The organism is Nocardia sp. 149-1B, from assembly GCF_057747975.1.
This window is the reverse complement of the sequence record NZ_CM173233.1, coordinates 57,672-114,090: the sequence shown is the minus strand read 5'-3', so window position 1 is coordinate 114,090 and position 56,419 is coordinate 57,672. Positions and strand designations below refer to the sequence as shown.

General features: G+C 73.5%; 52 protein-coding genes (2 of these 52 only partly in view). 26 read left to right on the top strand and 26 right to left on the bottom strand.

The features are described 5' to 3' along the window. Positions 1-350: the 3' end of a PucR family transcriptional regulator gene (locus tag AC3ANS_RS00515; protein ID WP_488294226.1), read on the top strand. The gene continues 820 nt to the left of window position 1, outside the view; 350 of the gene's 1,170 nt are visible here — the last part of the coding sequence; the start codon falls outside the window, past its left edge; the stop codon is at positions 348-350. A gap of 13 nt (positions 351-363) precedes the next feature. Here AC3ANS_RS00515 and AC3ANS_RS00510 read toward each other — a convergent pair whose 3' ends face one another. Next, positions 364-1,284 (bottom strand): calcium-binding protein, encoded by a 921-nt coding sequence (locus AC3ANS_RS00510; protein WP_488294225.1) that lies wholly within the window; start codon positions 1,282-1,284, stop codon positions 364-366. A 136-nt stretch (positions 1,285-1,420) separates the two neighbouring features. Between AC3ANS_RS00510 and AC3ANS_RS00505 the strand changes: the two genes are divergently transcribed. Continuing rightward, positions 1,421-1,915, top strand: a complete 495-nt coding sequence (locus AC3ANS_RS00505) for a DinB family protein (RefSeq protein ID WP_488294224.1) — start codon at positions 1,421-1,423, stop codon at positions 1,913-1,915. A 7-nt stretch (positions 1,916-1,922) separates the two neighbouring features. On the opposite strand, the gene AC3ANS_RS00500 is transcribed toward AC3ANS_RS00505, so the two are convergent. The 10 genes from AC3ANS_RS00500 to AC3ANS_RS00455 form a co-directional block, all read right to left on the bottom strand. Beyond that, positions 1,923-2,708, bottom strand: a complete 786-nt coding sequence (locus AC3ANS_RS00500) for a glucosamine-6-phosphate deaminase (protein WP_488294223.1) — start codon at positions 2,706-2,708, stop codon at positions 1,923-1,925. Next, positions 2,708-3,661, bottom strand: a complete 954-nt coding sequence (locus AC3ANS_RS00495; protein ID WP_488294222.1) for an N-acetylglucosamine-6-phosphate deacetylase — start codon at positions 3,659-3,661, stop codon at positions 2,708-2,710. Before AC3ANS_RS00495 ends, AC3ANS_RS00500 begins: the two co-directional genes overlap by 1 nt. After that, complete coding sequence (locus AC3ANS_RS00490; protein WP_488294221.1) at positions 3,661-4,578, bottom strand: ROK family protein; 918 nt, start codon at positions 4,576-4,578, stop codon at positions 3,661-3,663. The genes AC3ANS_RS00495 and AC3ANS_RS00490 overlap by 1 nt, the downstream gene beginning before the upstream one ends. Continuing rightward, a complete protein-coding gene (locus AC3ANS_RS00485; RefSeq protein ID WP_488294220.1) occupies positions 4,566-5,969 on the bottom strand; it encodes a glycoside hydrolase family 3 protein in 1,404 nt (467 codons plus the stop codon). The genes AC3ANS_RS00490 and AC3ANS_RS00485 overlap by 13 nt, the downstream gene beginning before the upstream one ends. Next, positions 5,966-6,805 (bottom strand): carbohydrate ABC transporter permease, encoded by an 840-nt coding sequence (locus tag AC3ANS_RS00480; RefSeq protein ID WP_488294219.1) that lies wholly within the window; start codon positions 6,803-6,805, stop codon positions 5,966-5,968. The genes AC3ANS_RS00485 and AC3ANS_RS00480 overlap by 4 nt, the downstream gene beginning before the upstream one ends. Before the next feature lies 1 nt (position 6,806). Further along, on the bottom strand, positions 6,807-7,718 hold the full coding sequence (locus AC3ANS_RS00475) for a carbohydrate ABC transporter permease (protein ID WP_488294218.1): 912 nt from the start codon (positions 7,716-7,718) through the stop codon (positions 6,807-6,809). 128 nt (positions 7,719-7,846) lie between these two features. Next, on the bottom strand, positions 7,847-9,139 hold the full coding sequence (locus AC3ANS_RS00470) for an extracellular solute-binding protein (protein WP_488294217.1): 1,293 nt from the start codon (positions 9,137-9,139) through the stop codon (positions 7,847-7,849). A 129-nt stretch (positions 9,140-9,268) separates the two neighbouring features. Further along, a complete protein-coding gene (locus tag AC3ANS_RS00465) occupies positions 9,269-10,402 on the bottom strand; it encodes an ROK family transcriptional regulator (RefSeq protein WP_488294216.1) in 1,134 nt (377 codons plus the stop codon). A 133-nt stretch (positions 10,403-10,535) separates the two neighbouring features. Next, positions 10,536-11,141, bottom strand: coding sequence for a helix-turn-helix domain-containing protein (locus AC3ANS_RS00460; protein ID WP_488294215.1), 606 nt, complete (start codon positions 11,139-11,141; stop codon positions 10,536-10,538). A gap of 55 nt (positions 11,142-11,196) precedes the next feature. Continuing rightward, a complete protein-coding gene (locus tag AC3ANS_RS00455; protein ID WP_488294214.1) occupies positions 11,197-11,565 on the bottom strand; it encodes a glutaredoxin domain-containing protein in 369 nt (122 codons plus the stop codon). A gap of 68 nt (positions 11,566-11,633) precedes the next feature. Between AC3ANS_RS00455 and AC3ANS_RS00450 the strand changes: the two genes are divergently transcribed. From AC3ANS_RS00450 to AC3ANS_RS00430, 5 genes are read left to right on the top strand one after another with little or no spacing between them, the layout of a single operon-like run. Further along, a complete protein-coding gene (locus tag AC3ANS_RS00450; protein WP_488294213.1) occupies positions 11,634-13,265 on the top strand; it encodes an ABC transporter substrate-binding protein in 1,632 nt (543 codons plus the stop codon). Then, the gene (locus tag AC3ANS_RS00445; protein ID WP_488294212.1) at positions 13,262-15,208 is read left to right on the top strand and encodes a S9 family peptidase; all 1,947 of its coding nucleotides are present in this window, start codon (positions 13,262-13,264) and stop codon (positions 15,206-15,208) included. Before AC3ANS_RS00450 ends, AC3ANS_RS00445 begins: the two co-directional genes overlap by 4 nt. Before the next feature lie 2 nt (positions 15,209-15,210). Continuing rightward, entirely contained in the window at positions 15,211-16,170 is a 960-nt protein-coding gene (locus tag AC3ANS_RS00440) for an ABC transporter permease (protein WP_488294211.1), read from the top strand. Continuing rightward, positions 16,167-17,030 (top strand): ABC transporter permease, encoded by an 864-nt coding sequence (locus AC3ANS_RS00435; RefSeq protein WP_488294210.1) that lies wholly within the window; start codon positions 16,167-16,169, stop codon positions 17,028-17,030. The genes AC3ANS_RS00440 and AC3ANS_RS00435 overlap by 4 nt, the downstream gene beginning before the upstream one ends. Continuing rightward, positions 17,027-18,832, top strand: coding sequence for an ABC transporter ATP-binding protein (locus tag AC3ANS_RS00430; protein ID WP_488294209.1), 1,806 nt, complete (start codon positions 17,027-17,029; stop codon positions 18,830-18,832). Before AC3ANS_RS00435 ends, AC3ANS_RS00430 begins: the two co-directional genes overlap by 4 nt. A 31-nt stretch (positions 18,833-18,863) precedes the next feature. Here AC3ANS_RS00430 and AC3ANS_RS00425 read toward each other — a convergent pair whose 3' ends face one another. Further along, the gene (locus AC3ANS_RS00425) at positions 18,864-20,738 is read right to left on the bottom strand and encodes an FtsX-like permease family protein (RefSeq protein WP_488294208.1); all 1,875 of its coding nucleotides are present in this window, start codon (positions 20,736-20,738) and stop codon (positions 18,864-18,866) included. Continuing rightward, positions 20,735-21,496 carry an ABC transporter ATP-binding protein gene (locus AC3ANS_RS00420; protein ID WP_488294207.1) on the bottom strand — a complete coding sequence of 254 codons (762 nt, stop codon included), beginning with the start codon at positions 21,494-21,496 and terminating at the stop codon, positions 20,735-20,737. The genes AC3ANS_RS00425 and AC3ANS_RS00420 overlap by 4 nt, the downstream gene beginning before the upstream one ends. A 108-nt stretch (positions 21,497-21,604) precedes the next feature. Here AC3ANS_RS00420 and AC3ANS_RS00415 point away from each other — a divergent pair, with 108 nt between their 5' ends. Together AC3ANS_RS00415 and AC3ANS_RS00410 are read left to right on the top strand one after the other, a co-directional pair. After that, positions 21,605-22,861, top strand: coding sequence for a sensor histidine kinase (locus tag AC3ANS_RS00415; RefSeq protein WP_488294206.1), 1,257 nt, complete (start codon positions 21,605-21,607; stop codon positions 22,859-22,861). Beyond that, positions 22,858-23,514, top strand: a complete 657-nt coding sequence (locus AC3ANS_RS00410) for a response regulator transcription factor (RefSeq protein WP_488296569.1) — start codon at positions 22,858-22,860, stop codon at positions 23,512-23,514. The genes AC3ANS_RS00415 and AC3ANS_RS00410 overlap by 4 nt, the downstream gene beginning before the upstream one ends. A gap of 8 nt (positions 23,515-23,522) precedes the next feature. Here the strand turns inward: AC3ANS_RS00410 and AC3ANS_RS00405 are convergent, their stop codons facing one another. After that, entirely contained in the window at positions 23,523-24,500 is a 978-nt protein-coding gene (locus AC3ANS_RS00405; protein WP_488294205.1) for a cation diffusion facilitator family transporter, read from the bottom strand. A 35-nt stretch (positions 24,501-24,535) separates the two neighbouring features. Here AC3ANS_RS00405 and AC3ANS_RS00400 point away from each other — a divergent pair, with 35 nt between their 5' ends. Continuing rightward, positions 24,536-25,426, top strand: a complete 891-nt coding sequence (locus tag AC3ANS_RS00400) for an SGNH/GDSL hydrolase family protein (RefSeq protein WP_488294204.1) — start codon at positions 24,536-24,538, stop codon at positions 25,424-25,426. On the opposite strand, the gene AC3ANS_RS00395 is transcribed toward AC3ANS_RS00400, so the two are convergent. From AC3ANS_RS00395 to paaN, 3 genes are all read right to left on the bottom strand, one after another. Further along, positions 25,419-26,948, bottom strand: a complete 1,530-nt coding sequence (locus tag AC3ANS_RS00395) for an amidohydrolase (RefSeq protein ID WP_488294203.1) — start codon at positions 26,946-26,948, stop codon at positions 25,419-25,421. The genes AC3ANS_RS00400 and AC3ANS_RS00395 overlap by 8 nt on opposite strands. Before the next feature lie 55 nt (positions 26,949-27,003). Beyond that, positions 27,004-28,467 (bottom strand): DHA2 family efflux MFS transporter permease subunit, encoded by a 1,464-nt coding sequence (locus AC3ANS_RS00390; protein ID WP_488294202.1) that lies wholly within the window; start codon positions 28,465-28,467, stop codon positions 27,004-27,006. 124 nt (positions 28,468-28,591) lie between these two features. Next, the gene (paaN, locus tag AC3ANS_RS00385) at positions 28,592-30,277 is read right to left on the bottom strand and encodes a phenylacetic acid degradation protein PaaN (protein ID WP_488294201.1); all 1,686 of its coding nucleotides are present in this window, start codon (positions 30,275-30,277) and stop codon (positions 28,592-28,594) included. A gap of 101 nt (positions 30,278-30,378) precedes the next feature. On the opposite strand from paaN, the gene AC3ANS_RS00380 reads away from it, so the two are divergent. Continuing rightward, on the top strand, positions 30,379-31,023 hold the full coding sequence (locus AC3ANS_RS00380; protein ID WP_488294200.1) for a hypothetical protein: 645 nt from the start codon (positions 30,379-30,381) through the stop codon (positions 31,021-31,023). A gap of 47 nt (positions 31,024-31,070) precedes the next feature. After that, positions 31,071-31,646 carry a TerD family protein gene (locus AC3ANS_RS00375; RefSeq protein ID WP_488294199.1) on the top strand — a complete coding sequence of 192 codons (576 nt, stop codon included), beginning with the start codon at positions 31,071-31,073 and terminating at the stop codon, positions 31,644-31,646. Here AC3ANS_RS00375 and AC3ANS_RS00370 read toward each other — a convergent pair whose 3' ends face one another. Then, the gene (locus AC3ANS_RS00370; RefSeq protein ID WP_488296568.1) at positions 31,647-33,137 is read right to left on the bottom strand and encodes a serine/threonine-protein kinase; all 1,491 of its coding nucleotides are present in this window, start codon (positions 33,135-33,137) and stop codon (positions 31,647-31,649) included. 121 nt (positions 33,138-33,258) lie between these two features. Here AC3ANS_RS00370 and AC3ANS_RS00365 point away from each other — a divergent pair, with 121 nt between their 5' ends. The 5 genes from AC3ANS_RS00365 to AC3ANS_RS00345 all read left to right on the top strand — a co-directional run bounded on the left by AC3ANS_RS00365 (position 33,259) and on the right by AC3ANS_RS00345 (position 38,152). Continuing rightward, complete coding sequence (locus AC3ANS_RS00365; RefSeq protein WP_488294198.1) at positions 33,259-34,182, top strand: ABC transporter ATP-binding protein; 924 nt, start codon at positions 33,259-33,261, stop codon at positions 34,180-34,182. Next, positions 34,179-34,988 (top strand): ABC transporter permease, encoded by an 810-nt coding sequence (locus tag AC3ANS_RS00360; RefSeq protein ID WP_488294197.1) that lies wholly within the window; start codon positions 34,179-34,181, stop codon positions 34,986-34,988. The genes AC3ANS_RS00365 and AC3ANS_RS00360 overlap by 4 nt, the downstream gene beginning before the upstream one ends. Before the next feature lie 64 nt (positions 34,989-35,052). Beyond that, on the top strand, positions 35,053-35,616 hold the full coding sequence (locus tag AC3ANS_RS00355) for an RNA polymerase sigma factor (RefSeq protein WP_488294196.1): 564 nt from the start codon (positions 35,053-35,055) through the stop codon (positions 35,614-35,616). 42 nt (positions 35,617-35,658) lie between these two features. Next, complete coding sequence (locus tag AC3ANS_RS00350; RefSeq protein WP_488294195.1) at positions 35,659-37,095, top strand: M1 family metallopeptidase; 1,437 nt, start codon at positions 35,659-35,661, stop codon at positions 37,093-37,095. Positions 37,096-37,165: 70 nt separating this feature from the next. Next, positions 37,166-38,152 (top strand): NAD-dependent epimerase/dehydratase family protein, encoded by a 987-nt coding sequence (locus AC3ANS_RS00345; RefSeq protein ID WP_488294194.1) that lies wholly within the window; start codon positions 37,166-37,168, stop codon positions 38,150-38,152. Here the strand turns inward: AC3ANS_RS00345 and AC3ANS_RS00340 are convergent. Next, positions 38,141-38,713, bottom strand: a complete 573-nt coding sequence (locus AC3ANS_RS00340; RefSeq protein ID WP_488294193.1) for a nitroreductase family protein — start codon at positions 38,711-38,713, stop codon at positions 38,141-38,143. The two genes, AC3ANS_RS00345 and AC3ANS_RS00340, sit on opposite strands and share 12 nt — an antisense overlap. A 49-nt stretch (positions 38,714-38,762) precedes the next feature. On the opposite strand from AC3ANS_RS00340, the gene AC3ANS_RS00335 reads away from it, so the two are divergent. From AC3ANS_RS00335 to AC3ANS_RS00320, 4 genes are all read left to right on the top strand, one after another. Next, entirely contained in the window at positions 38,763-40,262 is a 1,500-nt protein-coding gene (locus AC3ANS_RS00335) for a carboxyl transferase domain-containing protein (RefSeq protein WP_488294192.1), read from the top strand. Positions 40,263-40,562: 300 nt separating this feature from the next. Beyond that, entirely contained in the window at positions 40,563-41,366 is an 804-nt protein-coding gene (locus tag AC3ANS_RS00330) for an NAD(P)H-binding protein (protein ID WP_488294191.1), read from the top strand. A 128-nt stretch (positions 41,367-41,494) separates the two neighbouring features. After that, positions 41,495-42,313: an SDR family oxidoreductase gene (locus tag AC3ANS_RS00325; protein ID WP_488294190.1), complete on the top strand. Its 819-nt coding sequence runs from the start codon at positions 41,495-41,497 to the stop codon at positions 42,311-42,313. A gap of 24 nt (positions 42,314-42,337) precedes the next feature. Beyond that, on the top strand, positions 42,338-43,207 hold the full coding sequence (locus tag AC3ANS_RS00320; protein ID WP_488294189.1) for a patatin-like phospholipase family protein: 870 nt from the start codon (positions 42,338-42,340) through the stop codon (positions 43,205-43,207). Between the two features lie 3 nt (positions 43,208-43,210). Here the strand turns inward: AC3ANS_RS00320 and AC3ANS_RS00315 are convergent, their stop codons facing one another. The 5 genes from AC3ANS_RS00315 to AC3ANS_RS00295 form a co-directional block, all read right to left on the bottom strand. After that, positions 43,211-44,161, bottom strand: coding sequence for a DUF2804 domain-containing protein (locus AC3ANS_RS00315; RefSeq protein ID WP_488294188.1), 951 nt, complete (start codon positions 44,159-44,161; stop codon positions 43,211-43,213). Between the two features lie 58 nt (positions 44,162-44,219). Continuing rightward, positions 44,220-45,638, bottom strand: coding sequence for a dihydrolipoamide acetyltransferase family protein (locus tag AC3ANS_RS00310; protein ID WP_488294187.1), 1,419 nt, complete (start codon positions 45,636-45,638; stop codon positions 44,220-44,222). An 11-nt stretch (positions 45,639-45,649) separates the two neighbouring features. Beyond that, positions 45,650-46,639 (bottom strand): alpha-ketoacid dehydrogenase subunit beta, encoded by a 990-nt coding sequence (locus AC3ANS_RS00305; RefSeq protein WP_488294186.1) that lies wholly within the window; start codon positions 46,637-46,639, stop codon positions 45,650-45,652. Continuing rightward, the gene (gene pdhA, locus AC3ANS_RS00300; RefSeq protein WP_488296567.1) at positions 46,639-47,709 is read right to left on the bottom strand and encodes a pyruvate dehydrogenase (acetyl-transferring) E1 component subunit alpha; all 1,071 of its coding nucleotides are present in this window, start codon (positions 47,707-47,709) and stop codon (positions 46,639-46,641) included. The genes AC3ANS_RS00305 and pdhA overlap by 1 nt, the downstream gene beginning before the upstream one ends. A 294-nt stretch (positions 47,710-48,003) precedes the next feature. Continuing rightward, positions 48,004-48,918: a cation diffusion facilitator family transporter gene (locus tag AC3ANS_RS00295; RefSeq protein WP_488294185.1), complete on the bottom strand. Its 915-nt coding sequence runs from the start codon at positions 48,916-48,918 to the stop codon at positions 48,004-48,006. A gap of 110 nt (positions 48,919-49,028) precedes the next feature. Here AC3ANS_RS00295 and AC3ANS_RS00290 point away from each other — a divergent pair, with 110 nt between their 5' ends. The 3 genes from AC3ANS_RS00290 to AC3ANS_RS00280 all read left to right on the top strand — a co-directional run bounded on the left by AC3ANS_RS00290 (position 49,029) and on the right by AC3ANS_RS00280 (position 52,841). Further along, the gene (locus AC3ANS_RS00290) at positions 49,029-50,033 is read left to right on the top strand and encodes a glycoside hydrolase family 43 protein (RefSeq protein WP_488294184.1); all 1,005 of its coding nucleotides are present in this window, start codon (positions 49,029-49,031) and stop codon (positions 50,031-50,033) included. A gap of 66 nt (positions 50,034-50,099) precedes the next feature. Then, the gene (locus tag AC3ANS_RS00285; RefSeq protein WP_488294183.1) at positions 50,100-52,520 is read left to right on the top strand and encodes an SCO7613 C-terminal domain-containing membrane protein; all 2,421 of its coding nucleotides are present in this window, start codon (positions 50,100-50,102) and stop codon (positions 52,518-52,520) included. Between the two features lie 33 nt (positions 52,521-52,553). Further along, the gene (locus AC3ANS_RS00280; protein WP_488294182.1) at positions 52,554-52,841 is read left to right on the top strand and encodes a DUF1905 domain-containing protein; all 288 of its coding nucleotides are present in this window, start codon (positions 52,554-52,556) and stop codon (positions 52,839-52,841) included. 3 nt (positions 52,842-52,844) lie between these two features. On the opposite strand, the gene AC3ANS_RS00275 is transcribed toward AC3ANS_RS00280, so the two are convergent. Then, the gene (locus AC3ANS_RS00275; protein ID WP_488294181.1) at positions 52,845-53,813 is read right to left on the bottom strand and encodes a glutathione S-transferase family protein; all 969 of its coding nucleotides are present in this window, start codon (positions 53,811-53,813) and stop codon (positions 52,845-52,847) included. A gap of 78 nt (positions 53,814-53,891) precedes the next feature. Between AC3ANS_RS00275 and AC3ANS_RS00270 the strand changes: the two genes are divergently transcribed. After that, the gene (locus AC3ANS_RS00270) at positions 53,892-54,551 is read left to right on the top strand and encodes an ATP-binding cassette domain-containing protein (protein WP_488294180.1); all 660 of its coding nucleotides are present in this window, start codon (positions 53,892-53,894) and stop codon (positions 54,549-54,551) included. Next, positions 54,548-56,398, top strand: a complete 1,851-nt coding sequence (locus tag AC3ANS_RS00265) for a YhgE/Pip domain-containing protein (protein ID WP_488294179.1) — start codon at positions 54,548-54,550, stop codon at positions 56,396-56,398. Before AC3ANS_RS00270 ends, AC3ANS_RS00265 begins: the two co-directional genes overlap by 4 nt. Before the next feature lie 11 nt (positions 56,399-56,409). Here the strand turns inward: AC3ANS_RS00265 and AC3ANS_RS00260 are convergent, their stop codons facing one another. Continuing rightward, a protein-coding gene (locus tag AC3ANS_RS00260; RefSeq protein ID WP_488294178.1) for a glycoside hydrolase family 3 N-terminal domain-containing protein crosses the window boundary here: on the bottom strand, positions 56,410-56,419 show its 3' portion. Its footprint extends 1,151 nt past the window's final position; only the last 10 of its 1,161 coding nucleotides appear in the window; its start codon lies off the right edge, out of view; its stop codon occupies positions 56,410-56,412.

The window sequence follows — 56,419 nt, the reverse complement described above, 5'->3', positions numbered from 1 at the left end:
AGGTGCGCACGTCGTACGACCGCGCGCTGCGGGCCCGCTCCGCCGGCATCGAGCTGGACACCGAGGCCCACCTGGTCGGGCTGGTCCTCGACGCCGACCCCACGGCACGCGCCGACCTGCGCGACCAGCTCCTCGCGCCCCTCGCCGGCCTGCGGCCCGGCACCGCCGACAAGCTCGCCGACACGCTGCGCTCCTGGCTGCTGCACCAGGGCCGGCGCGAAGCCGTCGCCGCCGAGCTGTTCGTCCACCCTCAGACCGTGCGCTACCGCATGGGCCAGCTCCGTGAGCTGTACGGCGACCGGCTCGACGACCCCGAGGTCGTGCTCGCGCTGGTGGTCGCGCTGGGCTAGGCGGTGCCGGGCGTCAGTACGGCCAGTCGGCGGGCGGGCTGTCGACGACCTCCACCACTTCGCAGGGCCCGGCGCCGTCGGGCAGGTCGTGGATGACGTCGAGACGGTCCCGCGCGCCGACGAAGTAGACCCGGTCGTAACCGCCCTGGCAGTAGATGTCGTCGCTGACCCCGTCGTCGAGCACGTAGTAGACGTCGTTGCCCTCCTCGCCGTAGGACTCGTCGCGGCCGGGGCCGAGGTAGATCACGTCGTCGTCCTCGTCGGCGGTGAGCTGGTCGTCACCGGCACCGTCCACGAGCAGGTCGGCGCCGGGTCCGCCGTCGAGCTCGTCGTCTCCCGCCCCTCCGTCCACGTAGTCGTCGCCCTCGCTGCCGGACACGTGGTCGTCGCCGTCCTCGCCGTAGACACGATCGGCACCCGCGGCGCCCACCAGGCCGCCGACGGCCGGCTGTCCGTCAGGGGTCGTCGCGGTGAGGTTGTCGTTGCCGGGGCCGCCGTAGAGGAGGTCGTCGCCCGACGCGCCGCGGATCGTGTCCCGGCCCTCGTCTCCGTGCAGGTCGTCGGCCCCGGAGCCGCCGTACAGGTCGTCGTCCCCGTCGCCGCCGTAGACCGAGTCGTCGCCGACCAGGGCGCTGAGGAGGTCGTCGCCGCCGTCACCGTGGAGCTCGTCGTCGCCGGTGAAGCTGTCGATGCGGTCCCGGCCGGCGCCGCCCCACACCTGGTCGTCGTCGGCGCCCGAGAGGATGTGGTCAGCGCCGCCGCGGCCCTTGACCACGTCGCGGCCCGCGAGGCTGGAGATCTGGTCGGCCTTCTGGGTGCCGACGATGCGATCGCTGCCGGCGGTGCCCTTCAGCGTGGCGCCGAAGGCAGGCGTGATCGTCAGCGTGAGGCTGCCGACGAGCACGGCGAGCGCTCGTGCACGGGGGTTCTTCATCGTCATCACCGATCCGAGAGAGGGCGTCCTGTCGGGCCACTCTGCGACAGATCGCTGCCCGACACCAACGCGCGGGGGCTCACCACCGAGCGCACGCGCCACGATCCGTCCCGCCGGCGTGCCTAGAGTCGAGCCCATGCTCGAGACCCAGCGCGAGGCCGTCCCCCGCAACGACGACGGTGAGCTCGACACGGCCCTGGCGTTCCTCCGGTTCCACCGGGCGTGCGCCCTGAAGAAGATCGAGGGACTCGACGAGGAGCAGCTGCGGCGCCGGCTCGTCGTGTCCGAGACGACCCTGCTGGGCCTGGTCAAGCACCTGGCCGACGGCGAGCGGTGGTGGTTCGCCCACCACCTGGGCGGCGACCCGGCGTACGCCGACACCGACTTCTCCATGGTGGTGCCGGCCGACGTGCCGGCGGCGGCGGTGGTCGCGGACTACCGCGCCGCGATCGAGGAGGCCGACCGGCACATCGCGGCCGCCGACGGGATCGAGACGCTCACCGTGGTGCCGGTCGACGGCCACCCCAAGACGCTGCGCTGGGTGCTGGCGCACACCGCCACCGAGGTGGCGCGCCACCTCGGCCACATGGACATCCTGCGCGAGCAGATCGACGAGACCACCGGCCGCTGACCGCGGCTCAGAGGCCCTGCCAGTCCGGCTTGGAGTCCCACACCTCGCGGTAGTAGTCGCGTCGAGCCAGCTCGCCCCCCGCGGCGGCGTCGAGCAGCACGGAGGCGTGCGGGTGCAGCTGCAGCACCGACGCCGGGCAGGAAGCGGTGAGCGGTCCCTCGACCGCGGCCGCGACGGCCGCGGCCTTGCCCGCACCGGCCGCGACCATCAGCAGGTGGCGGGCGCGCAGGATCGTGCCCAGCCCCTGCGTGAGGACGTGCCGCGGCACCTCGTCGACGGAGTCGAAGAAGCGGGCGTTGTCCTCGCGGGTCTGCGCGGTCAGGGTCTTGATGCGGGTCGTGGAGGCGAGCGACGAACCGGGCTCGTTGAACGCGAGATGGCCATCGGCACCGACGCCGAGCACCTGGAGGTCCACCCCGCCCGCGGCGAGGATCGCCTCCTCGTAACGGGCGCCCGATGCCGGCAGCGCCTCCGGTGTCGGGTCCGGGCTCGCGACCCGGGTCCGGTCGATGCCGAGGGCGTCGGTGAGCTCGCGGAAGATCGTCTCGCGATAGGTCTGCGGGTGACCGGCGGGCAGACCGACGTACTCGTCGAGCAGGAACGCGCGCACCCCGGCGTACGACGGGCCGGCGCCGGCGCGGTGGCGCCGGACGAGCTCCTGGTACGCCGGCAGGGGGCTCGAGCCCGTCGCCAGCCCCAGCACGGCCTCGGGGTGGGCACGCACCAGCGCCTCGATCGCGTCGGCGGCGACCGCGCCGACCTCCTCGGCGGTCGAGAGCGGCACGACCTCCATCAGTCCTCCTCCAGGTCGGATTCCAGGTACAGGTCATCGGTGAGCCGGATCCGCTCCTCGCGCGGCGGCAGGCCCAGCAGCTCCAGCGGTGTCGTCGTGGCGGTGGCGACCGCCTCCTCGACGGTGCAGCCGGCCTGGGCGACCAGGACCCGCACGCAGTCGAGCAGCGACGCCGCCGATCCTGCCAGCGTCCCGTCGGCGAGCCGCACGGTGCCGGCGGCGACGATCACGTGCTGGTCGCCGAGGCGCGTCGGTCCGTCGGGCATCCCGAGGGCGGCGGTGGTGTCGGAGACAGACAGGAACCGGTCGGGGCCCAGGGCGCGCCACGCGGTGCGGACGAACAGTGGGTCGAGGTGGTGGCCGTCCACGATGAGGCCCGCGACGACCTGACCACCGAACGCCGTGCCCACCGGCCCGGGCTCGCGGGCCTGCATCGGTGGCATCGCGTTGCCGAGGTGGGTCAGGTAGCGGGCGCCCGCGTCCAGAGCCGCAGCCACCTCGGCGGCGCCCGCGGCGGTGTGGCCGACGGAGACGACGATCCCGCGGGCGGTCAGCCGCTCGATCACCTCGAGGGCCCCGGGCAGCTCGGGGGCGATCGTGGCGATCACGACACCGCTCTCGCGCGACCAGCCGTCGACGAGGTCGAGCGACGGTGGCCGCAGCCAGTGCCCGGGGTGGGCGCCCCTGCGCGTGGGGGCGATCATCGGGCCCTCGAAGTGCACCCCCAGCGGCTCGGCTCCCGACCAGCCCGCGGGCGGCCCGGCAGCGAGGGTCTTCAGCGCCTGGTCACGCGCGGCCGGGTCGGAGGTGATGATCGTCGGGACGAACGCCACGACGCCGTACGCCGGGAGCGCGGCGGCCACCTCCCAGAGCCGGTGCGGCTCGGCGGTCAGGTCGATGCCGGCGGCGCCGTTGACCTGGGCATCGACGAGTCCGGAGACGACGACGCTCATCAGGACCTCCCCAGCAGCGCGGCGCCGACCGCGGCGACCGGATAGTCGGCCGGCACGACGCGCAGCCGCCCCGCGAGGTCGAGCGAGGCCAGGAACGGCGAGGTGGTGGCCTGCTCGCGCAGCGCGTCGGCGACCGCGACCCGGAGCGGCTCGCCCAGCTGGGCGACGCCTCCCCCGAGCACGATCGAGCGCGCGTCGACCGAGAGGCTCAGCACCCGGATCGCGCTCGCCACACCGGCCGCGAAGCGACCACGCGCGGCGATCGCGGCGGGGTCGCCGGCGTCGGCTGCGGTGAACAGCGCCCGCGCGGGCGGTACGTCGGCCGCGGAGGGCCAGGCCGCGGCGAGGGCCGAGCCGGAGGCGATGGTCTCCAGGCAGCCGCGCTGGCCGCACTGGCACAGGGCGCCCGCCGGGTCGACCGGCACGTGCCCGATCTCGCCGGCGGCACCGTGGTCGCCACGGCGCAGCCGGCCCTCGAGCACGAGCCCGGCGGCCAGGCCGGTGCCGATGCTCAGGTAGACCAGGTCGTCCTCCCCGCTCACCGCGACCGCGCCGAGAGTGGCGGCGTTGACGTCGTTCTCGACGACCACCGGCACCCCCAGCCGCTCCCCGAGCAGGTCGCGCAGCGGCAGCCACTCCCCGTCGACCCCCAGGTTGACCGCGTGCTTGACCGCGCCCCGCCGGACGTCGACCAGGCCGGGGATGCCCACGCCCACGGTGCCGGTGAGGCCCGGGCCCATGGCGGCCCGGAGCGCCTCGACGACCTGGGCCGCCGTACGCACCACGCCCTCGGCACCCGGCTCGGTCGCCTGGCGGACCTCGGCGAGGATCGTGCCCTCGCCGTCGACCACCAGCCCGAGGGTCTTGGTCGCGCCGATGTCCAGCCCCAAGCACAGCCCGGAGTTCACCGGTCCCACCCCGCCTTCCTCAGCAGCTCGGTCACGGCGGCGACTCCCGGACGGGAGCTGCCGCGGGTACAGATCCGGGGTGCGCCCCCGGAGTACGGGCCCGGCCACCCCCACTCCACCACGACGGCGGCGCCACGCAGCTGATCGGGGCGGATCTCGGGGCGCCGGTGCGCGTCACGCACCTGCAGCACGACGGGCCGATCGGTCCCGAGCGGCTCACCCGGGCGCACGAACCGGTCGGGCTCGAGCCCCCAGGGCACCTCACCCACCGCGATGTTCGCGGTGGTCGCGACGCTGAGGATCTCGGCGCCGCGCAGGTCGGGCAGCTCGCCCTCGACGAGCAGCGCGCGCCGGGCACCGTCGAGCTGGCGGGCCTCGTCGACGGGCGTGGTGAGGCCGTGGCCGCGCGGCAGGCGCGCGATCCGGTCCACCGCCTCCACGAGCCGTTCCTCGGCCAGCCGGCCGTCGCGAACGGCCGCCACGATCGCGGCCTGGATCTCGCGCACCAGCGCCGCGTCCTTCTCGGCGCCGATGCAGAGCAGGTCGGCCCCCGCGGCCAGCGACAGCACGGCGGCCTCGGGGATGCCCCGGCCCGCGGAGGCGCCGGCCATGTCGAGCGCGTCGCTGACCAGGACCCCGTCGTACGCCAGCCGCCCACGCAGCACGTCGAGCACCGGGCGGCTCAGCGTCGCCGGCAGCTCGGGGTCGAGTGCCGGCACCACGATGTGGGAGGTCATCACCGACGCGACGCCGGCGCGGACGGCCGCCTCGAACGGCACGAGCTCGCGGGTCAGCAGCGTGTCGAGGTCGACGTCCACGGTCGGCAGCGCGAGGTGGCTGTCCTGGGCGGTGTCGCCGTGGCCCGGGAAGTGCTTGGCGCAGGCCGCGACGCCGGCACCCTGCAGCCCGGCCACCCACGCCGCGACGTGCGTCGCGACCTGACCGGCGTCCGCGCCGAAGCTGCGGGTGCCGATCACCGGGTTGTCGGGGTTGCAGTTCACGTCGGCGACCGGCCCGAGGTCGAGGTCGATGCCGGCCGCGGCGAGCTCGCTGCCGACCACGGCACCGGTCTCCCGCGTCAGCGCGAGGTCGCCGGCCGCGCCGAGCGCCCCGGGTCCCAGCACCGGGCTCGAGCCCGTCGCGTGCAGCCGGGTGACGTCGCCGCCCTCCTCGTCGACCGCCACGACGGCGTACGGCGCGGCCGCGTGGATCGCGGTGGTCAGCACGGCGAGGGCCTCGGGGCCGGCGGCGGTGTTGCTGCCGAACAGGCAGATGCCGCCCAGGCCGTCACGCAGCAGCTCCGCGACGTCCGGAGCGAGGGTCGTGCCGGGGAACCCGGGCAGCAGGACCCGCAGGGCGAGCTCCTCGAGGCTCTGCTGGTTCTCGGGGAGGGCGCTCATCCCTTCACCGCCCCGGAGGTCAGGCCCGCGACCATCCGGCCCTGGACCAGCAGGAAGAACAGCACCACGGGGATCGCGATCAGCGTGGAGCCGGCCATGATGCCGCCCCAGTCGGTGCCGCGGTTGTGGTCGGTGAACACGCTCAGCCACAGCGGCAGGGTCTTCTTGTCCTCGCGGGTCATCACGACGACCGCGAGCGTGAACTCGTTCCAGGCCTGGATGAACCCGAACACCCCGGTGGCGACCAGGCCGGGCGCGAGCAGCGGGAACGTGACCCTGAAGAACGCCTGCACCCGCGAGCACCCGTCGATCATCGCGGCCTCCTCGAGCTCGAACGGGACCCCGGCGACGAAGCCGCGCAGCGTCCAGATCGTGAACGGCAGGACGGAGGCGATGTAGACCAGGCTCAGGCCGGCCACGGTGTTGAGGAGGTTCATCCCCTCGAGCATCTTGTACTGGGAGATGAACAGGCCCTCGACCGGGATCATCTGGATCACCAGCAGCGCCACGATGAACGACTTGCGCCCGCGGAACTTGAAGCGGGACACCGCGACCGCGGCGAGGAACGCGAAGGCCAGCGCGACCGCGATCGTCAGCAGCGTCACCATCAGGCTCATCTTCAGCGCGTCGAGGAACTGACCGCCGTGGAACACCGTGCGGTAGTTGTCGAACGTGCCACCGAACGGCACCCAGGTCGGGTCGGGGTTGCGGATCTTGTTGCGCGGCAGCAGCGAGCTGTTGACCATCCAGTAGACCGGGAACACGCACATCAGGAACGCGACGATCCCGACGGTGTTCGCCGCGATCCGGAGCGGGCGGCGGGTGGGGCGCGACATCTCAGTCTTCTTCCTGGCGCAGCATCGCCCAGACGTACGGCGCCGTCAGCACCACGGTGAGCACGAGCATGAAGATCGCCACCGCGGCGGCCATGCCGAAGTCACCGCCGCCGATGCCGAGGCGGTAGATGTAGGTGCCGAGCAGGTTGGTGTCGCGGGTGCTGCCGCCCGCCTGCTGGAGGACGTAGATCTGCGTGAACACCCGCAGGTCCCAGATCACCTGGAGCAGGCCGACCACGAGCAGCACCGGGCGGATGCTCGGCAGGATCACCGCGCGCAGCCGCTGCGCGGGCCCGGCGCCGTCGATCTCGGCGGCCTCGATCATGTCCTCCGAGACCTGGGTGAGCGCGGCGTACACCGTGAACGCCACGAACGGGACGCTCATCCACACCACGATCACGGTGGCGACGAAGAAGAAGGAGATCGGGTCGAGCAACCAGGAGTGGCCCGTGTAGTCGACGCCGCCCCGGGTGAGCAGCCAGTTGATCACGCCGTACTGGGTGTCGAAGAGCCACTCCCACACGGTCAGCGTGGCGACCACCGGCATCGCCCAGGCGAGCAGCAGGCCGGTCTGCAGCAGGATCCGCACCGGCTTGGACATGTGCCGCATGAGCAGCGCGAGACCGACGCCCGCGACCAGCGTGGCGACCGCGTTGACGAGGCAGAACAGCAGTGAGCGCAGCGCGACCTTCCACAGGTACGGGTCGGTGAGCAGCTCGCGGAAGTTGGAGAGCCCGACCCACTCCGGCGGCTTGCCGAACTGCTGGGCGAGGCCGAACTTCTGGAACGCGAGGACCATCTCGCGCGCCAGCGGGTAGCCGAGGGCGACGAGGAGGGCGGCCAGGGCCGGCAGCAGCAGGCCGTACGGCAGGGGGCTGCGGCGCGCCCGCGGCGGGCGGACGGTGGTGCTCATTCGTCTCCTCCTCTCGATGGTTCGTCGGTGGTCGACGGTGTCGGGGCCACCCTGGCAGGGGCACGCCACGGCCGGGGCGGCGACGCAGAGCGCCGCCCCGGCCGGGGTGTGTGACGTGCGGTCGTGCGTCAGCCGTTGAGCTGCGGGTTCATCTGCTCGTCGGCCTTGGCCGCGAGCTCTGCCACGTCCCCGCCCTGGGCGATCGCGCTGAACAGGTCCTCCAGGACGCGGGAGCCCTCGACGGTGGCCCAGCCGGGCGCGGCCGGGGTCAGCTTGGCGTTGGAGGCGGCCGCGATCGTGGCCTGGGCGAATGCGTCGTCGCCGAGCAGCGAGGTCAGCGAGTTCTTGGCCGGGGTGAGGCCGTTCTTGGCCATGATCGTCTGGTAGTCGTCGCTGAGCATCAGCGCGACGGCCTTCTGGGCGAGGTCCTGGTTCTGCGACTTCGCGGCGATGGCGATGTCGGAGCCGCCGAGCAGCACGGGCGCGGGCTGGCCGTCGGAGCCGGGGAGCGCGAACACGCCGACCTTCTTGGCCAGGTCCGGGCAACCGGTCTTGGGGTCATTGAGCAGGCCCATGACCCAACCGGGAGCCGACATCATGCCGACCTCACCGGCGCAGAACGGCGTCTGCGGGTCGGCCTCGTTGCCGTCCTTGGCGGCACCCGAGGCGTCCTGGAACAGCTTCTGCACGGTCTGGAGTCCGGCCACGGACTCCGGGGACTCCAGGGCACCGGTCCACTGGCCGCCGTCGTCGGTCGCGAGGTCGCCGCCTGCGTCCCAGACGAACGCCACGCCGTTGCGCCAGTCCTGGCCGGGCAGCCAGAACCCGGAGAAGTTCGCCGGGGTGGGGTTGGCCTTCTTCAGCGCGATCGCGGTGTCGACGAACTCCGACATCGTGGTCGGGACCGAGAGGCCGGCCTTGTCCATCAGGTCGGTGCGGTAGAAGACGTACTTCGAGCCCGCGTAGTAGGGCACAGCGTAGGTCTTGCCGTCGACGGTCGCGCCGTCGACGAAGCCCGGCAGCAGGTCGTCGCCGCCGAGGCCGGCGAGCTGGTCGGTGAGGTCGGCGAACGCACCGGCCGAGGTGAACGTCGGGGCCTGGGTGTTGCCGATCTCGACCACGTCAGGAGTCTCGGACTCGCTCGAGAGCGCGGTGGTCAGCTTCTCCACCAGGCCGTCCCACTGCTGCTCCTCGATGGTGAGCGTGGAGCCGGGGTTCTGGTCCTCGAACGTCGTCTTGAGCCAGTCCCGCGCCTCCTGCGGGGTGTCGGTGCCGTTGAGCCAGACCCGGATGTCCGCGGTCTTCGGGGCGTCGCCCTCGCTCTTCGTGCTGCCGCCGTCGCTGTCGCTCCCACACGCGACCAGCGCGGTGAGGGCCAACGTGGCCAGGGCTGCGCCGGCCAGTGTCTTCTTGATGCGCACCGCAATGTTCCTCTCTTGCGAGTTCCCCGACCGACTACCGGGCGGAGTTACTGGCCCAGGTGCGGCGCAGTGCCGGGTCCTGGGTGTCGACAGGCCCGGTTGGCCCGTCGTACGCGATCTCGGGCGTGCTCACGACACGCCCAGCTGTCCCGAGAGGACGAGGACGGCGGCGCCCACCAGCACCACGTCGTCCCCGAGGGTGGAGGTGCGGACCGCCAGGCCCGCGGAGCTCACCGGCATCGTGCGCTCGCGGATCACCCGGTCGGCCGCCTCGCGCAGCGGCCCGTCGAGCAGCTCGGTGGGGCCGCTCAGCACGAGCTCGTGGATGTTGAGGGTGCCGACGACGGGGGCGAGGGTGGTGCCGAGCCGCTCGCCGACCTCGGTGAGCACGGCGGTCCGGTCGGCGCCGGCCTGGGCCAGGCGCTGGCGCAGGCGCGGTGCGGCCAGGATCGTCTCCAAGCAGCCGCGCCGCCCGCAGGCGCAGACGTCGCCGTCGGGGTCGACCGTCACGTGCCCGATCTCGCCCGCGGCGCCGAGGTGGCCGTGGAGCAGCGCCCCCTCGAGGACCAGCCCGGCGCCGACGCCGATGCCGACCCGCAGCACCATGAGGCCGCCGTCTCCGGTCTGCCCGAACGTGTGCTCTCCGAGCACGGCGGTGTTGGCGTCGTTCGCGACGAAGACCGGCAGGCCGAGGGCCTGGGCGAGGCTGGTCGAGAGGGGGGTGTCGGTCCAGGCCAGGTTGGGTGCGTCGATGACCGTGCCGCCGGCGTCGACGACACCGGGGCTGCCGACGCCGACGCCGAGCACCGGGCGGTCGGTCATCGCGATCAGCTCCGAGGCGAGGCGGTGCACGAGCTCGACCGCCGCATCGCCCTGGGCGCCGTCGATCGGGAGCTCGTGGCGGGCCTGCACCTGGCCGAGGAGGTTGACGACCGCGCCGCTCATCCGGTCGTCGGCGGACAGGTCGAGCGCGACGATGTGGGTGGAGTCGGCGGCCAGCCCGACCAGCGTCGGGGGCTTGCCCACGCGCGCCTCGGCCGGGGCGCCGAGCTCCTCGACGAGGCCCTCGCCCACCAGCTCGCCGACCAGGTCGGAGACCGTGACCCGGGTGAGCCCGGTGGTCCGCGCCAGGTCCGCCCGGCTGGCCGGACCCTCGCGGAACAGCTGCTGGATCAGCAGCGAACGGTGGTGCCTCCGCGCGTCCTCCTGGAGGAGCTTGCCGCGGGGCCGCAGGGGCCTCCCGACCGGGGACGTCGTCGTCATGTTTGTTAGTTCAGCGCACTTACATATTCAGCGTCAAGAGGATCCGCCCAATCGGTTGGTAACGATGCGGTCTCGGGCCCCGGTTCGGCGGCGCAACACCCGGTGAACTCCGGCGGCTGCCGTTCGGGCCGCCTCAGTCGTCGGCGAAGGCCACGACGGTGAGGACCCGGGCCGGCTCGCCGCCGGTGCGGTAGCTGTGGTCGTGCTCCGCGGAGAAGCGCAAGGCATCCCCCCGGCTCAGGTCGACCGACCAGCCGTGGGAGGCGATCGTGACCACGCCGTCGAGCACGTAGGCGTACTCCACCGACCCGCGCCCGTGGGAGACCTTGGAGCTGTGCCGGCCGGCGGGGAGCGCGGCCTCGGAGAACTCCAGGCGGCGGCGCTCGAACGACGTGAACAGCGTGCGTACGGCGACCTCGTCGAGCCGGGCCGGATCGACCCAGTCGGCCGAGATCAGCTCGGGGGCGGTCAACGGGCTGCGGGCGAGCTCCTGCAGGGTGACGCCGAGGGCATCGGACACCCGGAGCAGGACGTTCAGCGTGGGGTTGGCCAGGCCGCGCTCGAGCTGCGAGAGCAGCGCCTTGCTCGATCCGGTGGCCTCGGCGAGGTCGCGCAGGCTGAGACCGCGGGCGAGCCGCAGCCGCCGGACGTTCCCGGCGACGGCGTCACGCGCGGCGTCCTCGTCGGGACCCGGGCCGGTGGCACTCACCAGGGGCACCGGCTCGTGGCGACTGGTCATGACCCACCTCCTGTGGGGCCCGATGGTGGCACACCGAAGGGCCGCGCGGCACCGATCAGTGGTCCGACGCCGAGCCGGAGCCCGCAGCGGCGAGCGTCGCGACGACGGCCGCGGCCGGTGGGTTCACCAGGGCCCTGCCATCGGGCAGCTCGACGGTCGGGATCAGCCACGACCCGTCGTTCAGCTCGGCCAGCCGCGGCAGGTGCTCGGGCTCCTCGTCCACGTCGACGACCCGGTAGGCCACGCCGGCCCGGTCGAGCTGGCCCTTCAGGCGGGTGCAGTGACCGCACCAGGTCGCGGAGTACACGACGGGCAGGCCACTCGATGGCGGGGTCGACAGCGGAGTCGGCGGCTGGGTCGGCGGCTCGGTCGGCGGCTCGGTGGATGACATCGAGAGCTCCTCGGTGGTCGTTGACGGGCTCACGGGTTCTGTATATCGTCCGTTCCCATTCGGGAACACTCACGAAACAATACTCCGTCAAGGTGGTCCCCATGACCGACGCTCAGTTCTCCCGCCGCCGCTTGCTGCAGGTCCTCGGCCTGGCCGGGGGCATCGCGGTGATCTCCCCCGCCCTCGCCGCGTGCACTCCCGACGACAAGAAGCCCGCCGGTGGCAGCGGCGCGGCCGGGTCGCTCGACAGCCTCACGGTCGCGCTCCCGTCCTCGATCAGCTCGCTGGACGTCACCCGTGAGGCCGGGATCATCAACTACGTCGTCGCGCTGCTGTGCCTGGAGTCGCTGACGGCGGTCGGTCCCGACGGCGCCCTGGTGCCGGCGCTCGCCGCGTCGTGGAGCCAGCCCGACGACCTCACCTACGTCTACAAGCTGCGTCCGGGCGTGACGTTCTCCGACGGCAGCGCGCTGACCGCCGACGACGTGCTCGCCTCGATCGAGGCCAACACCGCGAAGGACTCGACGTCCGCTCTCGCCTACGCCTACGCCCCGGTGAAGACCGCGAAGGCCACCGCCGACGACGAGATCACGTTCACGCTCTCGGCACCGACCTCCAGCTTCGCCTGGGTGCCCAGTCCCGGCACGCTCCAGGTCAGCAGCCGCGCCTTCCTGGAGAAGAACGGCGACCAGGTCGGCACTCCCCAGGCACTGCTGCTGGGCACCGGGCCGTACGTCGTCACCGAGTTCGCCCCCGACTCCCACGTGCTGCTCGAGCGCAACGAGCACTGGTGGGGCGGCGACGTCGAGATCGCCAGCGTGCGCCTGGACTTCATCACCGACGAGAGCACCCGGCTGCTGGCGATGCGCGACGGCTCGGTCGACATGGCGCTCTCGGTGCCGCCGAACCAGATCGACGAGTGGTCCGCGATCGAGGGGGTCCACGTCGAGACCGCCACCGACAACTCGCTGGTCACCCTCGCCTTCAACACCTCGATCGCGCCGTGGTCGGACCCGAAGGTCCGCACCGCGGTCGCGCACTGCGTGGACCGGCAGGGCATCGTCGACAGCGTGCTGCGCGGCAACGCCGACGTCGCGCTCACGATCCCGACCCAGGCACAGTGGGGCGGCCTGCTCGACCAAGCGGCCGTCGAGAAGCTCTACGCGAGCATCCCGCAGGTCGACTTCGACCTCGACGCGGCCGCCTCGCTGCTGGCCGAGTCGACGGCCCCCGACGGGTTCTCCGACACGATCACCTACCCCAACAGCGGTCCGCTGATCGGGCGCGCGCTGCTCACGCTCGCCGAGAACCTCAAGGGCCTGGGCATCGACCTGGCGGTCAAGGAGGTCACGCTCGAGCAGTGGATCGCGGACCTGGGCAAGCACCAGGCCGGCATCTCGCTGGGCTGGTACTTCCCGACCACCGGCGACCCCGCGGAGTACGTCCAGCTCCTGCTGAACGCGTCGTACGCCGCCAAGGGCGGCACCAACATCGCGGAGTACCGCAGCGACGAGGTCAGCGGCCTGCTCGACCAGGAGGTGGCCTCCACCGACCCGGCCGAGCGGGGCGACCTGCTCGGGCGCGCCCTGGTGGCGGCCGCGGCCGACGTGGCCTACCAGCCGCTGTGGTGGGGACAGACGGCCACCGCGTTCTCCGGGAGCATCGAACCGGTCGGCTTCGGGCCGTACTTCTTCATCGGTGGCGCCTGGGCGGAGAACGTGCGCTCGGCATGACCGCCACCGACCTCCACGACGCGCTCATCGAGCTCGCCTACCCGACCTCGCTCTGCCTGAGCCCCGACGGGCGGCGGCTCGCGTACGTCGGCGTCCCCGGCGACCGCGCGCTCCGGCTGCTCGACACCGAGACGAGTGCGCAGGTGGGCGCCGCCGGTGGGACGCAGGCCGAGATCAGCTCGGTCTGCTGGTCCACCGACGGCGCCAGGCTGTGGACCGTCGACCGTGACGAGCACGGCGAGCCCACGGACCTCTCGGTCCTCGACGCCGTCGGCCGGCCGCTCGCGCGGACGACGATCCCCGGCGCGATCGAGGACGTCGTCGCGACCGCACCGGACGCGGTGCTGCTGCGGGTGGCCGACCCCGGTTCCGACCGGGACGGGATGAACCTGGGCCTGCGGGTCGGGGGTGCCCCGACCGAGCCGGAGGTGCGCACCGCCGGTGCCGCGCCGCTGCGGCGGCTGGTGCGGGTCGTGCTGCGCGAGGACGCGGACGGCCCGCACCTCGACACGATGACCCTCGACCTCGGCGGCTGGACCGTGTGGGACCTGGACGTGCGTGAGGATCGGGCGGTGGTCGTCGCATCCCGCGAGGCCCGCCCCGCGGGCTACTACCGGCCCTCGCTGCTGCTGGTCGACCTCGCCGGACCGGCCGGGACGCCGCCCCGGGTCCAGCACCTGCTCGACGCGGCCGGCCAGCTCGCACACCCGCGGATCTCGCCCTCGGGCGAGCGCGCACTCGTGCTCGAGGGCCAGTCGATCGTGGCGGGCGTGGTGCAGGTCGTCGACCTCGCGACCGGCAACAGGGAGACCGTGCCCGGCGTCGACGACGTCACCGACCTGGGCTGGATCGACGAGGGGACGGCGTGGTTCGCCGGGTGGGACGACCTGGGCATCCAGGTCGGCCGGCTCTCGTTCGAGACGTCGCCACCCGCCGTCACCCGCTGGACGGACGCCGCCACGATCCACGGCACCGGGGCCCAGCCCTCGCTCGCCGTCGCGCCCGACGGGGAGACGGCGTACGCCGTCTGGGACGCCCCCGGCCACCCACCCGAGATCACCACCCTGCGCCTCGGTGCGCCCGGCACCACCACGCTCACCGCGCACAACGCCGCTGTCAGGTCGCGGGACGCGGCCGTCACCACCGAGGCACTGACCTGGCGCTCCCCCGATGGCACCGAGGTGCACGGCCTGCTGATGGCGCCGACCGACCGTCCCGGCCCGCTGCCGCTGGTGGTGCTCCTGCACGGCGGCCCCACCTGGCTGTGGTCGGCGGCGTTCGCACCCGCCGAGTCCAACCACCTCGCGCTCCCGTTGGCGGCGGCCGGCGCCGCGGTGCTGATGCCCAACCCGCGCGGCAGCAGCGGCCGCGGCCAGGGCTACGCCCGCCTGGTCAACGGCGACATGGGCGGCGGCGACCTCGCCGACGTCCTGGCGGGTGTCGCGATGCTCGGCGACCACGCCATCGCCGACCCCAGCCGGGCCGCGGTGATGGGCCTGAGCTACGGCGGCTACCTCTCCGCACTGGCGGCCGTCGCCGGCGGCGGGTTCCGGGCGGCGGTCGTGATGTCCGGGGTCACCGACTGGCTCGGCTTCGCCTCCACGAGCGTGATCGGCGGAGGCGGGTACGACGCCTGCTACCACCCGGCCGGCAACCTCAAGACCGCCGCGGGTCGGGAGTCCCTGGCCCGCCGGTCCCCCCTCTACCTCACCCACTCCGGCGCCGCTCCTACCCTGTTCCTGCACGGGGCGGAGGACCGGATCACCCCGCTGGCCCAGGCCGAGCAGCTGTTCGGGGCGCTCAGCCGGGCCGGGGTGCCGACCCAGCTCGCGACGTACCCGCGCGAGGGCCACGAGCTGGTCGAGCCCGCCCACCGGCGGGACGCGGCGGCGCGGGTCCTGCACTGGCTGCGCACGCACGGTGTGCTGGACCGGGAGGGATGAGCATGGCCGGCGCCTGGTTGCGCTTCCTGGGTGTCCGCCTGGCCGGGACCGTGGCCGTGCTGCTCGTACTGTCCTTCGGCATCTACTGCCTGCTCTACATCGCGCCCGGGTCGGTCGAGCAGACGCTGCTCGGCAACCGGCCGGCCACCGAGACGACGCGGGCCGCGGTGCGCGCGCAGTACCACCTCGACGACCCGTTGCTGGTGCAGTACGGCCGCTGGCTCGCCGACGCCGTGCAGGGCAACCTCGGCACCTCGATCCGCTCTGGTGAGCCCGTCGACACCGCGATCAGTGCCCGGGCCGGCCTCACGCTCGAGCTCGCCGGGCTCGGGACCGTGCTGGCGCTCCTGCTCGGCCTGCCGCTCGGCGTGCTCGCCGCGCTGCGTCGCGGCCGGGCCACCGACCAGGGCATCGTCACGCTCAGCGTCGCCGGGCTGAGCGCGCCGCCGTTCGCCGTCGGGCTGGTGCTGCTCACGCTGCTGGCGATCAAGCTCGACTGGTTCCCCGTGTACGGCGCGGGCAGCGGCGGGCTCGACCGGCTCTGGCACCTCACGCTGCCGGCGCTCGCCCTGGCGGTGGCAGGCGTCGGGCTCCTGGTGCGGTTCACCCGCACCGCACTGGTCCGCGAGCTCGACCAGGACTACGTGGTGTTCGCCCGCGCCCGGGGGCTGAGCCGGGCCCGTGTGCTGCGCTACGCGCTGCGGAACTGCGCCGTACCGATCCTCACCGCCACCGGGCTCGTGCTGACCTCGGCGCTGATCGGGTCGGTGCTGGTCGAGGTCGTGTTCGCGCTGCCCGGCCTCGGCTCGCTGCTCGTGGACGCGGTCTCGTTCAAGGACGTGCCGGTCGTGCAGGGCGTGGCGCTGCTGCTCACCCTGCTGATCGCGCTGGTCAACCTCGCCGTCGACGCGGCCTACACCGCCGCCGATCCCCGGGTCTCGTTGGTGCGGAGGCGCGGATGAGCCAGCCACTGCCCGCGCTGACGGGCTCCCCCGCACGACGCTCGGCCCGGCGCTGGCCCGGCCCGGTGGTCCTGCTCGCCGCGGTGATCGCCGTCCTCGCGGTCGGCTGCGCACTGCTCGGTCCGGTGCTGCTGCCCGGCGCGACCGACCAGGACCTGATGCTCGGCGTCTCCCGCCCCAGCGGTGGCCACCTGCTCGGCACCGACGACCTCGGCCGCGACGTGCTGCAGCTGCTGGTCGCGGGCGCCCGGACCGCCGTGCTCGGTGCGCTGCTGATCGCCGCGGGCTCGTTGCTGCTGGGACACCTGCTGGGGCTGCCGGCCGGCTACCGGGGCGGCTGGGTGGACCAGGTCGCGATGCGCTGGACCGACCTGATGTTCTCGCTGCCGGCCCTGCTGGTCGCGATCGTGGTGACCGGTGTCGCCGGTGGGAGCTACCTGCTCGCCGTACTCACGCTGGTGGTGCTGTTCTCGCCGGGCGACACCCGCGTGGTGCGGGCGGCGGTGCTCGAGCAGCGGCACCGCCCGTACGTCGAGGCCGCGACGCTCTCGAACCTGCCGGGCCGCACGGTCGCGCTTCGCTACATCTGGCCGAACATCGCGCCGGTGGTCCTCGGCAACGCGTTCTTGAACTTCGGCTTCGCGCTGGTCTCGCTGTCCTCGCTGTCGTTCCTCGGCCTCGGCGTCGCCCCGGGCTCGCCCGACTGGGGACGCACGCTGGCCGACAACCGCGGCCAGCTGCTCGCGAACCCGTGGGCGGCCGTGGCGCCCGGGCTCGCGATCATCCTCACCGCGGCGGCCGTCAACGTGCTCGGGGACTGGCTGCACCGCAGGCTCGACGAGCGGGGGCTGGCGCGATGAGCGCACTGGTGGACGTCCGCGACCTGTCGGTGTCGATGCCCGGACGGGTGCTGCTCTCCGGCGTCGACCTGCAGGTGCAGCCCGGCGAGTCGGTCGCGATCGTCGGTGAGTCCGGATCCGGCAAGTCGCTGACCGCACGGTCACTGCTGGACCTGCTGCCGCCGGGGCTGACGGCGCAGGGACACGTCGAGGTCGCCGGCACGGTGCTCGACGGTTCGCCCGGCCGGGCCCGGCCGCTGCGCGGTCGCTCGGTCTCGCTGCTGATGCAGGACCCGTTCACGATGCTCAACCCGTTGCGCCGCGTCGGCGCACAGCTCGCCGACGGGTTGCCCCGCGCCGTACGCCGAGACGCCCGGCGCCGCCGCGAGGAGGTCGCCCGGCGGTTGAGCGAGGTCGGTCTCGACCCGGCGGTGGCCGGGCGCTACCCGATCCAGCTCTCGGGCGGGATGCGGCAGCGCGTGGGCATCGCGGCCGCACTGGTGGGCGACCCAGAGGTGCTGGTCGCCGACGAGCCGACCACGGCCCTCGACGTCACGACCCAGCGCGAGATCCTACGGCTGGTGCGCCGGATCCAGCAGGACCGCGGGATGAGCTTCGTGCTGATCACCCACGACCTGCGGGTCGCGTTCTCGCTGTGCGACCGGGTGCTGGTGCTCTACGCCGGCCGGCTGCTCGAGACCGGCGCCGCCACTGCGGTGCGCGACGACCCGCGGCACCCGTACACCGCCGCGCTGCTCGACGCCGAGCCCCCTGTGGACGCCCGCCTGGCCTCCCTGCCCGCGCCACCGGGTTCGGTCCCCGCGCACGACACCGTCACCGGCCGCTGCCCGTTCGCCGACCGCTGCGCGCACGTGGCGCCGGTGTGCCGGGAGGGTCGGCCGCCGCTGGCGGAGGTCGCACCCGGGCATGCCAGCGCCTGCGTACGGGTGGCCGACCTGGGTCCGCTCCGGGCACCGCGCGACGGGCTCGTCTCGGGCGCCGGCGTACCGGATCCGGCGCCGGGCGCCGACCCACTGTTGCGGGTGACCGGCCTGACCAAGCGGTTCCACGGCGCACCGGCACCGGCGCTCGACGAGGTCGACCTCGTGGTCGCCGCCGGCGAGAGCGTCGGCCTGGTCGGCGAGTCGGGGTCGGGCAAGACCACGCTCGCGCGCTGCGTGGTCGGCCTCGAGACGGCCTCCGCAGGCCGCATCGAGCTCGCCGGCACGTCGTTCTCGTCCTGGGCCGAGCTCTCCTCCGGCGAGACGGCGCGGCTGCGGGGCGCGGTGCAGATGGTCTTCCAGGACCCGTACTCCAGCCTCAACCCGGTGCGCAGCGTCGGCGCCACCCTGGCCGACGCGCTGCGCGCCCTCGGCCGGCCCAGTGGCCCAGCGGAGGTCGCCGCCCTGCTCGAGCTGGTCGGGCTCACCGCCGCCCATGCCCGCCGGCGGCCCGCGGCGCTGTCGGGTGGCGAGCGGCAGCGGGTGGCGATCGCGCGGGCGCTGGCACCCCAGCCCGCTCTGCTCGTGTGCGACGAGTCGGTCTCGGCGCTCGACGTGTCGGTCCAGGCCCAGGTGCTCGACCTGCTCGGCGGGCTGGTCCGCGACCTCGGGATGGCGATGCTGTTCGTCACCCACGACCTCGCGGTCGTCCGGCAGGTCACCCAGCGGACCTACGTGCTGCGCTCGGGCCGGTGCGTCGAGTCCGGCCCCACCGGCCAGGTGCTCGACCACCCCCAGCACGACTACACCCGCGCCCTGCTCGCCGCGGTGCCCCGTGATGACCCGGGGTGGCTGGAGGAGGCTGCGGGGTTCGGCTGCTGACAGCGCTGGGGCCCGTGGGGTACGCCGTGGCTCAGGTCCGCGGGACCACCCGGCGTGACCCGGCCAGGGCCGCGACCAGGGCGAGGGCGACGCACGTGAGCAGGATCGCGACGAGCGGCAGCACCGGGACGGTCATCGCCACGTCGGGTACGTCGCGGGTCGTGGCGTACCGCACCAGGCAGCCGACGAACACCGTGATCGCCCCACCCACCAGCAGCGCGGCCGCTCCGACCAGCCCGGCCTCCCACAGCGCCATCCGGCGCAGCTGGGTGTCGGTCGCGCCGAGCAGCGCGATCGTGCGGAACTGCCGCCGCCGCTGGGACACCCCGATCAGCACGGCGTTCACGATCGCGATGCCGGCGTAGAGCCCCGAGGGGCCGAGCAGCACCCAGAGCCCGAGCTCGTTGCCCGCGCGCGTCTGGGCGTCGACCTCGTCGATCCACGCGGCTGCGGTGAGGACCCGGGCACCGGTCCCGGCGAGCAGCGCGGCGACGTCGGCCGCGCCCGGCTCCACGAACACCAGGTCGGTCGTCGCGTCGTCGAGCAGGTCCACAACGAGCACCCGCGGCACCAGGACGTCGGCGTACAGGTCGGGGGCATCACGGACCACCGCCACCACGCGCGGCCGCAGGTCGTGCCCGCCGACCCGCAGCCGCACGCGGTCACCGACGTGCTTGCCCTCGTCGAGCGCGTAGGTCTCGGTGACCGCCACCGTGTCGCCCCGAGCGAGCCCGTCGAGGTCACCGTGCACCGCGGTCAGCCCCCGGGCCGCCACGATGGCCGACAGGTCGACGACCTCCACGGGCTCGCGCTCGGCGTCCGGGCCGAGGCCGACCTCGACCGTGGTGCGTACGTCGGCCAGCCCGACCCGCGGGTCGGAGGTGAGCCGGTCGACGACCGCCTCGTCACCGCCGGTCTCCACCACGACGGGCGTCCGGAGCTGGGCCCGGTCCATCGCGGTCGTCCAGTCGGCGGTGAAGCTCAGCGCGAGGATCATCGAGCCCGCGATCGCGGAGATCGCCAGGATCGGCGCCGCGAGCGCGGCCGGCGCGCGCACCGCCGTACGCACGTGGTCGCGCGCCAGCCGGGCCGACACGTCGCGTCCGGCGAACGGGCGGGCGAGCAGGCCCGCCAGCAGCGGGAACACGATGCCGCCGAAGCAGATCAGCCCCACCACGAGCACCTCGGGCAGCAGCACGGCCATCACCAGCGCGAACAGCGGGCTGATCTGGTCGACGACCGCGAAGACCACCGCCGGGCCGGCCAGGCAGGTCGTGCCGACGAGAAGCTGCCAGAGGCTCGGGCGCCGGCGCTCGACCCCGGTCTCCCGGAGGGCGGCTGCCGGAGAGACCCTGGCGGCGCGCTTGGAGGCCCGCCAGCTGCCGAGCAGCGCGACCCCGGCGCCGCACGGGGCGGCGATCGCCCAGGCCAGCCACGGGGCCGGCAGCTGCAGGGCGACGTCGGTCACGCCCCGGGCGCGCAGCAGCGCGACGAACGCCGGCGCCAGGGCGGTCGCGACCAGGCAGCCGGCGACGCTCGCGAGCAGCGCGACGGCCGTCGACTCCCCGAGCACCATCAGCCGCACCTGCCGGGGCGTCGCGCCGACCAGCCGCAGCATCGCGAGCTCCTGCCGGCGGGCGGCCACGACGAAGCCGAACGTGCTCGCGACCACGAACATCGCCATGAACAGCGACACCGCCGACATGATCCCGATCATCGAGGCGAGGTCGGCGAGCTGGGTGCGCTCCTCCGGCGTCACCCCGGCCGCGCGGCCGGTCGTGTCGACGGCGGCGGCCGTGGTGACCGCGAGCGCGATCAGGACCACGCCACACGCCAGGGCGACGAACGCGCCGGCGTACGGCTGCCAGGAGCGCCGCACGGTCTGGGCGCTGATCCGCAGCATCATCGCTCGAGCTCGCTCATCGTCTCCGCGATCCGGGTGGCGTCCGCGCGGTCGAGGCGGCCCACGACCATGCCGTCGGCGAGGAACAGCACGCTGTGCGCGTACGACGCCGCCAGCGGGTCGTGGGTCACCATCACCACGGTCTGACCCTGCTCGTCGGCCGCCGCCCGCAGCAGCTCGAGCACCTGGCGCCCCGAGGCCCGGTCGAGCGCGCCGGTGGGCTCGTCGGCGAACAGCACCTCGGGGCGCGCGTACAGTGCCCGCGCGATCGCCACCCGCTGCTGCTGGCCGCCGGACAGCTCCGGCGGCCGGCGCCGCGCCCGGTCCTCGAGACCGACCTGCCGCAGGGCGGCCATCACCTCGCGGCGCTCGACCCGGCGGCCGGCGAGCCGCGCCGGCAGCGCGACGTTGTCGAAGGCGCTCAACGCGTCGAGCAGGTTGTAGGACTGGAACACGAACGCCATCGACGTACGCCGCAGCCGCGTCAGCGCGGTCTCCTTGAGGCGACCGAGCGGCAGACCGCCGACGGCGACCTCGCCCGCCGTCGGCCGGTCGAGGCCGGCCGCGACCTGGAGCAGCGTCGACTTCCCGGAGCCGGAGGGCCCCATCACCGCGGTGAAGCTGCCGCGGGCGAACGTGTGGGTGATGCCGCGCAGCGCGTGGACGTCGCCGGCGCGGGACCGGTAGACGCGGGTGATGCCGTCGAGCGCGACGGCGACCGGGTTGGGTGCGGTGGTCAGCGGGACGGTGGTCGTGGTCATGCCTCCAGGCAACCGCCGATCGGGGCCGGCGTCGCTGGCCCGTGCGCGACACCGCAGGTAGCGCACGCGCTACCCCGCTGGACCGCTGCCAGCCCTAGGGTCGGAGGCATGAGCCGGGTGCCCGATGCGTGGAGCGCGCTGCGGGGCAAGCCGTGGCGGTTCCTCGGGTCCGCCTGGCCGTGGCGGTCGCTGGCCTACGTGCTGACCTCGGTGCCGATGGGCCTGGCGACCCTCACCGTGCTGTTCTGCACGGTGCTCGTCGGCGCGCTGACACTGGTGATCGTCGTCGGGGTCGTGGTGCTCGCGAGCGTGCCGGTGGTGACCGGGCTGATCGGCGTGGTCGAGCGCCGGCGGCTCGCGCTGGTGCAGGGCCCGTCGGTCTCGGGGATGAGCCTGCGTGAGCGGCTCACTGCCGGGCGCCGGCTGCCGGTGTCGTGGTCCGAGGTGGGCTACGCGGTACTGCTCGGCGCGCTGCTGTGGGTGGTCGACCTGGTGGTGCTGCTGTTCTGCGTGACGGTGCCGGTCACGCTGCTGCTCGCGCCGTGGCTGACCGAGGTCGACCGGATGCAGCTGTTCGGCTGGCGAGTCGACCCGGGGCCCGAGGCGTGGGTCGCGGTGGCGATCGGGATCGTCGTGCTCGCGGTGTCGGCGTACGCCGTCTCCGTCGTGGCGGTCGCCCAGGCCGCGCTGACGCGGCTGCTGCTCGACCCCCGCGAGGCCCAGCTGGCTGCGGCGGTCACCGACCTGCGGCAGTCGCGGGTCGAGCTGGTCGACGCGTTCGAGACCGAGCGGCGCCGGATCGAGCGGGACCTGCACGACGGGGTCCAGCAGCGGCTGGTCGCGCTCACCATGACGCTGGGCCGCGCCGAGCTGGACGTGCCCGACGGGCCCGGGCTCGACCTGGTCCGGGCCGCGCACCGCCAGGCCGAGGAGGCGCTCGACGACCTGCGCGGCACCGTGCGCGGCATCCATCCGCGGGTGCTCGCCGACCACGGGCTGACCGCGGCCGTGCACGAGGTCGCCGACCGCTCGGTGGTGCCGGTGAGCGTCGACATCCGGCTCGACGGACAGCGGCTGCCTGCGCCGGTCGAGGCCGCGGCGTACTTCGTCGTCAGCGAGGCGTTGACCAACATCGCCCGCCACTCCGGGGCCCGGCGCGCCCAGGTGCACGCGTGGCGGCAGGGTGACGCGCTGGTGCTCAGCGTGGTCGACGACGGTGCGGGCGGGGCGCGGGTCGACCGGGCCGCGGGCAGCGGGCTCGCGGGCCTGGCGCTGCGGCTCGAGGCGCTGGGCGGGCAGCTGCGCGTCACGAGCCCGGCGGGCGGGCCGACCGAGGTGCGGATGGAGTGCCCGTGCGCAGTCTGAGGATCGTGCTCGCCGAGGACGCCGCGCTGCTGCGCGAGGGCCTGGTCGCGATCCTCGAGCGCGCCGGCCACGAGGTGGTCGCCGCCGTCGGCGACGCCGAGGCGCTGCTCGCGCACGTCGCCCACGCCCACCCGGACCTGGTGGTCACCGACATCCGGATGCCGCCCACCCACACCGACGAGGGCCTGCGCGCGGCGGCGCGGATCCGTGCGGAGCACCCGGGGACCGCGGTGATGGTGCTGTCGGCGTACGTCGCCGAGGCGTACGTGTCCGAGCTGCTCGACACCACCACGCCCGACGGCGGACCGGGCGGCGGGGTGGGCTACCTGCTCAAGGACCGGGTCGGGCACGTGCGGGAGTTCCTCGACAGCGTGGGCCGGGTCGCCGACGGGGAGACCGTGGTCGACCCCCAGGTCGTGCGCCAGCTCCTCGGCCGGCGCCACGACGACGGCCGGCTCGCGGCCCTGACCGAGCGCGAGCGGGAGGTGCTGGCGCTGATGGCCGAGGGCCGCACCAACGGGTCGATCGCCGCGCAGCTGGTCGTCAGCGAGGCCGCCGTACGCAAGCACGTCGGCAACATCTTCGCCAAGCTCCGGCTCGACCCCGCCTCCGACCGCCGGGTCTCCGCGGTCCTGGCCTACCTCCGGGGCTGACCTGCGTCTCAGGGGGTCAGCGACGGCTCGTCGGGTGGGGCGAGGGTGAGGATCAGGTCCTCGATCATCGGGTTGCGCTCGAGGTCGGCCTCCAGGTCGCGCAGGCGTACGGCGAGGTCGCCCTCGCGGTCGTCGCCCGTGAGGTCGACCGCGGCGACCACGAACAGCCGCTGCGGCCCGACGTACTCCACGTGCAGGTAGGTGATCCGGTCGATCTGCGGGTGCGCCAGCAGCTGCTCGATGACCTGCGAGCGCATCTCGGGGCTGAGCCCCTCACCCAGGAGGTACTCCATGTTGCGTCGCATCAGGAACACCGCCACGAACGCCAGCAGCACCCCGACCGCGATCGACCCGACCGCATCGAACACGGCGTTGCCGGTGAGCTGGTGCAGGGCGATGCCTGCCGCGGCGAAGAGGATCCCGAGCAGTGCGGCGAAGTCCTCGAAGAACACCGCACGCAGGGTGGGGTTCGAGGTGCGCGCGACGTAGCGCAACGGGCGCAGCCCGAGCCGCTCCGCGGCTCCGTGCACCTGCCGGTTCGCCTGCGCGAACGACACCCCCTCGAGCAGGAACGAGATGCCCAGCACCACGTAGTTGATCGTGTAGCTCGGCTCCACCTCCTCGGCCGTGAGCTCGGTGATGCCGTGCCAGACCGACACCACCGCGCCCGCAGAGAAGAGCCCGAACGCTGCAACGAGCGACCAGATGTACGTCGACCGCCCGTAGCCGCGCGGATGCTCGTCGTCGCGGGGGCGGCCGCCGGCACGCTCGGCGACCAGCAGGAAAACCTCGTTGCCTGTGTCGGCCCAGGAGTGCGCGGCCTCGGCCACCATCGACGCCGACCCGGTCGCCGCTGCCGCCACCGACTTCGCGATCGCGAGCAGCCCGTTGGCGCCGAGCGCGATCAGGACGGTGAGCAGGGACTCGCCGGACTGGTCGCCGCTCTGGTCGCCGCTGGGCTGCTCCGGTGAGGTGGGGGTCGCCATGCCTCAGGAGTACCCCATCGACGTACGGTCGAGCCATGCGTCCCGTGCTCCTGCTGCTCGTCCTGGGCGCCTGCCTGCTCACCGGGTGCGCGGGCGGTGACGACGACCCGGTCGCCGCCCCCGCGCGGACGACGGGCTCGCCGACGGCGGCGCCGACCGGCTACCACCGGTACGTCGCGCTGGGTGACTCCTACACCGCGGCACCGCTGGTCCCGCCGACCGACGTCACCTCGATCTGCCTGCGCTCCGGGGTCAACTACCCCGCGCTGGTGGCCCAGGCGATGCCGGGCACCGAGCTCACCGACGTCAGCTGCAGCGGCGCCCAGACCGCCAACGTCACCACCCCCCAGGCCGGCCAGGGCGGCGGCACCGTGCCCCCGCAGATCGACGCGGTCCACCGCGACACCGACCTGGTGACGATCGGGCTCGGGGGCAACGACGAGCACCTGTTCGCCGGCATCCTCGGGCAATGCATGCAGCTCGCCCAGAGCGACCCGACGGGATCACCGTGCCGTGACTCGTTCGACGCCGACGACCTCCAGGAGTCGTTGCTGCGGATCCACGGCAACGTCGCCGGGGTCGTGCGGGCCGTGCGGGAGCGGGCACCGGACGCCCGCGTGCTCGTCGTCGGCTACCCGCACATCGTCCCGGCCTCGGGCACCTGCGACCTGTTGCCGCTCGCGGCCGGTGACTACGCGTTCGCCGAGTCGGTCACCCAGGGCCTCAACGACGCCGTCCGGGCCGGCGCCCAGGACACCGGGGCCGAGTACGTCGACCTGTGGGGCCTCAGCGCGGGTCACGACATCTGCGCGGCCGATCCGTGGATCAACGGCCGGATCACCTCGGCCTCGGTCGCGCTGGCCTACCACCCGCTGGCAGCCGAGCAGCGTGCGGTCGCCGACGCGGTGCTGGCCCAGCTCAGGTAGTCAGCTCCGCCGAACGGTGCACGACCCGTCCGTCGACGACGGTCAGGGCGGAGCCCATCTCGCGCAGCGCGGCACCCAGGTCGCCGGTGTCGTCGGCGGCGAGGTCGCGCAGCAGCGGGTCCCGGTCGAGCAGCACCAGGTCACCGCGCGATCCCGGCCCCACGGTGGACTGGCCGTCGACCGACGCGGCCAGCGCCTCGCGGACGGTCAGCGCCTGCTCGGCGTGCCAAGGGTCGCGGTCGTCGGCGCTGCGGTGCACGGCCGCGGCCATCGCAAGCCAGGGATCCAACGGTGAGACAGGCGCATCCGAGCCGAGCACCAGCTCCACGCCGTCCTCGAGCATCCACCGGAACGCGAAGCAGCGCTCGGACCGCTCGCCCCAGATCCGCTCGGTGAGGTCGCGGTCGTCGAGCAGGTGCGCGGGCTGCACGCTGGCGCGGATGCCGAGCCGGGCCATCCGGCGCACGTCCTCGCGACGCGCCAGCTGGGCATGCTCGATCGAGCCGCGGGCGCCGGTGTCGGCGTACGACGACAGCGCCTCGGCCACGGCCGCGTCGCCGATCGCGTGGGTGGCGACCTCGAGACCGCCGGCATGGGCACGCGCGAGCAGGTCGCGCAGCGCGGCCCCGTCGAGGTTGGGCTGGCCGGCGGGGTACTCCAGCCGGTGGGCGTCGCCGTAGGGCTCACAGCACCAGGCGGTGCGGGTGTTCAGCGAGCCGTCGCTGATGATCTTCAGCGGTCCCATCGTGGCGCGGTCGTCGCAGCCCGGGAGCGTGTCCCCGGTGCGCAGCCCGGCGGCGATCACGTCGTCGAGGGTGTCGGCGTACGTGCCCCACCGGATCCGCAGGCGGTCGCAGCCCTGCGCCCAGCGCTCGGCCCACTCCTCGCGGCCGCCGCCGAACTCCAGGTCGACCATGCCGACCACGCCCTGCGCGGCCGCGGCGTCGAGCGTGCGCCGGTAGGCCTCCGGCGAGGTGCCGTCGTTGCCGACCAGCGTGACGAGCCGGGGGTAGGCCGCGAACCACTCGGTCTCACGGACCACGGAGTCGCGCACCGGCATCGCGAGGTGCATGAGCGCGGTGGTGTTGAGCCAGGCGTGGTGGCCGTCGCCGCTGATCAGCACCACCGGGGTGCTCCCAGAGACCGCGTCGAGCTCGGAGACCGTGACCTCGCGGTCCCACCCGGCGGAGCGGTGGCCCCAGCCGATCACGGGCAGGTCGGGGTACGCCGCGATCCGCTCCGCCACCGCCCGGGTGGCGTCCTCCGGGGAGCGCGCACCGGCCAGGTCGAGCCGCTGGGAGGCGAGCGTCCACTGCCCCAGGTGCACGTGCTGGTCCCACAGGCCCGGGATCACCCACCGGCCCTGGGCGTCGATGACCTCGGCGCCGTCCGGCCGGTCGGCGCCCGGCCCGACCGCCGTGACGGTGCCGTGCTCGACGACCACGTCCACGGGTCCGTCCGGCACCTGATCATCGATGCCGATCGGAACCAGCCGGGCGTTGCGGATCAGGATGCTCCTCACGCTCCGAACGCTAAGCCACGTTGACCCGCCCGGAACTCTCGGGCGGGTCAACGTGTCAGGCGACCTCGGGTGCGGGCTCCTCGGCCAGGGCGACGCCGGAGGGATCAGGGTTGGGGCCACCCATCGGCTGGGGTCGCAGGAAGAGCCCGCCGACGACGGCAGCGGTGAGGGCGAAGACCGCACCGGCGGCGAACGCCAGCTGGAAGCCGCCGTTGAGCGCCTGGAGGTGGGCCGCCCCGTCGGCGGACAGCGACTCGGTGCGCCAGCTCGAGAGGCTGACCAGCACCGCCAGGCCGAGCGCGCCGCCCATCATGAACGACGTGTTGACGACCCCAGAGGCCAGGCCGGACTCGTGCGGCTCCACATCGCCCATCGCGGCAAGCAGCACCGGGTTGAACGCGATGCCGGCGCCCGCGCCGAGCAGCAGCATCGAGGGCAGCACGTCGGTCACGAAGCTCCCGTCCACCGGTGCGCGGGAGAACAGACCCAGGCTCGCGGCGGCGAGCGCGAGGCCCGCCATCAGCGGGCGCCGGATGCCGAAGCGCAGCACCAGCTTGTCCGAGACCCGCAGCGAGCAGAACGCCATCACCACGCTGGTCGGCACGAACGCGAGGCCGACCTCGAGCGCGCCGTACCCCAGCACCTGCTGGAGGTAGAGCGCGGCGAGGAAGAACCACGCGAACATCGCGGCCGCCCACAGCACGCCGACGACCTGCGAGACGGTGACGTTGCGCAGCCGGAACAGCCGGAGCGGGACCAGCGGGCTGGCGGCGCGCGCCTCGCGGAGCACGAACGCCGCGAGCAGCACGACGCTGGCGCCGAGCAGCCCGAGCGTTCGGCCCGAGGTCCAGCCGGCGTCGTTGCCGCCGACGATGCCGTAGACGGTGAGCATCAGCGAGCCGGTGACCAGGACCGCCCCGGGGACGTCGAGCCCGGCGGTGCCCTCGACAGTCTCGTCGGCCGGCAGCACCCGCCTGGCCGCGATCCACACGCCCACGCCGATCGGCACGTTGACCAGGAAGATCCAGTGCCAGGAGAAGAGACCCGTCAGCACGCCGCCGAGCAGCACTCCGACCGCGCCGCCGCCGGACATCACGAACCCGAAGAAGCCCATCGCCTTCGCGCGCTCGCCCGCGTCGGTGAACAGGCCCATGATCAGCGACAGGGCGACCGCGGACACCGCGGCGCCGCCGAGGCCCTGGATGGCGCGGCCCGCGACGAGGAGCCCGGCCGAGGGTGCCAGCCCGCACGCCACCGACGCCACGGTGAACGACACCACGCCGAGGAGGAAGACGCGCTTGTTGCCCAGCAGGTCGCCGAGCCGACCGGACAGCAGCAGGAAGCCGCCGAACGTGAGCAGGTAGGCGTTGACCACCCACGCCAGCGCGCCCTGGGAGAACCCCAGGTCGGTCTGGATGGAGGGCAGCGCGACGTTCACGATGCTGGAGTCCAGCACGATCATCAGGTCGCCCAGACACAGCACGTACAGCGCGAGCCAGCGGCTCTTGAGGTCGGTCATCGAGGTCTCCTCGGTGGAAGGTGGGTCACCTTCTCCACGAACGGGGCACTACGACATCGACAGACCTCGCGAAGTCTCTCGAATCATCGGTGGTCCGCGGCCCGGTGCGCCCGACCGAACTTGCTCACACGTGGCGGCGCGACTGCACGACCCGGAAGCGGGGCGCGACGTACGCGCCGTCGGTGTAGGAGGCGTTCGCGGCCGGGTTGGCGCCGGTGCCGTGGAAGTCCGAGAACGCCGCGGACTGGTTCACGAACACCCCGCCGAGCAGGTTCTCCGAGAGGGCGACCCCGGCCTCGAGCGCGGCCTCGCGCACCTGGTCCACGACCGCCTCGGACGTGGAGTAGACCGCGGCCGTCATCGCGCCGTGCGCCAGCACCGTGTCGCGGAAGATCTCGATGGACTGCCCGGTGCCCTCGGTCTCGATCAGGTAGGCGACCGGGCCGAAGCACTCGGCCTCGTAGACGTCCACGTCGTCGGCGGTCAGCCCGACGATCGTGGGCGTGCGCACGACCGCGCCGTCGTACGCCGGGTGTTCGACCGTCCGGGACGCGACCAGCACGTGGCCGGACGCGGCCCTGTCCAGGCGCGCGAGCACGCCCTCGTTGACGATGCCCCCGAGCAGCTCGACGGCTCGCGCGTCGTCGCCGAGCAGCCGGTCGAGGGCCGCCCCGATGCCGGCGGCCACCTCGGCGGGGGTCTTCAGCCCGTCGTCGGTCGTGATCCCGGCAGCCGGCACGTAGACGTTCTGCGGCGCGGTGCACATCTGACCGGAGTAGAGCGAGAACGAGAACGCGAGGTTCTGGCACATCGCCGCGAAGTCGGAGGTGGAGTCGACCACCACCGTGTTGACCCCGGCCTTCTCGGTGAACACCACGGCCTGGCGGGCGTGGGCCTCGAGCCAGTCGCCGAACGCGTTGCCGCCGGTGAAGTCGACCAGCCGGACCTCCGGGCGCACGGCCAGCGTCGCGGCCAGGTGGTCGTCGGGGCCCTCCGCCGCCAGCGTCACCAGGCCCGGGTCGAAGCCGGCGCCGGCCAGCACCTCCCGGCACACCTGGACGGTGATCGCGAGGGGCAGCACGGCCGCAGGATGCGGCTTGACGACCACCGGGTTGCCGGTGACGAGCGAGGCGAACAGCCCGGGCCAGGAGTTCCAGGTCGGGAAGGTGTTGCACCCGATCACGAGCGCCACCCCGCGCGGCACCACGGTGAAGGTCTTCTCCATCCGCAGCGGCTCACCGCGGCCGGGCTTCTCCCAGACGGCGGTCGCGGGGACCCGGGTCATCTCGGTCCATGCGTAGGCGATCGCCTCCAGCGCCCGGTCGAGCGCGTGCGCCCCGCCGGCCTGGAAGGCCATCACGAACGCCTGCCCGCTCGTGTGCTGCACCGCGCCGGCCAGCTCGAAGATGCGCGTGTGAAGTTGGGAGAGGATCTCCAGGCACACCCCCGTTCGTCCGTCCGGGCCCGCGTCCCGCCATGCCCTCATGCCAGCACGCGCCGCCGACATCAGCGCGTCGACGTCCACAGCCCGCGGGTAGCCCACCTCGAGGTCGAAGCCGTACGGCGAGCGCTCGGTCGACACGGTGCCCTCCGCGCCCGGGGTCTCGAGCGGGAAGTCGCCGCCCAGCCAGGCCTCGAACGCCGCCTTCCCCTCGGCGGCCGCGGACTCGCCGTAGACGCGCGGAGACGGTGACTCGTCGAAGGCCGAGAAGTACTCCCGGCTCGCGCACGCGGCCACGGCGGCGTCGAGCCGCTCCCGGTGCCGCTCGAACAGGGCGCCCGACGAGGTCGGAGCGGTCGTCTCGGTCATGCGCTCTCCCGGGCGGGCTCGTGGCGGGGCATTTGTGACAGATCTCGCACACTGTGACACAGATCTGTCACAAGGCCGAGGGGCGACTACCCTCGTGGGCCATGAGGGTGCGTTGGATCGGGCTGACGCTTGCGCTCGCGCTGGTGGGCGCCGCCGCGGGCTACGGCCTGGGCACGCTCGACCAGCAGAGGCCGGCCTCGATCGCGCACGCCGAGCCGGTGCCGGCCGAGTCGCCGTCGATCCCCGTGGACCCGGCGCCGACGTTCGCGCCCGACGTGAGCTACCCGGCGTTGAGCACCGACCTCGACTACCGGGTGCGCAAGATCGGCGACCCGCCGTACTTCCAGTGGACCTACGAGGCCCCGCGGGGCTGGGCGCGCACGACGACGGACCAGCCGAACGAGTACCGGTGGCGGCCCCCGGACGAACCGACCGAGGGGGGCTACAGCCTGCGGGTCAAGCTCGTGACCGAGCGCCTGACCCCGCAGCAGATGGTCGACCAGAAGATCGCCGCGATCGAGTCGATCTACGACGTCGTCGAGGTCGTCGACCAGGACCAGGACGAGCTCTACTTCACCTACCGCGACGGCAACGACCGGCAGCGGCACAACATGTTCCGCTGGTTCACGGTGCCCGGCCAGACGGCCGCGACGTTCGAGATGAGCGTCGTCGGCCGCGGCGTCGACGTGCCCGGGCTCGAGGCCCTCATGGAGCACGTTGCGGTCAGCGTCCACAAGCTGCCCTGACGCCCGTGCGCGACACCGAGTCGTGAGGTCCGAGTAGGTTCGACGATGTGATCGAGCTCGAGGCCGGCCAGGAGATCGACCTGGCCACGGCGGACGGAACGCCCCTGACCCAGCTGCGGATGGGCGTGGGCTGGGACAAGGAACGCACCGCCGGCTTCATCGGCACCGGCGCCCCGGACATCGACCTGGACGCCTCGGCGGTGCAGTTCACGGGCGACCAGCTCTTCGATCTGGCGTTCTACAACAACCTCGCGACTCGCGACGGCTCGGTCATCCACCAAGGCGACAACTTGACCGGAAGCGGCGCGGGCGACGACGAGGCCATCACGGTCGACCTGACGAAGGTCTACGGCAAGGTCGACCAGGTCGTGTTCCTCGTCAGCAGCTACCAAGGACACTCGCTGGAGTGGGTCGCCCACGCCTACTGCCGCCTCGTGGCGGGCGATGGCGACCACGACACCGAGCTCGCCCGGTTCACGCTCACCGCCGGGGTGCCGGAGACCGGCCTGGCGATGGCGAAGATCTTCCGTTCCGGCGACGGCTGGCGGATGCGCGCGATCGGCCAGGGCATCAAGGTCACGGTCCCCACCCAGTCGGTCGACGCGCTGCGCCGGTTCCTCTAGCTAGGACCTCAGCGCCCCGAACCCGTGGGCCTCGACGGCGTCGAGCACGGCGTTGGCCGTGGCCCGGTCGGCGCTGCGCACCTGCACCCACAGCAACCGGTTGGCGGCCAGCTGCACCACGCGCTCGACGGTGATGCCACCGGGACACTTGGTGAAGAAGACCGTCCGGGTCGGCTTCCCGTCGTTGGTGTCCACCGGCTCCTGGGCCTCGCGACACTCCGGGTGCTGCGGCACGTGCTCGGGCAGCTTGTCGCCGGGCAGGATGCCGAGGAAGACGCCCTGCTCCGAGGACCCGACGTCCGTCCAGTCCGGGGAGGTGCCCACCGAGAGCGCGGGGAACTCCCCACCCCCGCCCGGCACCTTCCAGCCGCGGGGTGAGCGAGCCCGGTCCCAGTCGTCCGGCACCGTGACCGACAGCGTGCCGGTGCGGTCGGTGAGGGTCACCTGCGCGTCCCCGCGCTGCTCGACGGCGTACCCGGCGCCCATCCCGGCGGCCAGCGCCGCCACGCTGACGAGAGCGCCGAGGACCCGGCGTCCGGTGTGTCGCGGCGGCACCGGCTCGGCGAGCGGACGCGACGGCAGCAGCGGGCTCGGCCGCGCGCCGGGCTGGGTCAGGTCGGGGTCCAGGGGCAGCCAGGGGCGGGTGCGGTCCACCCCGGCGTCCGGCCCCAGTGAGTCGACCAGCGCGGCCGCGAGCGCCTCGACGTACGACGCCACGTCGGGCCAGCGGTCCTCGCGATCGACGGCCAGCCCCCGTCGCACGACCGCCTCGACGGACTTGGAGAACACCCGTTCGGGGGTCGAGAGCGGCGGCGGCTCGCCGGGCGCGGCGGCGGCGGACAGCGAGGCATGGGCGTACGGCGCCCGCCCGCTGAGCATCAGGTAGGTCAGGGCGGCCAGGGAGTACTGGTCCGCCCGCGGGTCGAGGGGCTCACCCTGTGCCTGCTCGGGGGCCACGAACGACGGCGTGCCGGCGATCATCGTCAGCCGCGAGGACATGTCGAGAGCCTTGCCCAGGCCCAGGTCGGCGACCATCGCCCGGACCTCGCTGCTGCCGGCGTCGTCGACGGTCCGGAACAGCACGTTGGCAGGCTTGACGTCGCGGTGCAGCACCCCGCGCACGTGCAGCGCCTGGAGCCCGGCGCCCACCTGGCGGACGACCTCGAGCGCCTGCCCCGGGGTGAGCCCGAGGATCTCGAGGCGGTCCGCGAGCGTGCCCTGGTCGGCGTACGACATCACCAGGTAGGGGCGGCCGTCGTCGAGCTCGCCGGCGTCGTAGACGCTGACGACGTACGGCGACTCGACCTTGCGCAGGAACCGCCCCTCCTCGAGGAAGCGCTGCCGGACCGCCTGGTCCTCGGTCCAGTTCTCCGCGAGCACCTTGACCGCGACCGGCGAGTCGAGCTGCTCGTCGTAGGCGAGCCACACCGTGGCGAAGCCACCCGACCCGATGCGCCGGCGGACGGCGTAGCGACCGAGGCGGGAGGGCATGGGCACGGGCCCATCATGCCCGAGTCGGGGTCGGACCCTGAGACCGCTCGGGGTCGGCTCAGGGACGCGGGGTGCCCCTTCCCCGATGCCGGCACCCCGCCTGCCGCACGAGGGTTGACCCATGATCACGGTCGACTCACTCACCAAGACGTACGGCGGGTTCACCGCCGTCGACGACGTCAGCTTCACCGCCCGGTCCGGGCGGGTCACCGGCTTCCTCGGCCCCAACGGCGCCGGGAAGTCCACCACGATGCGGATCATGGTCGGGCTCACGCCGGCGTCCTCCGGCACCGCGCAGGTCAGCGGCCGCCGGTACGCCGACCTGCCCAACCCCGGCCTCGAGGTCGGCGTCCTCCTCGACGCCTCCGCCCAGCACGCGGGCCGCACCGGCCGCGAGATCCTCACCATCGCCCAGCGCACCATGGGGCTCCCGCGGAGCCGGGTCGACGAGATGCTCGAGCTGGTCAGCCTCACGCCCGAGGAGGCGGGCCGCCGGGTCCGCAACTACTCCCTCGGCATGCGCCAGCGGCTCGGCATCGCCACCGCCCTGCTCGGCGACCCCGACGCACTGATCCTCGACGAGCCCGCGAACGGTCTCGACCCGGCCGGCATCCGCTGGATGCGCGACCTGCTGCGCGGCTACGCCGACCAGGGCGGCACCGTCCTGCTCTCCTCGCACCTCCTCCACGAGATCGAGGTGATCGCCGACGACCTCGTGGTGATCGGCCAGGGCCGGATCGTCGCCCAGGGCACCAAGGCCGAGCTGCTCGCGTCCGCAGGCACGCTCGTGCGCACTCCCGACGTACGACGGCTGGCGCACGCGCTGGTCGACGCGGGCATCGACTTCACCGACAGCGCCGCGAGCGGCACCCACGACGCTCTCCGCGTCGACGCCGAGGCCGGACTGGTCGGCCAGGTCGCGCTGCGAGCCGGCGTGCCGCTGGTCGAGCTGCGCCCCGCCGACGGCGCCGGCCTCGAGGAGATGTTCCTCGATCTCACCGCGGACACCCAGCGCGACGACACCTCAGAAGGAGCAGCAGCATGACCACCCTGACCCTCGAGCACGAGGACGAGCACGTCCGCACCGGACGCGCGGCCCCGGCACCGATCCCGTTGTCGCGGGTCGTCGCCGTCGAGCTGCGCAAGTCCTTCGACACCCGCTCGGGCTTCTGGCTGCTGGCGAGCATCGGGATCATGTCGGTCCTGGCCACCGGCGCCGTGATCCTGTTCGCACCCGACGACGAGCTGACCTACGAGACGTTCGCCACCGCGTTCGGCTTCCCGATGTCGGTGATCCTGCCGATGATCGCGATCTTGTCGGTCACCAGCGAGTGGAGCCAGCGCAACGGGCTGACGTCGTTCACCCTGGTGCCCCACCGCGGCCGCGTGATCGGCGCCAAGGCGCTCGTGGCGCTCGGCGTCGGCGTGGTGTCGATGGCCCTGGCCGGCGCGATCGGCGCCGCCGGCAACGTCGTCGGTACGGCGATCACCGGCACCGACACCGTCTGGAACGTATCGGTCACGGAGTTCGCCTACATCGTGCTCGCCAACATCATCGGGATGATGACCGGCTTCATGCTCGGGGTGCTGATCCGCAACTCGGCCGGGGCGATCGTCATGTACTTCGTCCTCACGATGGTGGTGCCGACCATCACCTCGCTGCTCGCAGAAGCCCAGGACTGGTTCGCCAACATCCAGGGCTGGGTCGACTTCAACTACACCCAGAGCGCCCTGTTCGACGGCTCGCTGTCCGCCCACCAGTGGGCGCAGCTCGGGGTCACCGGCCTGGCCTGGCTCCTGCTCCCGCTCGCGTTCGGCCTCTGGACCGTGCTCCGCTCCGAGGTCAAGTAACGACTCGATCACCCTTCCCCGTCGCTTGGATAGTGTTCAGGCAACGGGGAAGGGTGTCTGCGTGATGACTGAAGCACTGACGGCTGACGAGATCGACGAGCTCGCCCGAAGGGCGCAGTCCGGCGACCGCGACGCACTCGAGGCGCTGCTCGCCGCCGTGCGCCCGCGGGCGCTCAACGTCTGCCGGGGCGTGCTGCCCCACCTGGCCGATGCGGAGGACGCCTGCCAGGAGGCGTTGATCAACATCTCGAACAAGATCGGCTCCTGGGGTGGGCGCGGCCGGTTCACCACGTGGATGCACGTGGTGGCGGTCAACTCCGCCCGCTCGACGTACCGCCGCCTGAAGAACCAGGCCACGGCCACCGATCCGCTCGACCACGGACCGCTCGACAAGCCCGACCCGCGCACGACGAGCGTCATCGCGGGCACCCGTCTCGACCTGCTCGAGGCGATGGAGATCATCGAGAAGGACCACCCGCAGTTCGTCGAGCCGCTGCTGCTGCGCGACGTCTATGGCATGTCGTACGAGGAGATCGCCGAGCTCGTCGGCGCCCCGCTCGGCACGATCAAGGCCCAGATCCACCACGGCCGGCGGCTGGCGCGGCCACTGCTGCGGAGCAGCGAATGACCGAGCTGCGGAGCAGCGAATGACAGAGCGGCGCAGCGCCGAATGAGAAGCGCGGCCGCCCTCCTCGTGTGCGCCCTGCTGCTGGCGGGTTGCACCTCCGAGGAGGACCGGCCGCCCGCGCCCACCCCGCAGTCCTCACCGACGCCGACCTCGTACACACCGGCGAGCGCGGCCGCCGGCTACAGCACGCCGGTCGAGGACGGCGTCTATCCGCAGGTCGGCGACCCCGGCGTCGACGCCCTGCACTACGACCTCCAGCTCACCTGGACGCCGAGCACCCGCACGCTCGACGCGGTCGAGACGATCGAGCTGCGGTCCACCGAGGCCGCCGACCACCTGCAGCTCGACCTGGCCGCGCCCCTGACGGTGCACCGCCTCACCCTCGACGGCCGGAGGGCGAGGTTCGAGCACGACGGCAAGGACCTCGTGGTCGACGCGACCGTGCGTCCCGACCAGCACCACACGCTCCGGCTTCGCTACTCCGGCCGGCCGCGCCCGGTGCCCGCACCCGTGCAGCGCTCCGACTTCAGCACGATCGGCTGGACGGTGACCCGGGACGGCGGCAGCTGGACCATGCAGGAGCCGTACGGCGCCTTCACCTGGTACGCCGTCAACGACCAGCCCTCCGACAAGGCGCTCTACGACTTCACGCTGCGCGTCCCGGCACCGTTCGTCGGCGTCGCGAACGGTGACCTGCTCGACCGCTCGCGATCCGAGGGCGACACGGTGACCCGCTGGCGGCTCGACGAGCCTGCGTCGTCGTACCTCATCACGGTCGCGTTCGGCGACTTCACGATGACCAGCGACCGGTCGGCGTCGGGCGTGCCGATCACCTACTGGACGCCCCCCGGCCGGCCCGACCTGCTGCGGCGGGTGCGACGCACCCCGCAGGCGCTGGCCTGGGTCGAGGACAAGCTCGGTCCCTACCCGTTCGGGTCGCTCGGCATCGTGGTCGTCGACTCCGAGAGCGGCATGGAGACCCAGACCATGATCACGCTCGGCGACACCCGTGCCGCGACCTCGCCGGAGGTCCTGGTCCACGAGATCGCGCACCAGTGGTACGGCGACGAGGTCACCCCGGTCGACTGGCGCGACGTGTGGATGAACGAGGGCATGGCGACCTACCTCCAGGGCGTCTGGTCGGCCGAGCGCCACGACGAGCCGGTGTCGACGGTGATGGACGAGTGGCAGGCCCGCGAGCCCGAGATGCGGGCCGCGGCCGGGCCTCCGGCCGCCTACCACCCCGACTCGTTCGCCTCCGGCAACGTCTACTACGGGCCGGCGCTGATGTGGGACGACCTGCGGCAGCGGTTCGGGGACGGGGACTTCTGGCGACTGGTCGCCGCCTGGCCCCACGTCTACGCGGACGGCAACGCCGACTACAACCACATCACCACCTGGTGGACGGAGCAGACCGGCGACGACCTGTCCGCGTTCTTCAACGCCTGGCTGCTGGGCGAGAAGTCACCCAAGCGCTGATCTCTGCCCCGATCTCTGCCCTGGGCAGAACCCCTTGCCCCGCGGGCCCGCGGCCGCCACGGTGGTCAGCGTGAAGCTCCTCGTGCTGGGTGGGTCCGTCTTCCTCTCCCGGGCCGTCGCCGCGGAGGCCGTACGCCGCGGCCACGACGTCACGTGCGCCAACCGCGGCACCTCGGGGGCCGTGCCCGCCGGCGCCGGCCTGGTCGTGTGGGACCGGGGCGAGACACCGCCGGATGCGATCACCGGCACGGCGTACGACGCGGTGGTCGACGTGGCCCGGATGCCGTCGTGGGTCCGCAGCGCGGTGGCGTCGTTGCCCAGCGCGCACTGGGTGTTCGTCTCGACGGTCAGCGTCTATGCCGACGAGTCGACGCCCGGCGGCCGCCCCGGCACCTTGCCGTTGCACGAGCCGATCACCGACGACCGCGACCTCGCGACCGATCCCGAGGCCTACGGGCCGATGAAGGTCGCGTGCGAGCAGACGGTGCGCGACCGAGCCGCGTCGTGGACCGTGATCAGGCCGGGGCTGATCGTGGGGCCCGGCGACCCGACGGGGCGCTTCAGCTACTGGCCCGCGCGGTTGGCCTGGGGCGGCGAGGCGCTCGGCCCCGGCCGGCCCGAGGACGCGACCCAGGTCATCGACGTGCGCGACCTCGCCGCGTGGATCGTGACCGCGGCCGAGGAGCGCACCGGCGGGGACTACGACGCCGTCGGCGAGGTGCTGTCGATGCGCGAGGTGCTCGAGCAGGTTGCAGCCGGGTGCGGAGTCGAGCCCGAGCTGACCTGGGTGCCGCAGGACTTCCTGACCGAGCAGGGCGTCGAGCCGTGGACCGGACCCGAGTCGGTGCCGCTGTGGCTCCCCCGCCCGGAGTACGACGGCATGTGCGCCCACGACCCGGAGCCGTCGCTGGCCGTGGGGCTGGTGCTGCGGCCGCTCGCCGAGACCGCCCGCGACACCCTGGCGTGGCTGCGCGCCACTCCAGGAGCGACCGTGACCGGCATCAGCCGGGAGCGGGAGGCCGAGGTGCTGGCGGCCTGGCGGGCATCAGGCCGGTAGGACCGGCGTACCGAACCGCCCGGCGTACGCCACCTCGGCCAGCGGCCGCCGCACCCGCGGGATCAGGTCGCTGGTGACGGCCCGGCCCACTGCGACACCCGTGGTCACCGACCAGTGCGGTGGCACGTCGCACGCGGCGGCGAGACCCGCGTGGTCGAACGCCGCGAACTGGTGGGTCGACAGGCCCAGGGCGGCGGCCTGGACGGTGAGGTGCGCGACCGCCTGGCCGAGGTCGTAGGCCGCGTAGTCGGAGTACAGCAACGCGTCGTCCTCGGGCCCGGACGCCACCTGGTGCAGGGCGAACACCAGCACCGACGCGGCAGGCGCCCAGCGGCGCACGCTCGGCGCGAGCAGCGGCACGAAGGCCTCGTGGGCCGCGTCGCCGCGCCGGCCGACCAGGAACGCCCACGGCTGGGAGTTGCCCGCGGACGGCGCCCAGCGGGCCGCCTCGAGCAACGTCGCCAGCTCGTCGTCGCCCACCTGGTGCGCGTCGTCGTACTCCTTCACGCTCCGGCGCTCGCTCAGGAGCGGGTGGAGCGCGGGCGGCTCGAGGGGGTCCACGCAGGTCCGAGCCCGCGGACGCGGCCCCGTATTCCCGTACCCTGCGCGGGTGACCGCGCCGACGCCTGCCCGACTCTCGGCCACCGAGCTGCTCGACCTCGTGCTCGACGAGGGCTCCTGGATCTCCTGGGACACCCCGCCGGACCGCGCGGGCGTCTCGGCGGAGTACGCCGCCGTGCTGGCCGCGGCCGCCGAGAAGAGCGGCGTCGACGAGTCCGTGCTCACCGGCGAGGGCCTCATGCACGGGCGCCGGGTGGCGGTGGTGATGGGCGAGTTCGCGTTCCTCGCGGGCTCCATCGGGCGCGCGGCCGCCGACCGGCTCGTCACCTCCATCGAGCGGGCCACCCGCGAGGGCCTGCCACTGCTCGCCGGGCCGGTGAGCGGCGGCACCCGGATGCAGGAGGGCACGCCGGCGTTCGTCCAGATGGTCCGGATCACCGAGGCGGTGGCCGCGCACAAGGAGGCCGGCCTGCCGTACCTCGTCTACCTGCGGCACCCGACGACCGGCGGCGTGATGGCGTCGTGGGGGTCGCTCGGCCACGTGACGGTCGCGGAACCCGGGTCGCTGCTGGGGTTCCTGGGCCCGCGGGTCTACTCGACGCTGTACGGCAAGGAGTTCCCCGAGGGCGTGCAGACAGCGGAGAACCTCTACGCCCGCGGCATCATCGACGCCGTACTCGCCCCGCACGAGATCGCCGAGATCCTCGACCGCGCGCTGTCGATCCTGCTGGCGCCGCGGCAAGGTATCGCCGCCGTCGCCCCGCCCCCGGCCGACCACTTCTACGCCGGCTCGCCGGACGTCGACACCTGGGACGCGGTGCTGCGCTCGCGGCGCGAGGACCGCCCGGGGATCCGCCGGCTGCTGCGGTACGCCGCCACCGACGTCGTCCCCCTCAACGGCACCGGCCAGGGCGAGCGCGATCCCGGCCTGCTGGTCGGACTGGCGAGGTTCGGCCAGGCGCCGTGCGTGTTCCTCGGCCAGGACCGCCGCGGCCAGACCCGCGAGCGGCCGATGGGCCCCGAGGCGCTGCGCGAGGCCCGCCGCGGCATGCGGCTCGCCTCCGACCTCGGGCTGCCGCTGGTCACGGTCATCGACACCCAGGGTGCGGCCCTGTCGCCGGACGCCGAGAACGGCGGGCTCGCCGGTGAGATCGCCCGCTGCCTCTCCGACCTGGTGACGCTCGATGCCCCCACCCTGTGCCTGATGCTCGGCGAGGGCAACGGCGGCGGAGCGCTGGCGTTCCTGCCCGCCGACCGCGTGGTCGCGGCCCAGCACGCGTGGCTCTCACCGCTCCCGCCCGAGGGCGCGTCCGCGATCGTGCACCGCGACGTCGCGCACGCCCCGGAGATGGCTCGCGCCCAGCAGGTCCGCGCGATCGACCTGCACGCCCGCGGCATCGTCGATCTGGTCGTCGCCGAACGGCCCGACGCCGCGGACGAGCCCGAGGCGTTCTGCCAGCGGGTCGGCGCCGTCCTCGAGCACGAGCTGGCCGCCCTGCTCGCCCACGGCCCCGGCTCCCCCGCCTCCCGCGCCCGCCGCTACGCCTGACGCCGGCCGCCCGCCCGCTTGTAACGCTCCTTTATTGCCCCTACGAGCCGGCCGTCTGAGCGCGACCTGCGGGACATAAAGGAGCGTTACAAGCGTGAGGAGGGCGGCCTCCCCCGACGAGCCGCCCGTCGTCTACGCTCCGAGCACTGTGCTGCTGACGTCACCCTGATCGACCTGACCGGTCACGTGCCACGACGAGCCTCTGCGCGCTCGTCCCGTCTTGCCTGCCCCGCTCCGGGGCACCGGCCCCCTGACCTGCCGGCCTGCTGACCGCGAACACCCTCAGACAGGACAGAGACTGTGACCACCTATCTCATCACCGGCGCCACCGGTACCCTCGGCGGGCTGGCCGCGCGGGAGCTCCAGAGCATCGACCCCACAGCCGACATCACCGCGTTGGCGCGGCCCGGATCGGACACGGACCGCCTGGTCGGTGACGGCATCGCCATCCGTCGCGGCGACTTCGACGACCCGCCCAGCCTGCGCTCGGCCTGCCAGGGCATCGAGCGGGTCCTGCTGGTCTCGAGCCCCGTGCTCGACCCGGCGATCCGGGCCCGGCAACACCGCGCCCTCCTCGAGGCAGCGTCCGCAGCCGAGGTCGCCCACCTCGTCTACACCAGCTTCCTCGGCGCCGACCACGACCCCGGGCACCTGGCGACCGAACAGGCACTGGCCGAGGGCGCGACGAGCTGGGCGGCGCTCCGCAACGGCCTCTACACCGAGCCGTTCGTCCAACGCGCCTGGCAGGAGGCGGTCTCGACCGGCGTGATCCGTTCCGCCACGCGCGGACACGCCCTGCGGACGGCGTCGGTCCGCGACCTCGCGGCAGCGGCCGCCCGGGCGCTCACGGACCCGCGTCCCCGCACGACGACGAGCCTCAACGGAGCGCCGTGGACCTATGACGACCTCGCTCGCCGCATCGGCGCCCGGCTCGGCCGGCCGATCGACCACCGAGGAGTCGACGACGCCGAGCTGGGAGCGCTCGGCCCGCTGCACGCCCTGTTCCGCGCCGGGCTGTTCACCCAGTCCCCCGACGCCCTGACCGAGCTGATCGGCCGCCCGCAGCTCACCCTCACCGAGGTCCTGGAGGCCATCGCGGCCTGACCACCCCACCGCTTGTAACGCTCCTTTATTGCCCTCGCCGGGCGCCGGTCGAGCGTGGCCGCGAGGACATAAAGGAGCGTTACAAGCGTGGACGTCGGCGAAGACTAGAACGCGTTACAGTCCGGTCCATGAAGACGTACGTCGTGAGCGGGGCAGCGTCGGGCATCGGGGCGGCGACCGCGGGGATGCTGCGCGAACAGGGGCACCGGGTGATCGGGGTCGATCGGACCCCGACCGAGGGGGTCGACGTCATCGCCGACCTGTCGACGCCGGGCGGTCGCGCCGAGGCGGTGGCCGGCGTACGCGCGCTCACCGACCGGGTGCACGGCCTCGTGCCGGCGGCGGGCATCGCCGGACACACCGGCGTCCCCTCGCCGCTGGTCATCTCGGTGAACTACTTCGGCGCGATCGCGCTGGTGACCGGCCTGCACGCCGAGCTGACCGCCGGCGCGGCCCAGGGCGGCTCGGGCGTCGTGCTGCTCGCCTCCAACTCCATCACGGGCATGCCCGGTTGGAACGCCCCGGTCGCCCAGGCCTGCCTGCGTGACGACGAGGCGCTGGCGCGCGAGGAGGCCGGCAAGGTCGACTCGGTGATGGTGTACCCCTCGACCAAGGCGGCACTGGCCTGGTGGGCCCGCCGCGAGGGCGTCAAGCCGGAGTGGGCGGGAGCCGGGATCCGGCTGAACTCCGTGGCCCCCGGCGCCACCGAGACCCCGATGGTCGCGGAGATGCGCGCCGACCCGGTCTTCGGGCCGGCGATCGACTCCTACCCGACCGCGATCGGCCGCACCTGCCGACCGGAGGAGGTGGCCGCCACGATCTGCTTCCTGCTCTCCGAGGGGGCGGCGAGCATCGTCGGCGCGGTGCTGTTCATCGACGGCGGCACCGACGCGATGCTGCACCCGATCGCCCCGCAGGGGTGGGAGGTCTCCGGCATCGAGCCGTAGTGCCGCCGCACTAGGCTGCTGGACATGCGCGTCGCCCTGGTGCTCGGCTCCGGCGGGGCCCGCGGCTACGCGCACATCGGCGCGATCGACGAGCTCGAGGCACGCGGCCACGAGATCGTCGCGGTCGCCGGCTCGTCGATGGGCGCGCTCGTGGGCGGCCTGTACGCCGCCGGCGTGCTCGACCAGTTCACCGCCTGGGCGCGCACGCTGACCTCGAGCGGCGTGGTGCGGCTGCTGGACCCCAAGTGGGCCGGCGGCGGGGCGATCGGGGCCGTGCGCATCTTCGCCGAGGTCGAGCAGATCGTCGGTGACCGGCTGATCGAGGACCTGCCGATCCCGTTCACCGCCGTCGCCACCGACCTGCGCGCTCGCCGCGAGGTGTGGTTCCAGCGCGGACCGCTGGTCTCCGCGGTGCGTGCGTCGATCGCGATCCCCGGGGTCATCACCCCGGTCGTGATGAACGGCCGGCTGCTCGCCGACGGTGGCCTGATGAACCCGGTGCCGATCGAGCCCACCGCCGCGAGCGCCGCCGACCTCACCGTCGCGATCTCGCTCTCGGGCGACCGCAGCGCGCAGGAGCAGAGCTCGCCGGCCCGCGAACCCGCCGAGCCCACCTGGCGCGACGCTCTCGTGGAGCGGGTGCGGCGTACGGTCGGGCGCGAGAAGGAGCCGCCGGACCCCCTCGAGGAGCTGCGGATCTCCGACGTCGTGGGTCTGTCGATGGACGCGATGCAGGGTCTGGTCACCCGCTACCGGATGGCCGGCCTGCCGCCGGACGTGCTGGTCACCGTGCCCTCGGGCGCCGCCCGCTCGCTGGAGTTCCACCGGGCCGCGGAGATGATCGAGCTCGGCCGGACGCTGACGGCCGAGGCGCTCGACGCGGCGGGCCGCTAGCCCTCACCAGCGGTTGCGGGCCTCCTCGGCCCACCCGACCAACCCGTCCAACGGCACCCGCTCGCCGTCGTCGGTGGCCGCCCATCCCGACCAGTGCCCGAAGCACTGGTGGGTCTCGTTGGCGACCACGCCGAGGTTGGTCTTGTCGACCCGCTCGTGGAACGGCGTCACCGTGGCGTCGAGCCGCGGCCCGTGGATCCGCCAGGGCCGCATCCAGTCGGAGCGGTCGTAGTCCCAGATCAGCTCCTCGCCGATCTTGTGGGTCCGCCCCTCGACGAACAGAGCGTTCTCGGTCGAGCCGGTGCCGTCGGTCCACTTCCCGCCGAGGGTGATGCCGACCCGGTCGGAGGACCCCGCGGCCCAGTTCCACGTGATCGAGTAGGGCCACTTGCCGCGACCGTGGTCGAGGACCGCCCAGCCCTCGGTGACGTCGTACGCCGTCCCGTCGAGCGTGACCCGCCCGGTGACGGGCCGGGACACGTCCTTGACGGTGTACTGGAACCGCCGGCCGCTCCACGGCACGACGACCCCGAGGCACTCACCACCGGCACCGACGGCCAGGTCGACCTCGATGCCGGGGGCTCTGACCCGCACCGCGCCCCCGTCGAGCTCGATCCGCAGCTTGCCGGCCTCGACGAGCGCCCGGCCACCGACGCCGGCCGGCAACGAGACCCCTCGGGCCAGCGGCGGAACCTCGTCGTGCGACCACGTCCGGCCGGTCTCGCGGTCCAGCACCCACACCGAGCACACCCCGGCGTAGTCGAGCGAGGACGCCACCACCCCCAGGCACAGCTGCGGGGTCACGACGCCCCAGTACTCCCACCGCTTCGCGCGTCCCCACCTGCGCAGGTTCGCCCGGTGCAGCGGCGTGCGCGACCACCCCACCGCGTCCGGGTTCAGCCGCCCGTTCGGCAGGCACAGGTCGACGGGCTCGGTGATCTCACGCTCGGGCACGGATGAGTTCTACACGCCGATGCCGACCCGGCCCTCGCAAGCTCGGGCCGGGCGGTGCTCAGAAGAGGAGCGCGGTGGCGGGGTCCTCGAGGATCCCGGCCACGTCGGCGAGGAAGCGGGAGCCCTTCTCGCCGTCGATGTGGCGGTGGTCGAAGGACAGCGCGAGGGTCGTGACGTCGCGGGCCACGATCTCGCCGGTGGCCTCGTCGACCCACGGCTGCTTCTTGATCGCGCCGAAGCACAGGATCGCCGACTCCCCGGGGTTGATGATCGGCGTGCCCGCATCGACGCCGAACACGCCGACGTTGGTGATCGTGAACGTGCCGCCGCTCATCTCGGCCGGCTGGGTCTTGCCGGCCCGAGCGGTGTCCACGAGCTCGCCGAGGGCGCCGGCCAGCTCGACCAGCGACAGCGCGTGGGCGTCCTTGATGTTCGGCACCACCAACCCACGGGGGGTGGCAGCGGCGATGCCGAGGTGCACGTACTCCTTGTAGACGACCTCCTGCCTGGCCTCGTCCCACCAGGAGTTGATGTCCGGGGTGCGCCGCATCGCGAGCATCACCGCGCGGGCGAGCACCAGCAGCGGCGAGACCTTCACCTCGCGGAGCTCGCGGCGACCCTTGAGCCGCTCGACGAGCTCCATCGTGCGGGTCACGTCGACGGTGACCCACTCGGTGACGTGCGGCGCGGTGAAGGCGGACTGCACCATCGCGCCGGCCATCATCTTGCGCACGCCCTTGATGGGCTCGCGAGTCTCGCCGCCCTGCGGCGTCAGCGAGCTCGGCGCGTAGTTCGCGTACTGGCGCTGGCCGCCGGTGTTCACCGCAGCCTGCACGTCGTCCCGCGAGACCGTGCCGTTGGGCCCGGTCGGCGTCAGCGTCGAGATGTCGACGTCGAGGTCCTTGGCGAGCTTGCGCACCGGCGGCTTCGCCAGCGTGCGTACGGCGGCAGGCTCGGCCACCGCAGCAGACGCGGGAGCCGACGCGGGAGCAGGTGCCGGGGCGGCCGGCGCCGGCTCGTCGGCCTCGACCAGCGGCGAGGCACCGCCCTCGAAGGCGGCCTGGGCCTGCATGTGCGCGGCCATCGCACCGGAGGCGACCCGTCGGGCGCGGCGGATCGGGCCACGGTCGGCCTTGTTGCGCCCGACCAGGCTCTCCCCCTCGCCACCCCCGGACGCCGCCGGGTTGGACAGGTCGATCTCGCCGGGCCCGTCGTCGGCCGCCGGAGCGGCGGACGCCTCCGCCTCGTCGCCGATCGCGATGATCGGGGTGCCGACCGGGATCAGCTCGCCCTCGGCGACCAGGATCGCGCTGACGGTGCCGGCGTACGGCGAGGGCAGCTCGACGATCGACTTCGCGGTCTCGATCTCGACCACGATCTGGTTGATCTCCACCACGTCACCCACGGCGACGTGCCACTTCACGATCTCCGCCTCGGTCAGGCCTTCGCCGACGTCGGGCAGCTTGTACTCGGCCACGCGGGCCTCCTTCAGAACTCGAGCGAGCGGTCGACGGCGTCCAGCACCCGGTCGAGGTCGGGGAGGTAGTCCTCCTCGATCCGGGACGCCGGGTAGGGCGTGTCGAACGCGCCGACCCGCAGCACCGGTGCCTCGAGGGAGTAGAAGCACTGCTCGGTGATCCGGGCGGCGAGCTCGGCGCCCACGCCCAGGTTCACGTGCGCCTCGTGGACGGTGACGACGCGCCCGGTGCGGCGTACGGACTCATAGACCGGTGCCATGTCGAGCGGCGAGAGCGTGCGCAGGTCGATGACCTCGAGCGACTTGCCCTCGGTCGCGGCCGCCTCGGCCGCGGCCATCGCGGTCTTCACGGTCGGCCCGTAGGCGAGCACGGTGACGTCGCCGCCGCGCCGCGCGACCCGCGAGGTGAACAGCGGCTGGGGCGTGGCGCTCTCGTCGAGCTCGGCCTTGTCGGCGTGGTACTGGCGCTTGGGCTCCAGGAAGATCACCGGGTCGTCACACGCGATGGCCTGCTGGATCATCCAGTAGCCGTCGACCGGGTTGGAGCAGGCGACCACCTTGAGGCCGGGCGTGTGCGCGAACTGCGCCTCCGGGCTCTCGCTGTGGTGCTCGACCGCGCCGATGCCGCCGCCGAACGGGATCCGGATCACCATCGGCATCCGGGTCTTGCCCTGACTGCGGAACGTCATCTTCGCGACCTGGCAGACGATCTGGTCGTACGCCGGGTAGACGAACCCGTCGAACTGGATCTCGACCACCGGGCGGTAGCCGCGCAGCGCGAGCCCCACGGCGGTGCCGACGATGCCGGACTCGGCCAGCGGCGAGTCGATGACCCGGTCCTCACCGAAGTCCTTCTGCAGCCCGTCGGTGATCCGGAAGACGCCGCCCAGCTTGCCGACGTCCTCGCCCATGAGCAGGACTTTGGGGTCGTCCTCCATCGCCTTGCGCAGCCCCATGTTGAGGCCCTTGGCGAGGGTGATCTTCTGGGTCTTCTCGCTCATCAGTGCGCCCCCTCGAACGACTCCAGGTAGGCCGCGAACGTCTCCCGCTGGGCCTCGAGCTCCTCGGTGATCTCGGTGTAGACGTGGTCGAAGATGCTCAGCGGTGCCGGGTCGGGCAGCGCCTTGCAGCCCTCGCGGAGCCGCACACCGAGGTCGGCGGCCTCCTGCTGGACGTCGGCGAAGAAGTCGTCGCCCGCGACGCCGTTGCGCCGCAGGTAGGCCTCCACCCGCGCGATCGGGTCCTTGAGCTTCCAGCGTTCGAGGTCGTCGGAGAGCCGGTAGCGGGTCGGGTCGTCGGTGGTGGTGTGCGCACCCATCCGGTAGGTGTAGGCCTCGACGAACGTCGGGCCCTGCCCGTCGCGAGCCCGGTTGAGCGCGGCCTGGGTGACGGCGTACGTCGCGAGCACGTCGTTGCCGTCGACGCGGACGCCGGGGAAACCGAAGCCCAGAGCCCGCTGGTAGAGCGGGATCCGGCTCTGGCGCTCGAACGGCTCGGAGATCGCCCACTGGTTGTTCTGGCAGAAGAACACCACGGGGGCGTTGTAGGACGCCGCGAACACGAACGCCTCGTTGACGTCGCCCTGCGAGGACGCGCCGTCGCCGAAGTGGGCGACGACCGCGGCGTCGCGGTCGGGGTCACCGGTGCCGACGACCCCGTCGCGCTGCATGCCCATGGCGTAGCCGGTGGCGTGCAGGGTCTGCGCGCCGATCACGATCGTGTAGAGACCGAAGTTGTTCTCCTTCGGGTCCCACGAGCCCTGGTCGACCCCGCGGAACAGGCCGAGCAGGTCGAGCGGGTCGACTCCGCGACACCAGGCGACGCCGTGCTCGCGGTAGGTCGGGAAGACGAAGTCCTGGGGGCGCAGCGCGCGGCCGGCGCCGATCTGCGCGGCCTCCTGGCCGAGCAGCTGGGCCCAGATGCCGAGCTCGCCGTGCCGCTGGAGCGCGGTCGCCTCGGTGTCGATGCGGCGGGTGAGCACCATGTCGCGGTAGAAGCCGAGGATGGCGTCGTCACCCAGGTCGAAGGTGAAGTCAGGGTGCTCGACCCGCTCGCCCTCGGGGGTGAGCAGCTGGACGAGCTCGGGTCCGCCGTCGAGGTGCGAGGGCCCGAAGACCTCGGCGAGATCGGGGCCGAAGCCGGGCGTGCTGCCAGGGTTGGCCCCTGATGCCTGCTGGGTCACGTGCGCTCCTTCGAGTCGTCGGCGGTACGGGGTCTCCGCGTGCCGAGGCCGGTCGCTGATGGTGGCTGGCGGTTCGCTCCGGACGCGGGGCGCGGGGGTGGTGCGCCCTGTGACCCGGAACACAATCGTGCCTGCCCAACCTACCCGTGCCATTGTCGGCGCCGCCAATCCCTCCGGGGTGGTTCAGTGCACCTCGCCGAGGTCCTCGTGCTCGCGGTGCGTCACCGGCTCGACCTGGAACGTCGAGTGCCGCAGGTCGAAGTGCTCGGCGCTGCACTCGCAGAGCCGGTCGAGCACCCCGCCGACCCCGAGCTCGGCGAGGACCTCCTGGGTGACGGTCACGTGGGCCGAGAGGCTGGGCATCCCGCTGGTGATCGTCCAGGCGTGGAGGTCGTGCACGTCGACCACCCCGGGCATCTCGAGCAGGTGGCGGCGTACGTCGTCGAGGTCCAGGCCCGGGGGAGCGACCTCGAGCAGGATCGAGGCCGACTCCCGCAGCAGCACCAGGGAGCGCGGCAGGATCAGCACGGCGATCACCAACGAGGCGATCGCGTCGGCCCGGTCGAAGCCCCAGATCCAGATGACCGCGCCGGCGAGCACCGCCAGGATCGAGCCGACCAGGTCGGCGAACACCTCGTTGAGGGCCCCGCGGAGGTTGAGCGACCCGGTGTCGGAGCGGTTGAGGATCGCCAACGATGCGGCGTTCGCGACCAGGCCGACCAACGCGAACCCGACCATCGGTCCGGCGTCGACCGACTCCGGTTCGGCGAGCCGGGAGATGCCGGCCCAGGCCAGGTAGCCGCAGACGACCAGCAGCACCAGCGCGTTGACCAGCGCGGCCAGGATCTCGGCCCGGTGCAGGCCGAACGTCGACCGCGGCCCGCCGCCACGGGAGGCGACGTACGACGCCCCCAGCGCCAGCACGACGGAGGCGGCGTCGGTGGCCATGTGGCCGGCGTCGGCGAACAGCGCGAGCGAGCCGGTGAGCAGCGCACCGGCCACCTCGACCGCCATCACGACGAACGTGACCGCGAGCACGATGCGCAGTCGGCCGCGGTCCTCCGCGCGTCCCGCTGCGTGGTCGTGGTCGTGCCCCATGGCCCCATTGTGTCAACTGCGCAGGTTTCGCTGCGAGGCGCCGATCCTCGGGTCATCCTGTCGGCTCACGACAGGGCGCGGACGTCTGGTGGGGGCACATGGGTCGGGGGATGCGGGCAGCGTGGGCTGCCCTCGTGGTGGCGCTGGCGGCGGGCACGCTGGTGACCGGGACGCAGGCCGCCGACGCGAACGGCGCACGCCTGCGAGGACCTGTCCAACGGATCGCGCCCGTCCTCCACACCGAGGACTTCGCCGACCCGTCGGTGGTCTCGATCGCCGGCGGCTACCTGGCGATCTCCACCGGCTGGCGCGCACCACGGGCCCTGGCCCGGACACCGCGCGGACCGTGGCGGCCGATCAGCGCGGCGCTGCCCGTGCTCCCCCGCTGGGTGCGCTCCCCCTCGATCTGGGCCTCCGACCTGGTCCACGGCCCCCGGGGCTGGCTGCTGTACTACTCGGCCGTCGCGCACGGGCAGAGCCGTCGCTGCATCGGGGTCGCCACGGCCCGGCAGCCGCTCGACACGTTCCGGCCCGTGGGCCGGCACCCGCTGGTGTGCCCCGCGCGCGGCGCGATCGACCCGTCCGCGTTCACGCGGGCCGACGGCGCGCGCTACCTGTTGTTCAAGACCCAGGGCAACCCGGCCTCGATCCAGCTGCTGCGGCTGTCCCGCGACGGCCGGCACCGCGGCCACCGCGCACGACCGCGCGTCCTGCTGCGCAGCCGGCACACGATCGAGAACCCGGTGATCGTGCGCCACGGCCGGCACCTGGTGATGTTCACGTCCGAGGGCTACTTCGGCAGCTGCTCCTACGAGACCACCTGGCGCCGGTCGCACAGCCTGTACCGGTGGGGCCGGGCGGCCGCGCACCCGCTGCTGCGCCGTACCAACACCGGGATCTGCGGCCCGGGCGGCGCCGACGTGCTCACCGCGGGCCGCGCCGCCCCGGTGGTGTACTTCCACGGCTGGACCTGCGGCCACGGCCGCCGACCGTGCCCGGCGCGGTTCCACCTGGGCCGGGCGGACCGGCCCTACGCCCGCCGGGTCATGTACGCCGCCCACCTGCGCTGGCACCAGGGCAAGCCCCGCGTGTGGGGGTTCGCGCACCGACGCTGACCGAGGGCGGGTGGTTGAGTACCCGGGCTCATCCGCCGGCCGGCTCCCGGAGGCGATCCTGGCGACATGACGTCGACCGCTCGCACCACTCGCTTCTCGGACCCGTTCGTCTGCCCGGACTGCCACACCCGGCTCCCCGTCCAGGTCACGTCCTGCCCGGGCTGCGGCCTGAGGCTCAACAGCCCCCTCGCCGGCGAGCTGCTGCAGACCCTGCGCATCGCCGACGACCTCCTGGCCCGGCTCCGGGCGGACTCGGCGGCCTCGTCACCGGCGCCGCTGCCGTCGTACCCCGCTCCTCGACCCGCGCCCCACCAGGTCGGCCGCCGCGGCCTCTCCGCACCGTCGGTGCCGAGGATCCTCCTCGGGCTCGGTGCCCTGTGCCTGCTGGTGGCCGCGGTGATCTTCCTGGCGGTCGCCTGGTCCTGGCTCGGCGTCGGAGGGCGTACGTCGGTGCTCGTGGCGCTCACCCTGGTGAGCGGCGGCCTGGGGGTGTGGCTCGGGCGGCGCGGGCTCCGGATCGCCGCCGAGTCACTGACCACGGTGGGGCTGGGGCTGCTGGCCCTCGACGTCGTCGGAGCCGCCCACGCCGGCTGGCTCGGCGCACTCGACGACGCCGGCCTCACGTGCACGGTCGGTGGGACCGTCCTCCTCGCGGCCGTGGCCCTCGTCCAGGTGACTCGACTCGGCGCACCGCAGGTGCTGGCCGTGCTCGCCCTCAGCGTGACCGGGCTCGGCGCGATTGCCGCCAGCGGACACGTGACGACCGTGATCGTGGCCGTCGTGCTCGCGCATCTCGTGCTGGCCGGCGGGGCTCGACCGGGCTCGCTGCGCCTCGGGCGGGTGCTGGCCGCCGTCGGCGCGGGCTGGTGGTGGTTGGCCCTCCTCGCGGTCGGCCTGGTCGACGCCTCCGGCCACCCCTCCCTGCACGGGCTGTGGACCGAGGGGTACGCCGCGGGCCTGCTCGCCGCCTCGCTCCTCCTCGTGGCGCCGGTGCCGTTCGTGCGCACCCGCCCCGTCCCGACCCGGGCGCTCACCTCGGCGGCCACCACGCTGCTGACCCTCACCCTGACCCTGCCCGCGGCCGACGAGAGCGCCACCGTGCTCGGCACGGTCGGCCTGGTCGCCCTGGTGTGCTGGACGGCCGTGTCGCTGACGCTCGCGAAGTCCTGGCGGCCGATCGCCTGGGTCCCGATGCTGCTCGCCGCCATGCCCGTGCTCGCCGTGACCGGCGCGATGACGGTGCAGGCGGCCGGCAACGCCATGGGGCACGCGGCGCCGTTCACCCGGACCGCCGGGATGCGCCTGGGCGAGCCCGAGACGCCGGCCGCGCCGGCCCTGCTCGTGCTGGGTGTCGCCGGGCTGCTGCTCGCTGCGATCTCGTTGGCCCCGCGGCCGAGCTCCGTCCGGGCGCAGTTGCCGGCCGGCGTCCTGCTGGCGGCGGCGATCGCCACCCTCGCGCTCTTCCCGGTGCCGGCCTGGACCGTGGCGGGCGCAGTGCTCCTGCTGGGTGCCGGCCTGCTCGCGGACTCCTGGCGGCACGAGGACGGCTCCGGTGAGCGACAAGCGCTCCTGGGCCTGCTCGTCGGGGTCGTGGCGGTGCCGATCGTCCTCCCGAGCGATGCCCTGACCACCGGCGTCGCGGCCGTGCTGACGGCGGCGACGGCGCTCCTCGCCGGGCGCGGTCGCACCGACGCCCTCAGGACGGTCGGCGGGCTCCTGCTCCCCGTGGGCATCGCGGGCCTGCTCTGGTCGGCGGCGTCGGTCCTCGAGATCGACCAGGCGCAGCGCGGGGTGCCGGTGCTGCTCGCCGTCGGGCTGCTGGCGATCGCGGTGCCGCGGGTCGAGCTCGAGATCGCGTCGGCACTGGCCGGCCTCGCCGCGTCGATGGGCGCGATCGCCGGCGCGGACGACGCCTCGGTCGCGCTCGCGGTCCACCTGACCGTGGCCGGTGCCCTCGTCTGCGTCAGCGCGCTGGTCCACCCCGAGCGCCGTGAGCTCGGCTGGGTGGGCGGCCTGCTCCTGGCGGCCGCGACCTGGGTGCGTCTCGCCGACCTCGGGGTCACCGCCCAGGAGGCCTACACGCTGCCGAGCGCGATCGCCCTGCTCCTCGTCGGCGTGCGTCGGCTGCAGCGCGACCCGGCCGCACCGACCGCCGTGGCGCTCACCCCCGGCCTGACGCTCGGCACGGTGCCGTCGCTGCTCTGGGTGGCCGCCGACCCGCTCACGACCCGGGCGGTCGTGCTGGGCGCCGGGTGCCTGCTGCTCGTGCTCGCCGGCACCCGGTTGCGCTGGAGCGCCCCGCTGCAGGCGGGCGCCGTGGTCGGCTCGCTCGTCGTGCTGCGCGAGCTCGCGCCGTACGCCGCCCAGACCCCGCAGTGGGTGCTGATCGGCGTCGCCGGCACCCTGCTGACGGCGGTCGGGATCACCTGGGAGCACCGGATGCGCGACCTGCGCACGGCGGCGGGATACCTCGCACGTCTGCGGTAGCCCCACGCTCGGGGCCGCCCTACCCTCGGCCGCATGGAGCTGGAGTTCGACGGCGTGATCTGGGAGTGGCGCGGCCCGGCGCCGTACCACTTCGTGAGCGTGCCCGAGGACGAGTGCGAGCAGCTCGCCGAGACCGCGGCCGCGGTGAGCTACGGCTGGGGGATGATCCCGGTCGTCGTGCGCGTCGGCGACACCCGTTGGTCCACGTCGCTGTGGCCCAAGGACGGCGGCTACGTCGTGCCGCTCAAGGACCAGGTCCGCCGCGCCGAGGGCCTCGAGCTCGGCCAGGACGTCACCGTCCGGCTCAGCGTCGACGTGTGACGCTCAGAGCCGTTCCCGTCCGTGCGGGGTCAGCCACCCTGCGGGGTCGGGCCCCTTCGGGATCACCCGCGAGGGGTTGATGTCGTCCTGGACGACGTAGTAGTGCGCCTTGATCTGCTCGAAGTCGGTGTTGTCCCCGAAGCCCGACGTCTGGAACAGGTCCCGGGCGTAGGCCCACAGCACCGGCATCTCGGTGAGCTTGTTGCGGTTGCACTTGAAGTGGCCGTGATAGACGGCGTCGAACCGCGCCAGCGTCGTGAACAGGCGTACGTCGGCCTCGGTGAGCCGGTCGCCCATCAGGTAACGACGATCGGCGAGCCGCTCCTCGAGCCAGTCCAGGGCGGTCCACAGCCGGTCGTAGGCCCGCTCGTAGGCGTCCTGCGAGCCCGCGAACCCACACCGGTAGACGCCGTTGTTGACCTCGGTGAAGATCCGCTCGATCACGTGGTCCATCTCCTCGCGGAGGTCGTCGGGCCACAGGTCGGGTGCGTCGGGGCGGTGGTGGTCGCGCCACTCGAAGAACAGGTCGTGGGTGATCCAGGGGAAGTCGTTGGTGACGACGGCGCCGCTCGGCACGTCGACGACCGCGGGCACCGTGATGCCGCGGGGGTAGTCGGCGTAGCGGGCGAAGTAGGCCTCCTGCAGCCGCTCGATGCCGAGCACCGGGTCCCGACCGCCGGGGTCGAGGTCGAAGGTCCAGCTGCGCTCGTCGTGGGTCGGCCCGCACAGCCCGAGCGAGATCACGTCCTCGAGACCGAGGAGCTGCCGCACGATGATCGAGCGGTTGGCCCAGGGGCAGGCCTTCGCAGCGACCAGCCGGTAGCGCCCCGGCTCCACCGGCCAGAGCTCGCCCTCGACCGGCCCGTGCTCGGGGCGGCGAGCGCCGTGGGTGATCCGGTCGGGGATGTAGTTCATGTCCCGGTCGAACTCGCCGGGAGTGAGGTACCTGCTGTTGCCCGTGTCAGCGCCCATCTCTCCACCCTAGGGACCCTGCCAACCGGGGCCGTTCGGCCCGGGCCCGGACCCGAACGGCGACGTAGCGTGCCGATCATGCCCCAGCACACCCTGTCCGCGACCGCCGTGCGGGTCACCGGCCGGCACCGGCCGATGCTCCCGCCCACGGACGTCGAGATCGCCGACGGCGAGGTCCGCGCCGTGGTCGGTGACCCCGGGCACGGCCACACGGCACTGGCCCTGGTCCTGGCCGGCCGGCTCACGCCCGACGGGGGCTCGGTGATGCTGGACGGCTCGCCGCTCGAACGCCCGCGCCGGCGCGCGGTCGCGCTCGTGGACGTGCCGGGGGTCAGCGAGCCCGACGACATGGTGCCGATCGGCACCGTGCTCGGCGAGGAACGCTCGATGGCCGGACGGCCCGCCGGTCGAGCCGCGCTGCGAGCGTGGGCGCCGGGCCTCGACCTGCACCGGCGCACCGAGGACGTGCCGCCGGAGCAACGGGTCGACCTGCTCCTGCGCGCGGCGGCGGAGCGACCGGGCGTGCGGTTCCTCGTGCTGACGATGCCCGACCGGTGGGGTGTCACCCCGGCGCAGTGGCAGCCGGTCGCGGCCGAGCTCGCCGGGCGCGGCCTGGGGGTGCTGGTGACGGTCGGCGAGACCTCCCGGCACCTGCTCGGCGTACCTCACACCACGATCGGCGACCCGGCCGACCAGCACCTCACCGACCAGCACATCCCCGACCAGGAGCCGGCATGACCTCCCTGCGGATCGCACTCACCGAGCTGCGCCGGATCACCGCCGGCCGGCTCCCCAAGGTGGCGGTGCTGGCGATGGTCGTGATCCCCACGCTGTACGCCGGCCTCTACCTCTACGCCAACCAGGACCCCTACGGCGGGCTCGCGCGGGTCCCGGCGGCGCTGGTTGTCGCCGACCAGCCGACCACCCTGAACGGCGAGGAGCTGGCGCTCGGCCGGCAGGTCGCCGACAAGCTGCTCGACCAGGACGACTTCGACTGGCACGAGGTCGACCAGCGGGCGGCGGTCGCGGGGGTCGAGGACGGCACCTACGACTTCGCGCTGACGATCCCCGCGGGGTTCTCCACGGCGGTCACCAGCTCGGCCCGGTTCGACCCCGAGCGGGCGCGGCTGGTGATGACCACCAACGACGCCAACTCCTACATGGCCAGCACCATCGCCGACACCGTCACCACCCGGGTGCGCGACGCGATCTCCAGCGAGGTCACCGCCCGCGCCGCGACGACCGTGCTCGAGAGCCTCGCGCAGGTCCGCACCCGGCTCGTCGACGCCGCGGACGGCGCGGGCACCCTCGCCGACGGGCTCGACCGGGCGAGCACCGGCGCCTCCCGCCTGGCCGGCGGCGCCGGACGGCTCGCGACCGGGTTGGGCACCCTGGAGCGGCGTACGGCGGCCCTGCCGGACCAGGCCGGCGAGCTCGCCGACGGCGCCACCCAGGTAGCCGCCGGCGACCGCACCGTTGCCCGCTACGGACACGAGGCCCAGCAGCTGACGCATGACGCCGCCGTGGCCTACCGGCAGGGTCGTGCGGACCTCCAGCAGCGGATGCAGGACCAGGGCCTCGACCAGGCACAGCAGCAGGCCCTGCTCGAGATCTACGACCGGGCCCAAGGGCCGCTCGCGGACGCCGCAGGGCGGATCGACCAGGCCACCGCACAGCTCGACCGGCTCGCCGCCGGCGCCGACCAGGTCGCGGCCGGCGCCCGGCGGCTGGCCGACGCGGCACCCGCTCTCAGTGCCGGCATCGCGCGCGCCCACACCGGAGCGAGCGACCTCGCCGCGGGCGCCGGCACGTTGAGCTCGGGGATCGACCGCGCCGACCGGGGTGGTCGGCGGCTCGCCTCCGGGCTGGACCGCGGCGCGGCCCAGCTCCCCGACCTGGGGAATGGCACGGTCACCCGGGTCGCCCAGACGCTCGCGGACCCCGTCGGCATCGACAACCGGTCCCAGGCGGAGGCCGGTTCGTACGGCGCCGGCCTGGCGCCGTTCTTCCTCTCGCTCGGTGCCTGGATCGGCGGCTACGTGCTGTTCCTGCTCGTGCGGCCGCTCTCGACCCGGGCACTCGCCGCCGACCAGACGCCCCTGCGCGTGGCGCTCGGGGGCTGGCTGCCTCCCGCCCTGCTCGGCATCGCCCAGATGGCGCTGGTGCTCACGGTGGTCACGTTCGGGGTCGGCATCTCACCGGGCCACGTCGTGCCGACGCTGGCGTTCCTGGTGCTGATCTCGGTGACGTTCGTGGCGATCGTGCACACGCTCACCGCCTGGCTCGGCCCCGCCGGCCAGTTCCTCGGCCTGGCGCTGATGGTGATCCAGCTGGTGACCGCCGGCGGCACGTTCCCCTGGCAGACGATCCCCGTGCCGCTGCACCCGGTGCACCGGGCACTGCCGATGTCCTACGCCGTCGACGGCCTGCGGCAGCTGATGTACGGCGGCGCCTCGGCGCTGGCCTGGCACGACGTGGTCGTGCTGCTGGCGTGGCTGGTCGGCGCCCTCACGCTCACCTCGCTCGCGGCCCGGCGGCAGCGCCGCTGGACGGTGGGACGGATCCACCCGGAGCTGACGCTCTAGAACCGCCTCGATCAGAGCAGC

Coding starts and splice junctions, on each gene's coding strand:
- AC3ANS_RS00510 (WP_488294225.1), bottom strand. CDS start 1,284: ATGAAGAACCCCCGTGCACGAGCGCTCGCCGTGCTCGTCGGCAGCCTC.
- AC3ANS_RS00505 (WP_488294224.1), top strand. CDS start 1,421: ATGCTCGAGACCCAGCGCGAGGCCGTCCCCCGCAACGACGACGGTGAG.
- AC3ANS_RS00500 (WP_488294223.1), bottom strand. CDS start 2,708: ATGGAGGTCGTGCCGCTCTCGACCGCCGAGGAGGTCGGCGCGGTCGCC.
- AC3ANS_RS00495 (WP_488294222.1), bottom strand. CDS start 3,661: ATGAGCGTCGTCGTCTCCGGACTCGTCGATGCCCAGGTCAACGGCGCC.
- AC3ANS_RS00485 (WP_488294220.1), bottom strand. CDS start 5,969: ATGAGCGCCCTCCCCGAGAACCAGCAGAGCCTCGAGGAGCTCGCCCTG.
- AC3ANS_RS00480 (WP_488294219.1), bottom strand. CDS start 6,805: ATGTCGCGCCCCACCCGCCGCCCGCTCCGGATCGCGGCGAACACCGTC.
- AC3ANS_RS00475 (WP_488294218.1), bottom strand. CDS start 7,718: ATGAGCACCACCGTCCGCCCGCCGCGGGCGCGCCGCAGCCCCCTGCCG.
- AC3ANS_RS00465 (WP_488294216.1), bottom strand. CDS start 10,402: ATGACGACGACGTCCCCGGTCGGGAGGCCCCTGCGGCCCCGCGGCAAG.
- AC3ANS_RS00460 (WP_488294215.1), bottom strand. CDS start 11,141: ATGACCAGTCGCCACGAGCCGGTGCCCCTGGTGAGTGCCACCGGCCCG.
- AC3ANS_RS00450 (WP_488294213.1), top strand. CDS start 11,634: ATGACCGACGCTCAGTTCTCCCGCCGCCGCTTGCTGCAGGTCCTCGGC.
- AC3ANS_RS00445 (WP_488294212.1), top strand. CDS start 13,262: ATGACCGCCACCGACCTCCACGACGCGCTCATCGAGCTCGCCTACCCG.
- AC3ANS_RS00440 (WP_488294211.1), top strand. CDS start 15,211: ATGGCCGGCGCCTGGTTGCGCTTCCTGGGTGTCCGCCTGGCCGGGACC.
- AC3ANS_RS00435 (WP_488294210.1), top strand. CDS start 16,167: ATGAGCCAGCCACTGCCCGCGCTGACGGGCTCCCCCGCACGACGCTCG.
- AC3ANS_RS00430 (WP_488294209.1), top strand. CDS start 17,027: ATGAGCGCACTGGTGGACGTCCGCGACCTGTCGGTGTCGATGCCCGGA.
- AC3ANS_RS00425 (WP_488294208.1), bottom strand. CDS start 20,738: ATGATGCTGCGGATCAGCGCCCAGACCGTGCGGCGCTCCTGGCAGCCG.
- AC3ANS_RS00420 (WP_488294207.1), bottom strand. CDS start 21,496: ATGACCACGACCACCGTCCCGCTGACCACCGCACCCAACCCGGTCGCC.
- AC3ANS_RS00415 (WP_488294206.1), top strand. CDS start 21,605: ATGAGCCGGGTGCCCGATGCGTGGAGCGCGCTGCGGGGCAAGCCGTGG.
- AC3ANS_RS00405 (WP_488294205.1), bottom strand. CDS start 24,500: ATGGCGACCCCCACCTCACCGGAGCAGCCCAGCGGCGACCAGAGCGGC.
- AC3ANS_RS00400 (WP_488294204.1), top strand. CDS start 24,536: ATGCGTCCCGTGCTCCTGCTGCTCGTCCTGGGCGCCTGCCTGCTCACC.
- AC3ANS_RS00390 (WP_488294202.1), bottom strand. CDS start 28,467: ATGACCGACCTCAAGAGCCGCTGGCTCGCGCTGTACGTGCTGTGTCTG.
- paaN (WP_488294201.1), bottom strand. CDS start 30,277: ATGACCGAGACGACCGCTCCGACCTCGTCGGGCGCCCTGTTCGAGCGG.
- AC3ANS_RS00380 (WP_488294200.1), top strand. CDS start 30,379: ATGAGGGTGCGTTGGATCGGGCTGACGCTTGCGCTCGCGCTGGTGGGC.
- AC3ANS_RS00370 (WP_488296568.1), bottom strand. CDS start 33,137: ATGCCCTCCCGCCTCGGTCGCTACGCCGTCCGCCGGCGCATCGGGTCG.
- AC3ANS_RS00365 (WP_488294198.1), top strand. CDS start 33,259: ATGATCACGGTCGACTCACTCACCAAGACGTACGGCGGGTTCACCGCC.
- AC3ANS_RS00360 (WP_488294197.1), top strand. CDS start 34,179: ATGACCACCCTGACCCTCGAGCACGAGGACGAGCACGTCCGCACCGGA.
- AC3ANS_RS00355 (WP_488294196.1), top strand. CDS start 35,053: ATGACTGAAGCACTGACGGCTGACGAGATCGACGAGCTCGCCCGAAGG.
- AC3ANS_RS00350 (WP_488294195.1), top strand. CDS start 35,659: ATGAGAAGCGCGGCCGCCCTCCTCGTGTGCGCCCTGCTGCTGGCGGGT.
- AC3ANS_RS00325 (WP_488294190.1), top strand. CDS start 41,495: ATGAAGACGTACGTCGTGAGCGGGGCAGCGTCGGGCATCGGGGCGGCG.
- AC3ANS_RS00320 (WP_488294189.1), top strand. CDS start 42,338: ATGCGCGTCGCCCTGGTGCTCGGCTCCGGCGGGGCCCGCGGCTACGCG.
- AC3ANS_RS00305 (WP_488294186.1), bottom strand. CDS start 46,639: ATGAGCGAGAAGACCCAGAAGATCACCCTCGCCAAGGGCCTCAACATG.
- AC3ANS_RS00295 (WP_488294185.1), bottom strand. CDS start 48,918: ATGGGGCACGACCACGACCACGCAGCGGGACGCGCGGAGGACCGCGGC.
- AC3ANS_RS00290 (WP_488294184.1), top strand. CDS start 49,029: ATGCGGGCAGCGTGGGCTGCCCTCGTGGTGGCGCTGGCGGCGGGCACG.
- AC3ANS_RS00285 (WP_488294183.1), top strand. CDS start 50,100: ATGACGTCGACCGCTCGCACCACTCGCTTCTCGGACCCGTTCGTCTGC.
- AC3ANS_RS00280 (WP_488294182.1), top strand. CDS start 52,554: ATGGAGCTGGAGTTCGACGGCGTGATCTGGGAGTGGCGCGGCCCGGCG.
- AC3ANS_RS00275 (WP_488294181.1), bottom strand. CDS start 53,813: ATGGGCGCTGACACGGGCAACAGCAGGTACCTCACTCCCGGCGAGTTC.
- AC3ANS_RS00270 (WP_488294180.1), top strand. CDS start 53,892: ATGCCCCAGCACACCCTGTCCGCGACCGCCGTGCGGGTCACCGGCCGG.
- AC3ANS_RS00265 (WP_488294179.1), top strand. CDS start 54,548: ATGACCTCCCTGCGGATCGCACTCACCGAGCTGCGCCGGATCACCGCC.